Origin of the sequence: Sphingomonas fuzhouensis (assembly GCF_034659795.1) — a bacterium.
GTDB lineage: Bacteria > Pseudomonadota > Alphaproteobacteria > Sphingomonadales > Sphingomonadaceae > Sphingomonas > Sphingomonas fuzhouensis.
Genome location: NZ_JAXSQY010000007.1, coordinates 162918 through 218749, shown reverse-complemented (window position 1 = coordinate 218749; position 55832 = coordinate 162918). Strand labels below are relative to the sequence as shown.

Sequence of the window (55832 nt, the reverse complement as noted above, 5' to 3'; positions counted from 1 at the left end):
CTCAGCCATTTGTCTCTCCCGTTCCCCGGCTTCGGGGTCCAGCCTGCGGGCGCACCCGCCTTACACAGCACGAACGGACCCCCGCGGTTGCGAGGGCCCGTATAGATCACAAAGCGATCAGAGGTCGATCAGGATGCGCGTCGGGTCCTGGATCGCGTTCTTCAGCGCGACGAGGAAGGTCACCGCCTCGCGACCGTCGATGATGCGATGGTCATAGGACAGCGCCAGGTACATCATCGGACGGATGACGATCTGGCCGTCGACGACGACCGGCCGCTCCTCGATACGGTGTAGGCCCAGCACCGCCGACTGGGGCGGGTTGATGATCGGGGTCGACATCAGCGAGCCGAACACGCCGCCGTTCGAGATGGTGAAGGTGCCGCCCTTCATCTCGTCCATCTTCAGCGTGCCGTCCTTGGCGCGCTTGCCGAAGTCGCCGATCGTCTTTTCGATACCAGCCACCGTCAGGTCCTGCGCGTCGCGGATGACCGGCACGACCAGGCCGTTCGGGGCCGAGACGGCGACCGAGATGTCGGCATAGTCGTGATAGACGATCTCATCGCCCTCGATCGACGCGTTGACCGACGGAATGTCCTTCAGCGCCATCGTCGCGGCCTTCACGAAGAAGCCCATGAAGCCCAGGCGGACGCCATGCTTCTTCTCGAACAGGTCCTTATACTTGGCGCGCGCCTCGATCACCGCGGTCATGTCGACGTCGTTGAACGTCGTCAGCATCGCGGCGGTGTTCTGCGCTTCCTTCAGGCGCTTGGCGATCGTCTGACGCAGGCGCGTCATCTTGACCCGCTCTTCCTTGCGCGCCGAACCGGCAGGCGCAGCGGCCGGAGCAGCGGCGGCAGGCGCGGGGGCACTCGACTTGTTGGCGGCGGCGGCGGCGACATCTTCCTTGGTGATGCGGCCGTCCTTGCCGGTGCCCTTGATCGTCGCGGGGTCGAGACCATGCTCCAGCACCGCACGACGCACCGACGGCGAGAGCGCGGCGGGCGAGTCGCTCGACTCGTCAGTGGCGGGAGCCGGAGCGGCAGCCGCCGGAGCCGCGGTCACGGCAGGAGCCGCCGCTTCGGTCTTGGCCGGGGCCGCGCCACCGGCATCGACGGTCGCCAGCAGCGCGCCGACCTGCACCGTGTCGCCGACCTTCACGGCATGCTCACCCATGACACCCGCCACCGGCGAGGGCACTTCGACCGAGACCTTGTCGGTCTCCAGGCTCGCGATCGGCTCGTCGACCGCCACCGCGTCACCCGGCTGCTTCAGCCATTCGCCCAGCGTCGCTTCGGAGATCGATTCGCCCAGTACCGGGACCAGAACTTCAGTCGCCATTTCCATTTCCTCCACCCGGCGAACCGGGGTTCTTACGCGGGCGGGCAAAACGCCCGCGCCAGATTTCATCCCTCCCCGGCTCGGTCACGAACCGGGGAACTCGATACGTCAGTCCACCGCCGCCGTGGTCGGCTTGGCGGTCGTGTTGCTGCCCTCGGCGCGCGTCCGGCGGATTTCCTCGCGGACATTATGGCCCAGCGCATCGGCGACCAGCGCGCCCTGCTCGGCGGTGTGGCGCTTCATCAGGCCGGTGGCGGGCGACGCCGCCGCCGTGCGACCGGCATAACGGGCGCGCTTCACCGAAGCCCCGGCCTCGGCCAGCGCCTCCTCGATCAGCGGCTCGACGAAGAACCAATACCCGTTGTTCTTCGGCTCTTCCTGCGCCCAGACCACGTCCTGCAGGTTCGGCATCCGCGCGATCCGCTTGGCCAGCGCATCGCTCGGAAACGGATAGAGCTGCTCGACGCGCACGATCTGGGTCGTGGTGTCGCCCGCCGCGTCGCGTGCCTCGATCAGGTCGTACGCGACCTTGCCGGTGCACAGGACCAGACGCGTCGTCGCCTCGTCGGCGGCACCGTTGGTGTCCGACAGCAGGCGACGGAAGTGGCTGTCGCCCTGGAAATCCTCGGCCTTCGACACCGCCAGCTTGTGGCGCAGCAGCGACTTCGGCGTGAAGACGATGAGCGGTTTACGGAAATTGCGATGCATCTGACGGCGCAACAGGTGGAAATAATTGGCCGGGGTGGTGCAGTTCGCCACCTGGATATTATCGTTGGCGCAGGACTGGAGGAAGCGCTCGGGACGCGCGGACGAATGCTCCGGCCCCTGCCCTTCATAACCATGCGGCAACAGCATCACGAGGCCGTTGGCGCGCAGCCACTTGGACTCGCCCGACGTGATGAACTGGTCGATCATGATCTGCGCGCCGTTGACGAAGTCGCCGAACTGCGCCTCCCACAGCACCAGCGTCTTCGGATCGGCGAGCGCATAGCCATATTCGAAGCCCAGCACGCCGTACTCGGACAGCGGGCTGTCCAGCACCTCGAAGCTGCCATGCTCGACGGTCTTCAGCGGCACGTACTTGTGCTCGTCGGTCTGGTCGACCCAGACGGCGTGACGCTGCGAGAAGGTGCCGCGACCCGAATCCTGGCCGGACAGACGCACGCCATAGCCTTCCGACAGCAGCGAACCGAAGGCCAAAGCCTCGCCGGTCGCCCAGTCGAAATTCTCGCCCGTCGTGAACATCTGGCGCTTGGCATCCAGCACGCGGTTCAGCGTCTTGTGGACCTGCAAGCCTTCCGGGATCGTGGTCAGCGTGCGGCCGATCGCGTCGAACAGCTTCTTGTCGAGGCCGGTCTCCACGTTGCGGCGACCCTGATCAGTTTCCTTCGGCGCCGACAGACCCGACCAGCGACCGGCGAACCAGTCGGCCTTGTTGGGCTTGTAGCCCTGCCCGGCCTCGAACTCGCCTTCGCAGCGCGTGGTGTACTGCTTGACGTTCTCGTCGACCCAGGCCTGGTCGACCACGCCTTCGGCGACGAGGCGCTTCGCATAGATTTCGCTAACACCGGGGTGCGAGCGGATTTTGTTGTACATCAGCGGCTGGGTGAAGCCCGGCTCGTCACCTTCATTGTGACCAAAGCGGCGATAGCACCACATGTCGATCACGATGTCGCGGTGGAACTTCTGGCGGAACTCGATCGCCATCTTGGTGGCGAAGGTCACCGCCTCGGGATCGTCGCCATTGACGTGGAAGACCGGCGCCTGGACGCCCTTGGCCACATCCGACGGATAGGGCGAGGAGCGCGCGAATTGCGGGCTGGTGGTGAAGCCCACCTGATTGTTGATGATGAAGTGGACGCAGCCGCCCGTGTTGTAACCACGGATGCCTGAGAAGCCGAGGCACTCCCAGACGATACCCTGCCCCGCGAACGCCGCGTCACCGTGGATCAGCACCGGCACCGAGGCCGAGTGATCCTCCAGGTCGCCCGCGATCGTCTGGATCGCGCGGGTCTTGCCCAGCACGACCGGGTTCACCGCCTCGAGGTGCGAGGGGTTGGCGACCAGCGACATATGGACCTTGTGGCCGTCGAACTCGCGGTCGGTCGAGGTGCCGAGGTGGTACTTCACGTCGCCCGAACCGCCGATGTCATCGGGGTTGGCCGAACCACCGGCGAATTCGTGGAAGATCACGCGCAGCGGCTTGGCCATCACATTGGCCAGCACGTTCAGGCGACCGCGATGCGCCATGCCGAACACGATCTCGCGCACGCCCATCTGGCCACCGTACTTGATGACCGATTCGAGCGCGGGGATCATCGACTCGCCGCCGTCCAGGCCGAAGCGCTTGGTCCCGACATATTTCTTGCCGAGGAACTTTTCCCACTGCTCGGCCTCGATGACCTTGTTCAGGATCGCCTTCTTGCCATCGACGGTGAAGTCGATCGCCTTATCCTGGCCTTCCATCCGGTCCTGGAGGAAGCGGCGCTCCTCCACATCTGCGATGTGCATGTACTCAAGGCCAATATTGCCGCAATAATTCTTGCGCAGCGTGTCGACCAGCTCGCGAACGGTCGCCCATTCGAAGCCCATCGTGCCGCCCAGATACACCTTGCGGTCGAGATCGGCGTCGGTGAAGCCGTGATATTCGGTCTTCAGATCCTCGGGCAGTTCACGCAGGCCCGACAGGCCCAGCGGATCGAGGTTCGCCGCAAGATGGCCGCGCACCCGGTAGGTGCGGATCAGCATCTGCGCGCGGATCGCGTCGCCCGCCGCCTTGACGATGTCGGCGGTCGAGGGGGCTGCCGCCGCAGCGGCAGGGGCGGGCTTGCCACCCTTGGCGGGCTTGGGGGCGGGTTCCATCTGCGTCGGGTCGAGGCCCGCCGTTAGATCGTCGGTCGAGGTCAGCGGCCAGCGCTTGTTCTGCCAGCTCGGGGCACCCACGCCCTGCTCCAGACCCTCGAAGAAGGTCCGCCAGCCTGCATCGACCGACGACTGGTCGGCCTGATACTTGGCATAGAGCGTTTCGATGAAGGCGGGGCTGACGCCCGCCGCGATGTCGCTGAATTCCTGGCCTTCGTAGCCCATGAGACGCTTCCTCGACCGCCCGTCTTCTTCATGATCGCCACCCCGGCACATCCGCCTGGGGTCCGCAGCCGCGAGCGGCCCGCCTGCCGCCACGGACCCCGGCGGTTGTGCCGGGGTGACGCGATACGCCTTACTTGTTCAGCACCGACAGCAGCGTCGAGCCGAGCTCCGACGGCGAAGCCGCGACCTTGATCCCGGCCGCTTCCATCGCCGCGATCTTGTCCTCGGCGCCGCCCTGGCCGCCCGACACGATCGCACCGGCATGGCCCATGCGACGGCCCGGAGGCGCGGTGCGGCCCGCGATGAAGCCCGCCATCGGCTTCGAACGGCCACGCTTGGCTTCGTCACGCAGGAACTGCGCGGCTTCCTCTTCCGCCGAGCCACCGATCTCGCCGATCATGATGATCGACTGAGTCTCGTCATCGGCCAGGAACAGCTCCAGCACGTCGATGAAGTTGGTGCCGTTGACGGGGTCGCCGCCGATGCCGACTGCGGTCGTCTGACCGAGACCGGCGTTCGAGGTCTGGAACACCGCCTCATAGGTCAGCGTGCCCGAGCGCGACACGACGCCGACCGAGCCCTTCTTGAAGATCGAACCCGGCATGATGCCGATCTTGCACTCGCCCGGCGTCAGCACGCCCGGGCAGTTCGGACCGATCAGGCGCGACTTGGAACCCGAAAGGGCGCGCTTCACCTTGACCATGTCGAGCACCGGAATGCCCTCGGTAATCGCGACGATCAGCGGGATTTCCGCGTCGATCGCTTCCAGGATCGAGTCGGCCGCGAAGGGCGGCGGCACATAGATGACCGACGCGTCAGCGCCCGTCTTCGACTTGGCTTCGGCGACGGTGTTGAAGACCGGCAGGCCGATATGCTCGGTGCCGCCCTTGCCCGGCGTCACGCCGCCGACCATCTGCGTGCCATATGCCAGCGCCTGCTGGGTGTGGAACGTGCCGGTTTCACCCGTCATGCCCTGGGTGATGACCTTGGTGTTCTTGTTGACGAGGATGCTCATCCGTCGGTTCCGTCCTTGTCCGCCCCGGCGAAGGCCGGGGCCCAGTTGCGATACGTTTATGGAAGTGCGATTCGATCGTAGAGGTCGTCCCAATCGGGATTGAATCCTTCGATTTCTCGCAGCTTCCAAAGCCGCTTCCAATTCTTCATTCGCAGTTCGCGTTGCCGCGCTGCTTCCCAGCTATCATGCACCTCGTACCAGACGAGCCAATGACAGCGATGCTCCCGCGTGAACCCAGCCACCACGCCGTTGCGGTGTTCCCACACCCGCCGCGGCAAATTGGTCGTCGAGCCGATATAGATCGTCCCGTTGCGACCGCTGGCCATGATGTAGACGAAGGCTTGTGCTTCGATCACCATGTCCAACCCAACTGGGCCCCGGCCTTCGCCGGGGCGGTGTCATTCCTTCAAATTACGCTAGGCTCTCGTCGATGCCCTTGCAGGCGACGAGCAGTTCCTTGACCGCATCGACCGAGACCTGAAGGTTCGCCTTCGCCTCGTCCGACAGCTTAACCTCGACGACCTTCTCGACACCACCGGCGCCGATCACGACGGGCACGCCGACATAGAGGTTGTCGATGCCATATTCACCCGACAGGTGGGCGGCGGCAGGCAGGATGCGCTTCTGGTCGTAGAGATAGGCCTCGGCCATCGCGATGCCGCTGGTGGCGGGCGCATAGTAAGCCGAGCCGGTCTTGAGCAGCGCGACGATCTCGCCGCCGCCGCCGCGGGTGCGCTTGATGATCTCGTCGACCTTTTCCTTGGTCGAGAAGCCCATCTCGATCAGGTCGCTGACTGGGATGCCGCTGACGGTCGAATATTCCAGCACCGGGACCATCGTGTCGCCGTGGCCGCCGAGCACGAAGGTGTTCACGTCCTTCACCGACACGCCGAACTCTTCGGCGAGGAAGTGCGAGAAGCGCGCCGAGTCGAGCACGCCCGCCATGCCGACGACCTTGTTCGCAGGAAGTCCCGAGAACTCGCGCAGCGCCCAGACCATCGCGTCGAGCGGGTTGGTGATGCAGATCACGAACGCGTCGGGCGCGTTGTCGCGGATGCCCTCGCCGACCGCCTTCATCACCTTCAGGTTGATGCCGAGCAGGTCGTCGCGGCTCATGCCGGGCTTGCGCGCGACACCGGCGGTGACGATGATGACATCGGCGCCCGCGATGTCCGCGTAGTCGTTGGAACCCTTGATGTTCGCGTCGAAGCCTTCGACCGGGCCGCACTGCGACAGGTCGAGCGCCTTGCCCTGGGGCACACCCTCGACAACGTCGAACAGGACGATATCGCCCAGCCCCTTGAGCGCGGCGAGGTGCGCCAGCGTGCCGCCGATGTTACCGGCGCCGATCAGCGCGATCTTCTTGCGAGCCATTCCAATCCTACTCCGTAGTGGACGTACGTGATTGGTCACGCGGCCTACGCCCATATGGGCGTCGGGGCAACCGTTAATCCACAGAGTTTAAGATTTTAAACGATAATGGTTCGCAAGTGCATTAAGCTGTCATTAGCCCTTCATCCGAGCCATGGCCCTGCGCCAGATACTCGTCCGATCGCATCTCTTCCAACCGGCTGATCGTACGCTCGAACTCGAACCGCCCATCGCCGGTTTCATAGAGTTCGGCGGGCTGCGCGTCGGCTGCGGCGAGCAGCTTGACCTTGTGTTCGTAGAGTGCGTCGATCAGTTGGACGAAGCGCGCCGCCTCGTTGCGATTCTCCGGCCCCAGCTTGGGGATGCCGACCAGGATGACGGTGTGGAAGCGCCGCGCGACCGCCAGATAGTCCGCCGCCCCGCGCGCCTCGCCGCACAGCCGCTTGAACGAGAAGACCGCCACGCCCTTCAGCGCCTTGGGGACATGCAGCACGCGGCCGCCGACCTTCAGGTCCTCGCTAGGCACATGCGCGGCATCCTCGACCGGATAGTCGGTCAGGCGGAAGAACGCCGCCGACAGCGTCATCGTCGCCTTCGGACCGTTGGGCACCAGCCAGGTGTCGAGCCGCCCCAGCCGGTCGCGCCGGTAATCGGTCGGCCCGTTGAGCGCCAGTACATCCAGCCGCGCCTCGATCAACGCGATGAAGGGCAGGAAATGCTCGCGGTTGAGGCCGTTCTTGTACAGGTCCTTGGGCGGCCGGTTGGACGTGGTGACGATCGTCACCCCCGCCTCGATCAGCGTGGTGAACAGCCGCGACAGGATCATCGCGTCGGGGCTGTTGGTCACCATCATCTCGTCGAAGGCCAGCAGCCGCACTTCCTTGGCCAGCGCGGCGGCGACCGGGGCGATCGGGTCGCCCGCCTGCTTGGCACGCTCGGTGGCGATGCGGGCGTGGACCTCCAGCATGAACTCAGCGAAATGGACCCGACGCTTGGCCTCGACCGCGACGTGATCGAAGAACAGGTCCATCAGCATCGACTTGCCGCGACCGACGTCACCCCAGAGGTAGACGCCCTTCGGGGCGGGCGTGCCCTTGCCGGTCAGCCGGGCGAACAGGCCGATCTTGCGCGGGGTTTCCAATTCGGTCGCGAGTTGTTCGAGACGCGCGGCGGCGGCGGCCTGTTCGGGATCGGGGCGGAGTTCCTGGGCTTCGATCAGGCGGCGATAGGCGTTGAGGATGTCGGGCATGTCAGGGGCGATGTCTTCCCTGCCCCGCCCGGCGTCAACCCCCACCCTCACCCCTCCCTCTCCCATTGGGAGAGGGAGGGAGGCGCGTCAGCGCCGGAAGGGTGAGGGCAGGCCATGACCCTCCACCATCGCTTGCGCGACGCCCCCCAAGCACAGCTTGGGGGGGGATAAAAAAGGGGGCCGTTTCCGACCCCCTTCCCGTTTCCATCGAAACAAACCGGATCAGATGATCCGCTCGGCTTCCATCTTCTTGATCTCGGCGATCGCCTTGGCCGGGTTCAGGCCCTTGGGGCAGACATTCGCGCAGTTCATGATCGTGTGGCAGCGGTACAGGCGGAAGGGGTCTTCCAGCTCGTCCAGACGCTCACCGGTCATCTCGTCGCGGCTGTCGGCCAGCCAGCGATAGGCCTGGAGCAGGATCGCGGGCCCCAGGAACTTGTCGCTGTTCCACCAATAGCTGGGGCACGAGGTCGAGCAGCAGGCGCACAGGATGCACTCGTACAGGCCATCAAGCTTGGCGCGGTCGTCCGGCGACTGGAGCCGCTCCTTGCCCGAGGGCGCGGGCGACACGGTCTGCAGCCACGGCTTGATCGAGGCGTACTGCGCATAGAAGTGGGTGAAGTCGGGAACCAGATCCTTCACCACGTCCATATGCGGCAAGGGCGTGATCTGGACCGTGCCCTTCACATCCTCGATCGCGGTGGTGCAGGCCAGGCCGTTGCGGCCGTCGATGTTCATCGCGCACGATCCGCAAATGCCCTCACGGCACGAACGGCGGAAGGTCAGCGAGCTGTCCTGCTCGGCCTTCATCTTGATCAGCGCGTCGAGCACCATCGGGCCGCACTCGTCCAGATCGACCTCGAACGTGTCGTAGCGCGGGTTCTGGCCCGAATCGGGGTCGTAGCGATAGACCTTGAACTTTTTCAGGCGGCCGCCGGTGGTCGCCTTGTGCGTTTCGCCCTTCTTGATGACGCTGTTCTTCGGCAGGGCAAATTCGGCCATGGTCACAAACCCGCTGGATGGGCCGACAGGCTGTCGGCAAAGGATCGCCCTCGCCGATACATGACAGGGGCGCTTGTCGCAAATGTCTTGACCGATTTAGCTGCCGGTTCAGATCACATCAAGAACGAGACCCAGCGCGCGCGCCTCCTCGGCATCGATATACCAGTTGCTCCGCGCCTTTTCCCGGAGCGTCTCGAAGCTGACTTTCGAGCCGTTGACGATGGCGCGAAAGCCCTCTTCCTGGATCAGGACCGACTGCTCGATCTCGTGCAGCTTGGCTTTCAGCACCACCGGCAGGTTGGTGAGCGGGCCGGACAGGTCGATGCTGCCGCTCATCTGCCGCTCATGGAGCATCAGGCGGGTGCCGCGGGTCAGGAAACGATATTCGACCGGAAAGGCGGACATGAAGGTCGCGCCCGCCGAATAGACCGCGACCTTGCCCAGGAACAGGGTCTCGCGGCCGGTATAGTCGCGCAGCAGCCGGATCGAGTCGCCCATCGCCCGCGCCATTTCCGGGTCGCCGCCCAGCGTGGTGATCGACACGACCAGCGGGCCGTCCGAGGGCGCGGCGGCAAGCTGGTCCTTGAACCCGGCATACATCACCTCGTCCACCGTGCCGTATAGCTGGATGTGCGGGTGGGCGAGCAGCGGATAGTTCACCGCATTGTTGGGCTGGTCATGCATGGAACGCGAACCGGGGGCGTGGGGTAAGGTTCCGCGCCCCCATCATGCCAGCGCGACGCGTTCAGGAAGCGAGCTTTCCCTGCGCATAGCCTTGCGTCCCATGGGTCAGCACGTCGTCGCCGTCCACGATCTCCGCCACCGGGATATCGGGCAGCGCCTTGATCTGCGCATAGAGCGGCGCGAAGTCCGTCTCCAGCGTGGTCTTCAACAGCTCCTCGTAACTCGGGATCACGAAATAATTCTGCTGGAAATCGTCGATCCGATACTCGGTCCGCATCACGCGGGCGAGGTCGAAGCCGATCCGATTGGGGCTCGGGTCCTCCAGCGCAAAGCGGCTTTCCGAATAGCTCGACACGATGCCTGCGCCGTAAATCCGAAGGTCGCCATCCTCGCGCACCAGCCCGAACTCGACCGTGTACCAATAGAGCCGCCCCAGATATTTCAACGCATCCATGCCCAGCGCGCGCTGCCCGCCGCGCCCATAGGCGGCAAGATAGTCGGCGAAGACCGGATCGGCGAGCATCGGCACATGGCCGAACACGTCGTGGAACACGTCCGGCTCCTGCAGATAATCGAGCTGGTCAGGCCGCCGGATGAAATTGCCCGCGACGAAGCGGCGATTGGCCATATGGTCGAAGAAGACATCGTCGGGCACCAGCCCCGGCACCGCCACCACCTGCCACCCGGTCAGCGCCATCAGGCGTTCGGACAGTTCCTCGAAATCGGGAATGCCCGGCCGCGACAGCTTGAGCACGTCGAGGCCGCGCAAATACGCCTCCGACGCGCGGCCCGGCAGCAGCTTGGACTGGCGCGCGAACAGCGTGTCCCAGGTCGCATGGTCTTCCGCCGTGTAATGCTCCCACCCCTGCGGGATGGTCCAGTCGGCTCCGGCCCCTTCGGGCGGGGCGGCGAGAACATGGGTATCCTGTGCCATTCGCGGAGCCTATCATGATGATGGTGACAAATGAAACCATATCGTGGCAACGGCTGGGACGCGTTGCAAGGGGGTTGCTGGCGGCGATCGGCCTGATCCTGCTGGCCTATATCGGGGCGGGCCTCGCGCTCGGGATGATCCCGCGCAAGACCGCGCCGATGCCTGCCGCCGGAGCGGATGCCGTCACCATCTTCGTCGAGTCGAGCGCGATCCACACCGCGATCATCGTGCCGAAACAGGCGGCGGGGGTGGACTGGCGCGAATGGGCGCCGCCGCAGGATCTGCGCGATCCGCGCTATGCGGGCTTTCCCTTTCTCGCCATCGGCTGGGGCGAGGCAGGCTTTTTCCGCGAGACGCCGCGCTGGCGCGATGTGAAGCCGGGGACGATCCTGCACGCCGCGCTGGGCAGCGACCGGACGCTGATCCATGTCGACCATCTGCCGCTCCCGCGTGCCAATGGTGGCAATGTCCGGATGATCCGCCTGTCCCCGCAAGCCTATCGCCGTCTGGTCGCCTTCATCGAGTCGAGCTGGCGACGGGGTGGGCCGCATTATCCGGGCTATGACGTGTATGACGCCTTTTACGAGGCGACGGGCCGATATAGCGCGGTCCATACCTGCAACAGCTGGACCGGCGACGCGCTGGCGGCGGCGGGGGTGCGGATGGGGTGGTGGACGCCCTTTCCCTGGACGGTGATGACATGGCTGTGATCCCGCCGCCGTCCAAGGCGCTCTGGGCCGCCGAGCTGCCGCGGGCGCTGTGGATGGGCGCGACCTGGTGGCGTCACCGTGCGGAACTGGCCGCCGCGCCGCATGGCGACGGGCGTACGGTGATCGTGCTGCCCGGCCTGTTCAACAGCGATCGGGCGACCGTCATATTGCGCCGCTATCTGACCGCCAAGGGCTACCGCGTCCATGGCTGGGGGCTGGGCCGCAATCTGGGCGTGCGCAGCGTCGGCGCGGAGGCCGAACGGCTGATCACCCGTATCAAGGCGCTTGCCACCAACGGCCCGGTGACGCTGGTCGGCATCAGCCTGGGCGGGATCATGGCGCGGATGGTGGCGCAGGCCCGCCCCGATCTGGTCGCGGGCGTTGTCACCATTGCCTCGCCCTATGCCGGGCCGCCCCGCGCGACCAATGTCTGGCGCGTCTTCGAACGGCTGACCGGCGAGCAGGTCGACGATCCGATGGTGATTGCGCGCTCGGCGGCGATCGCGGGGCCACTCCCCTGCCCTTCCGCTGCGATCTGGAGCCGGAGCGACGGGCTGGTCGCGGGCCGTATCTGCCGCGACGATGCGACCCTGGCGGTCGAGGTCACGTCCAGCCATTTATGGGTGCAACATCGGCCGCAGGTTCTGGCGGCGGTGGCAGCCATCCTCGCCGGATGGCCGCCCCTTTCCCAAATCGGGCCCGTCAGCGATCAATAGCCGGCGCGATAGCCGTCATAGCCCTGCTGGCTGGGTTGGCCCTGTTGCCCCTGCTGGCATTGCTCCGGGTGCTTGCGGCACTGTTTCTCATATTCGCGGCGCTCACGGCCTTCGCGCGCTTCCTGCTTGCGCATCTTGCGACCGTAATTGCGGTCGGCCTCGTCCTGGCTCGTCGTCGTCCAGTCGACCACCTGCCCCGCCGCCTGGAACGGTGCCTTCACCACGCTGGCAACCGTCTTGACGCAGCCTCCGGTGGCGAATGGCAGGGTCAGGACGGCGAGTTTCAGGACGAGGTTACGCATGGTCACAGGGTCTTTCAGCGGGCGCGCAAAAAAGCGTTGCGCGTTTCTACCCCGATTTGCGGGAAATCGGTGAAGAATCCGTCGATGCCTTGGCCCAGCGCGGCGCGAATCTCGCCCGCGACATCGCCATGCGCCTTGGGATCGGTGCCGCGCCGGAAGGCAGGCCGCACAAACTGGTTTTCCGCGCGGTACGTCCAGGGGTGGACCCGCAGCCCCGCCGCATGGGCGTCGGCGACCAGCGTCGTGGGCGCGTCGCCGTTCCATAGCATCGCCTTGTCCGGGCCGATCCCCCAGGCATAGGTAGCGACCTGCTTCAGCCCCACGGGCGTCATCATCGCGGCATAGCTCGGCGCGGCGTGATCGGCGGGACCGCCCTCACCCGCGACCAGCTGGATCAGGCGGATGCCGGTCATCGTCTTCAGATGCTTGAGGTTGTTCACCTCGAACGACTGGATGAAGACCGGCGCGTCCGCCGTCTTCCACCCCGCCTTGGCGAGCGCGGCGACCAGCGGAGCGTCGGTGCCCTTGCCGATCGACGCGAAATAGGTCGGGTGCTTGTTTTCGGGATAGATGGAAATGGTCCGTCCCAATTCCTTCGACCGGGTCTTCGCCAGCGCGATGATCTCTTCCAGCGTAGGTATCTGGAACTGCCCGTCATAGGCGGTCGAGCGAAGTTGGGGCAGGCGTTCGCGGGCGCGCAGGGTCTTCAGCTCGGCCAGCGTGAAATCCTCGGTGAACCAGCCGGTTTCGCTCTGCCCGTCGATCGTCTTCGTCGTCTTGCGATCGGCGAACTCCGGGTGGGCCGCGACATCGGTCGTGCCCGAAATCTCATTCTCGTGCCGCGCGACGAGGTGGCCGTCCTTGGTCGGCACCAGATCGGGCTCGATCACATCCGCGCCTTCGCGGATCGCCAGGTCATAGGCGGCCAGCGTGTGTTCGGGACGCTCCCCGCTCGCGCCGCGATGCGCGATGACGATAGGGGACGAGAGCGGTTTGGCGCGATCGGCGGACATGGCCTCAGACTGCCCGAAGATCAGCGCGGCGGCAATGAGAGTGGTTCGCAACGGGAAACGTGCGGAAATCATGGCGTTTGTTCATCCAACTGTAATCCCAAGGGGATGGCGCGATGCATTTCACAATCAATGGTCAATCCCATGACATCGCGGTTGATGTCCGAACCTCGCTGCTCGATCTGTGTCGCGAACATCTGGGGCTGACCGGCTCCAAGAAGGGCTGCGACCATGGCCAGTGCGGGGCGTGCACCATGCTGGTCAACGGCCGCCGCGTGAACAGCTGCCTGACGCTGGCGGTGATGCATCAGGATGACGAGATCACCACGATCGAAGGACTGGGCCAGCCGGGCAATCTCCACCCCTTGCAGGACGCGTTCGTGCGGCATGACGGCTTTCAGTGCGGCTATTGCACGCCGGGCCAGATCTGCTCGGCGGTGGGCATGCTGGCCGAGGTGGCGAAGGGGTGGCCCAGCCATGTCACGGAAGACCTTGGCCATGCCGAACTGACGGTCGAGGAAATCTCCGAGCGGATGAGCGGCAATCTGTGCCGCTGCGCCGCCTATCCCAATATCGTCGATGCGATTCGTGAAGTGGCGGGCCTGGGCGACCGCAATCCCAATGAGGATGTGGGTAAGGAGGTCGCGGCATGAAGCTGTTCGACTATGCCCGCGCCGACTCGGTCGCGACCGCCACCCGTGACGGCGCGGTGCCGGGCGCACGCTTCATCGCCGGGGGCACCAACCTGCTCGATCTGATGAAATTGCAGGTCGAGACGCCCGACACGCTGGTCGACATCAGTCGCTTGGCCCTGACCGACATCGAGGAGCGCGAGGATGGCGGGCTGACCATCGGTGCGCTGGTGCCCAATAGCGACCTAGCCGCCGATGCGCGCGTGATCGAACGTTATCCGGTGCTGTCGCGCGCGCTGCTGGCGGGCGCCTCGGGGCAGTTGCGCAACAAGGCGTCGACCGGCGGCAATCTGCTCCAGCGGACGCGCTGCTATTATTTCTACGACCCCGCGTGCGCCTGCAACAAGCGTGAGCCGGGCAGCGGCTGTTCGGCGATCGGCGGCGAGAACCGTATCCTCGCCATCCTCGGCACCTCGGACCAATGTATCGCGACGCATCCCAGCGACATGGCGGTCGCGATGCGCGCGCTGGAGGCGGTGATCGTCACCCAGAAGCCCGACGGCGACCGCCGCCGGATCGCGATCGGCGAATTCTATCGCCTACCCGGAGCCACGCCCGAGATCGAGAATGTCCTGGAGCTGGGCGAACTCATCACCCATGTCGAACTGCCGCCTGCGCCCGAGGGTCGCCAGACCTATCGCAAGGTGCGCGACCGGGCATCCTACGCCTTTGCGCTGGTCTCGGTCGCCGGGATCGTCGCGGTCGAGGGCGGCCGGATCACCTCGGCGCGGCTCGCTTTTGGCGGCCTCGGCCCGATGCCGTGGCGCGACGAAGCGGTCGAAGCCGCGCTGGTCGGGCAGGAACCGACCGACGCCGCCTTCCACGCCGCCGCGGACGCGCTGCTGGCGGACGCCAGGGGCTATGGCTCGAACGACTTCAAGATTCCGCTGACGCGCCGCACTTTGATCGCGACGCTCCGTGAACTGACGCAGGAGGGCTGATCCCATGTTCGGATTCGGCAAGGACGACACGAACACGCTGACCATGAATCAGCCGCATCCCGACAGCCTGCTCGATACGGGCGTGCAAGGGGTGATCTCCAAACCGCTCGACCGGGTGGACGGGCCGAAAAAGGTGACGGGCACCGCCACCTATGCCGCCGAATATGCCATCGAGAATGTCGCACATGGCGTGCTGGTCAGCGCGACCAAGGGGCACGCCAGGATCAAGGCGATCGACGCCGATGCGGTCAAGGCGATCCCCGGCGTGATCGACGTCATCACCGATTACGACAGCTTCATCCGCAATTCGCAGCAGGGCGGCGAGACCGAAGCCCCGACGCAGGGCGTGCGCACCATCGACTATTTCGGCGAGATCATCGCGATCGTCGTCGCCGACAGTTTCGAGGTTGCCCGCGACGCCGCCAAGCAGCTGAAGGTCGAATATGAGCCGCTCGACGACGGCGCATTCGACTATGAGGCGAACAAGGACAAGGCCGAACCCGCCCCCGACGGCCTCATCAAGGGCCATTACGATCAGGGCGATTTCGACAAGGCGTTCGACGGCGCGTCGGTCAAGATCGACGTGACCTACACCACCCCCAGCCAGAATTCGGCGGCGATGGAGCCACACGCCTCGATCGCGGTGTGGGAAGACGGCGCGCTGACGCTGTACGGCGCATACCAGATGCCGACGTCCGACGCGCAACAGCTCGCCAGGGCGCTGGGCGTGTCGCAATCCAAGGTGCGGATCATCTCGCGCTATATCGGCGGCGGCTTCGGATCGAAGCTGGGCATCGCGCCCGAGAGCGTCGCTGCCGCCATCGCCGCCAAGCAACTCGGCCGCCCGGTGAAGGCGGTGATGCTGCGCCAGCAGGTGTTCGACGCTACCGTCCGCCGCTCCAACACCGAACAACGGATGCGGCTGGGTGCGGAAGCGGGCGGCCGGATCGTCGCGCTGGGCCATGAATCGATCACCTCCAACCTTCCGGACGAGGATTTCTTCGAGCCTGTCGGGATCGGCACCCACTTCCTCTATGGCGGTGAGAATCGGCGGATCAATCATGACGTGGTCCGGCTGAACTGGACGCTGTCGGGCTCGATGCGCGCGCCGGGCGAGGCGGTCGGCATGGTCGGCATGGAATGCGCCATGGACGAGTTGGCCGAGGCGATCGGTATGGACCCCATTGCCTTGCGCAAGGTCAACGATCCCGAGCAGGACCCGGAACTGAAGGTCCCCTATTCGTCGCGCAACCTCACCCGATCACTGGAGGAAGGTGCCAAGCATTTCGGCTGGGACCAGCGTCAGCCTGCGGGCCAGCGGCGCGAGGGCGACTGGCTGATCGGCATGGGCGTCGCCGCCGCCTGCCGTTCCAACCAATTGCAACAGTCCGCCGCCAAGGTCGAACTCCATCCCGATGGCAGCGCGACCGTCTCCTCGGCGATGACCGATATCGGCACCGGCAGCTATACCATCATGGCGCAGATCGCCGCCGAAATCCTGGGCTTGCCGGTCGAGAAGGTGACGATGGCACTGGGCGACACCAATGATCCCCCCGCCGCAGGCTCGGGCGGGTCCTGGGGCGCGGCGTCGGCGGGGTCGGCGGTCTATCTGGCCGCCGAGCGTGTGCGCGAGAAGCTGGCCAAGGCGATGGGTGTGAAGGCCGAGGAACTGACGCTCAAGGACGGCATGGCGATCGGCGACAACCGCTCGGTTCCGCTGGCCGAGCTGGTCGGCAAAGACGGCCTGGCCGCGATCGGCGAGATCAAGCCGGGCCAGCAGGAAAAGCAATTCCAACAGGCCAGCTATGGCGCGCATTTCGCCGAGGTCGGCGTGAACGTCGTCACCGGCGTGGTGCGCGTGCGGCGGATGCTGGGCGTGTTCGCGGCGGGGCGGGTGCTCAATGCCAAAACCGCGCGCTCGCAATGCCTGGGCGGCATGACCTTCGGCATCGGCACCGCACTGACCGAGGAGCTGATCCACGATCCCCGCACCGGCAAGCTGGTGAATCACGATCTCGCCGAATATCATGTGCCGGTGAATGCCGACGTGCCCCAGTTGGAAGTCCATTTCCTCGACGAGCGGGACATCCATGCCAATCCGATCCACGCCAAGGGGATCGGCGAGCTGGGCATTTCGGGCGCGGCCCCGGCCGTGGTCAACGCCATCTACAATGCCACGGGCGTCCGGGTGCGCGAGATGCCGGTAACGCTCGACAAGCTGCTCGATCACCTCCCGGCGCTTTGATGAGCGACCATGACAGCGTCCTCGCCGCCGCGGGCGAATGGCGGGGCGAGCCGATGGCGATCGCGACGGTGGTGTCGACCTGGGGGTCGGCACCGCGTCCGCGTGGCAGCCATATGCTGGTTCACGGCGATGGCCGGTTCGAGGGGTCGGTGTCGGGCGGCTGTGTCGAGAACGACATTCTCCACACCGCCGCCGAGGTGATCGCGGGCGCACCGTTCCAGCTGAAACGCTACGGCGTGGCGGACGCTTCGGCCTGGGAAGTCGGCCTGCCCTGTGGCGGCGAGATCGCGGTGATGGTGCAGCCTGTCTCGGCGGACGGCTTCGACCCCGAACTGTTCGACCGGATCGCCGAAGCGCGCGAGCAGGGCCGCGCCCTGACCGTGACCACCGACCTGACCACCGGCCATTCGGACCTGCGGCCGGTCGAGACGGGCGAAGTCTTCGCCAACCGCTATGATCCGCCGCGCCGCTTGCTGATCGTCGGCGCGGTACAGATCGCGCAAAGCCTGGCGCAACTGGCGCAGACACTGGGAATCGCCACCACCGTCATCGACCCCCGTGCGCGTTTCCTGACCGAGGAACGCTTCCCCGGTGTGACGCTCGACGATCGCTGGCCCGACGAGGCGGTGGCGGCCTATGCCCCCGGCCCCGCCACCGCCGTCGTGACGTTGAGCCACGATACCAAGATCGACGACCCCGCACTGGTCGCCGCGCTCGCCACCGACACCGCCTATGTCGGCGCGCTGGGCAGTCGGCGCAGCCATGCCGCACGACGGGAGCGTCTGGCGGCCTTGGGCGTTTCGCTTGCGGCGATCGACCGGATCGATGGCCCGGTCGGGCTGGATATCGGTGCGATCGGCCCCTCCGAGATCGCGCTGTCGATCGCGGCGGCGATGATAGGAGCCTTTCATGATCGACGCTGACAATGTGGTCCTGGTCCTGCTGGCGGCGGGACAGTCGAGCCGCTTCGGGATGGAGAACAAGCTGGAGGCCGAGTTTCTCGGCAAGCCGGTGGGCTTCCACGTCACCACCGCGTTGGAGAGCATCCCCTTTGCCGACCGGATCGTCGTGACCGACGGATGCCAGCTCGACTTCGCCTCGCGCGGCTACCGCGTGATCCACAATGATGATGTCGGTCAGGGCATGTCCCACTCGCTGCATCTGGGCGTGCGCGAGGCGATGAAGGCGTCGCCCCAGGCGATCCTGATCGCGCTGGCCGATATGCCGCGCGTCACGGCGGCGCATATCTATCGCCTGTTCGATGCCTTTGACGGACCGGACTCGATCGTGGTGTCGAGCAACGGCGAATACCCCACGCCACCCGGCGTGTTCGGCTCGGGCCAGTTCGCGGCGCTGCTCAAGCTGGAAGGCGATGAGGGCGGCCGCAAGCTGGTCGCAGGCGGGCGACACGTCGTGACCGCGCCCGCCGAACTGATCGATATCGACACGCCCGAGGATCTCGAACGGCTACGCCAACTCGTCCACGCGCCCGAGCGGATTACTCGTGCCGTAGCGCGTCGATCGGATTGAGCGCTGCGGCCCGCCGCGCGGGAAAATAACCGAACACCACCCCGATCACCGCCGAAATGGCAAAGGCGATGACGTTGATCTGAAGGTCGAAGGTCCAGGGCACCTGCATGACCGGGACCAGCAGCGCGATGATCGCCTGCGCCAGGATCAGGCCGATGATGCCGCCCAGGCAGGACAATACCACCGCCTCGACCAGAAACTGCATCAGCACCTCGCGCGCCACCGCGCCGATCGCCAGGCGAATGCCGATCTCGCGCGTCCGCTCGGTGACGGACACCAGCATGATGTTCATGATGCCGATGCCCCCGACCACCAGGCTGATCGCCGCCACCGCCGCGACGATCCGGGTCAGCATCGTCGTCGTGCTGGTCAGCGTGTCGCTGATCTGCTTGGTGTCGAAGATGTTGAAGTCGTCGTCCTTGCCCCCGGTGATGTTGCGCCGTTCGCGCAAGAGATCGGTCAACGCGGATTGCACCGCCGAGGTCGAATAGGCCTGGTCGACGCCGACCAGCATCAGGCGGATGTCGCGGCTGCCGGTAAAACGACGCTGCACCGCCTTGATCGGCATCAGCACCACATCGTCCTGATCGCCGAAGCCCCCCTGCCCGCGCGTCGTCAGCACGCCGATCACGTCGCAGCTGATCGCACCGATGCGGAAGCGCTTGCCGACCGCATCGGTGTTGCGGAACAGATTCTGCCGCACCGTATTGCCGATGATGCACACCGCCTTGCCCGCCGCCTGTTCGGCCGGGGTCCAGTACCGCCCCGAGGCCAGCGGCCAGGGCTGGACGGTAAAATAGGCGAGCGTCGTGCCGGTGACGGTCGTCGACCAGTTCGCGCCCTCATAGATGGCGGTCGCGGTCGTCTGGGCCTGCGGCGCTACGGCGGTGACGCCCGCGATCTGGTCGGCGATCGCGTCGACATCCTCAGGCTTGAAGTCGGGCGGCCGCGGGCCGCCGCCGCCGCGCCCGAAGCCCTGACCGGGGCGGACCTGAAGAATGTTGGTGCCCAGCGACGAGATGGACTGCTGCACGGCGGCCGTCGTCGCCTTGCCCAACGTCACCATGGTCACGACCGCGCCGACGCCGATGATGATGCCGAGCGTCGTCAGGAACGAGCGCAGCACATGCCGCCGGATCGAGCGGATGGCGAGGATGAGCGTCGTGCCGAACATCAGTGTGTATCCATCGCAGGGATTTCGCCCGGTCGATGTTGCGCCTCGATCCGATCGACCAGCCCATCCTTGAAGTGGATGACGGTGCGCGCGAATGCCGCCATGTCGGGCTCATGCGTGACCATCAGCACGGTGATGCCGCTGTCCCGGTTGAGGCCGGTCAGCAACTGCATGATCTCCACCGAGCGTTCGGAATCGAGATTGCCGGTCGGCTCGTCGGCCAGCAGCACATCGGGGCTGGTGACGATGGCGCGCGCGATCGCCACGCGCTGCTGCTGCCCGCCCGACAATTCGGCGGGGGTATGGTCCCACCATTTGTCGAGCCCGACTTTTTCCAACGCAGCCATGCCCAGGTCGCGGCGGGTCTTCTTGTCCTCACCGCGATAGAGCAAGGGCAGCTCGACATTCTCCAGCGCGGTGGTGCGCGACAGCAGGTTGAACCCCTGAAACACGAAGCCCAGGTAACGCCGCCGCAGCATCGCGCGCTGGTCGCGGTCCAGCGTCTCGACATGATGGCCGCGGAACAGGAAGCTGCCGCCGCTCGGCACGTCGAGACAGCCCAATATATTCATCGTCGTCGACTTGCCCGACCCTGACGGCCCCATCACCGCGAGGAAATCGCCCGCCGCAATGTCCAGGTCGACGCCCTTCAGCGCCTGGAACTGCGTCGCGCCGCTGCCATAGGTCTTGGTGACGCCGCGAAGCTGGATGAGCGGGGCGTCAGCGGCCACTACCGCCCCCGCCGCCTTGCTGGCCTCCACCCTGCCGCCGCTGGCCGCCGCCGCGTGGAGCCGAGTTTTCGCCGCCCGCCAGCTGACCGGTGATGACCTGCATATCGGGCTTCAGGCCACCCGACAGCACCTCGGTCATCGACCCATTGGTGTCGCCGGTGACGATCTGGATCGGCTGCGGCTTGCCATCGGCCCCGCGCACATAGACGGTCTGCGTGGCACCGCGCTGAACGGTTGCGGTGCGCGCGGCCCGGTCGCGGCGCGGACGGAAGGTCAGCGATCCGGCGATGCCGCCACCACCCTGCCCCGCGCCATCCGACGGCTTGAAGCGCAACGCGGCGTTGGGGATCAGCAGGACATTCTTCTTGTCCGACGTCACGATATCCGCCGTCGCGGTCATGCCGGGACGCAGTTGCAAGTCAGGATTGGCCACCGTCAGATCGGCGGCATAGCTGACCACCTGTCCGGTGGTCGAGGTCGTGCTGGCGGACGACGAGGAGGACGAGGTCGCCGCGCTGACCGTCAGGTTCGACCCCAGATCGACGCGGGTGATCGTCGCGGGGAAGGTGCGGCCCGGAAAGGCGTCGACGGTGAAATCCGCCTTTTGCCCGACCTTCACCTCGCCGACATCGGCCTCGTCGATCGCGACCTCCAGCTTCATCTTGGTCAGGTCTTCGGCGATGACGAACAGGGTCGGGGTGTTGAACGACGCCGCGACCGTCTGACCCGGATCGACCTGCCGCGCCAGCACCACACCCGATACCGGCGAGCGGATGATCGCGCGCTGTCGCTGGGTCTGCGACTGGGCGAGCTGCGCACGCGCGGCGGCGACATTGGCCTCCGCGACCCGCAGCGCCGCGACCGCGCGCTGGGCATTGGCCCGGCCGGTCTGAAGTTCGGTGCCCGATGGCACCCGCCCGTTGGACAGCTTATAGACTTCCTCCAGCCGCGCGAGCTGCGCCTGCGCTTCGGACACGGTCGCCCGCGCCTGCGCCACCTGTGCCTGATTGGCGGCGAGCGTCGCCTGTGCGGCGCGGATCTGGTCGTCAATCTGTTCGGGATCGATCAGCGCCAGCGCCTCGCCCGCCTTCACCCGGTCGTTCACGTCGACCACGACCTTGGTGACCAGGCCCGACAGCTGCGAGCCGACCGTCACTTGATTGGTCGGCGCTAGCTTGCCGGTCGCCGAGACGGTCACGGTCAGGTCGCCACGCGTGACCGGCGCGGTGGCATAGCCCGCCTCGTTCGATCCGCCGAAACAGCTTTTGAGCAACAGCGCCAACAGGACGACGCCGACGATCACCACGCCCCATTGCACCCATTTGCGCCAGCGCGGCTGTGGCTTCACGCCCAGGAAATCGTCGAGAGTCTGGTCGGCCATCAGCGGTTGTCCGGGATTGTGGCGAGGCGCGGCGGCGCTTCGGGGGTGGTCGTGTCGTCCCATCCACCGCCCAGCGCGGCGAACAGCGCCACTTGCGCGGTCGCCGCGTCGGACCGGGCCTGAACCAGCCCGTTCTGCGCGTTCAGGAACGCCGCCTCCTGTTGCGACAGGGTGGTGAAATCGGTGAGGCCCGAGCGATACTGGCTCCGCGCCAGGATCGCCGAGTTGCGCGCGGCGTCGAGCTGGATGGCGAATTGCCGCTCCCGCTCGCGCGCGGTGTTGAGTGCGACGATGGCGTTTTCGACATCCTCCAGCGCGAGGAGGACGGTGCCCTGATAGGCGGCGTAGGACTGGTCGGCCAGCGCCTGGGCATTGCGCACCTGGCTGCGCAGCCGTCCGCCGTTGAAGATCGCCTGGGTCAGCCCGGCGAACAGGCTGCCGGTGATTGCATCGCCCAGCGACCCGATGCTCGTCGCGGCCGTGTTGATGTTCCCGGAAATGGCGAGCGCCGGATAGAGCGCGGCCTGCGCCACGCCGATCCGCGCGGTCGCGGCCGCCAGATTACGCTCGGCCGCACGGACATCGGGGCGGCGGCGCAGGATATCCGCCGGAATGCCCGCGCCGATCACCGCAGGGCCGGTCGGGATCGGCCTGACCGCCGCCAGCCGCGCCTTGACCGCGCCGGGCGCCTGGCCGGTCAGCACGCCCAGCCGCGAGACGGCGGCATTATATTGCTGCTCGATCGAGGGGATGGTCGCGGCGGTCTGCGCCCGCTGGCTGCGCGCCTGTTCGGCGTCGAGCGAGGAGACGAGCCCCGCCTGCACCCGGAAGCCCGCAATCTCCAGATTGTCGTCCTGCAGGGCCAGGCTGGCCCGCGCATTGGCAAGCTGCGCCTGATAGGCGCGCGCCAGCATGTAATTGCGCGCCAACTCGCTCTCGACGGTCAGCAGCGTCGCGGCATAGCTGAAGCCTGCGCCCTCATAGGTCGCGCGGCTCGCCTCGACCGTGCGGCGCACCTCGCCGAACAGGCCGACCTGATAGCTGGCCGACAGCCCGACCGTGAAGCTGTTGCTGCCGCCCCCGCCGGTGTCGACCACGGTGCCGTCAGGCAACGTGAAGCTACGCCCGCCACCCCGCAAATTCTCGTTGCGTTGATAGCCGGTCGAGCCGGAGAGATTGGGGAGCAGCGAGGCGCGGCTCTGGATCAGGCTTTCGCGGGCCTGCCGCAACCGGGCGATCGCCTGGACCACATCGGTATTGGCGACCACCGCCTGCTCGACCAGTTCGGCGAGTAGCGGATCGTCAAAGGATCGCCACCAATGGCTCAGGTCCTGCGCCTGGGCATTGGCGGCGGGCACCGACCATGTATCGGGCACCCCCAGCGCTTGCGGGGCGGCAGGACGATAATCGGGACCGACCGTGCAGGCGGACAAGGCCGCCGAGGCCAGAAGAAGGACGCGGGCGCGAGGCTTCATGGTCGCGAACCTGCCCGCCAGGTGCCGCCCCGTCCAGTGCGTTTGTGTCGCAAAGTGTGACGGTAGCGGCATATTCCCGTCATCCGGCAGCGCACGTTTTAGGCGGGCGAAAGTTCCAGCCCTTTGGAAATTCCTCCCCTGTAAGCGGAGGTGGCAGGGCGAAGCCCTGACGGAGGGGTGTCACACGCTCGACAGGGCAACACCCCTCCACCAGCTTCGCTGGTCCCCCTCCCCTTACAGGGGAGGAATAAAGGGTCTTACCGCCCCACCCAGTCGGAAACCTGCTGCGCGACCTGGTTGGCCGCCTGGTTCAGTGCGGGGCCGACGGTCGTGGCGTCGATCTTGCCGATCGGCACGCGCGCCTCGAAACGGCGCTTCTCGATGGTGGTCTGGCCATCGCGTTGCAGCGTGGCGTCGAAGATCACCAGCGCGTCACGCCGCATCGCATCCATGCCGAACTGGCGCAATTCACCGCCCAGCCGCGCCCCCGGATCACCGATCGAATCGCGCCCCGACAGCACCACCCGGCCCGCCCGCGCGGTCAGCGTATCGGCCATCAACCGCGCGAACAGCCGCGCGGGTGGCTCGGCCCATTGCGCATTCTTCACATAGGCGATGCTGGTCGGATTCTCCTGCACCGGCACCCGCGCCGTCGCCAGTTCCTGCGGCGACGACGGCACCTGGATGGTGATCGACCGGCCGGGCCCGGAATCCTGGGTCTGGCCGACCGCCGGAGCCGATTGCGACTGAAGCGTCAGCAGCGAGGGCGGCGGCTTGGCGCCGAAGCTGATGCAGCCAGCGAGCGGAAGCGATGCGAGCATCACGATCAGCGGAGTCTTCATGACGGTCCTCATCGGCATCCTCACTTGCCCTTATAGTCCGGCAGCTGCGGCTGCCCGATCAGCGCCCCGGCGCCCTGCTGGTCGACCTTTTCGGCGACCGCCGACAGCGACTGGGTCATCACGCGCAGGTCCTTCACCAGACGGTCCACCTCGGGCACGGTCTGCTTCGAGAAGGTCTGAAGGCCCGGCCGCGCGTCGCCGATCGCCGAATTGAGCGTATCCGCGCTCTTCTGGGCCGAGGCAATCGCCTTGTTCAGATTGGCCACGGTCGGCTTCACATCATCGGCCAGGATGCCGTTGGTGGTCGCCGCGAGTTGGCCGATCGACTGCGCCGCGTCGCCCGCCTGCTGGATCGCCACGCGGGTCTGGGCCAGCGTCGCGGCGATCTCCGGCCCGCGATCGGCGAGCGCATCGGTCAGGCGGTTGGTATTGTCGAGAATGCCTGCGATCGACGCCTGGTTGCGATCGGACAACAGCCCCGTAAGCCGCTCGGTCAGGGTCGACAGCCGCTCCAGCAACTGCGGCGCGGAGTTCAGGATCGCGCCGATACCGCCCTGCTTGGTCGGGATGACGGGCACGCCATACGGACAGATGGTCTTGTTCTCGGGCTGCGGGCAGGCGATCGGCGGGGCCCCTTTCCGCGCGCCGTCGAGCGAAATGGTGCTGGTGCCGGTGAAGCTGGCCGAGATCGAGGCGGTCGTCCCCTGCAGGATCGGCGTCTGGTCATTGACCGCGATGCGCACCCGCACGAACTGCGGATCGGGGCGCCACAGCGCGATCTCCTTCACCTGGCCCGAGGGCACGCCCGAATAGGTGACCGCCGAGCCCTTGGCCAGGCCGTCCACCGACTGACGGAAGAAGATGTCATATTCCCTCTCCGACGTGCCGCCCAACCGGGCGATCCAGACGGTGAAGATGGCCAGCACTGCGAGCAGGATCAGCACGACAGAGCCGACTAGGACGTGGTTCGAACGGGTTTCCATCAGCGTGTCCCTGCTTCGCCTCTCGCATGGGCATCGGCCTCACTACCTTGGGCTTGCCGGCCCGTGGCGTTGGCTTCGACTTCGGTGGGGTGGCGCGCGGCGTCGGCGTCCGCCGAACGGGGGCGGATGTCCGCGACCTCGTCCTTCGCGGCGATCGCGGCGCGACCGCGCGGCCCCTTGAAATATTCCTCGATCCACGGATGATCGAGCGCGATCAGTTCGTCGATCGTGCCAACCGCGATCACCTTCTTGTCGGCCAGCACCGCCACGCGGTCGCAAATCGCATAAAGCGTGTCGAGGTCGTGAGTGATGAGGAAGACGGTCAGCCCCAAGGTCTTCTGAAGCGATGCGATCAACTGATCGAACGCCGCCGCGCCGATCGGGTCGAGGCCTGCGGTCGGTTCGTCGAGGAACAGGAGTTCGGGGTCGAGCGCCAGCGCACGGGCGAGGCCTGCGCGCTTCTTCATGCCGCCCGACAGCTCGGCCGGATATTTCGGTCCCGCGTCGGCGGGGAGGCCGGTCATCACCACCTTGTAGGAGGCGATCTCGTCCATCAGCGCCTGGGGCAGTTCGCGATAGAATTCGCGCAGCGGCACCTCGACATTCTCGGCGACCGTCAGCGTCGAGAAGAGCGCCCCGCCCTGGAACAGCACGCCCCAGCGCTTGCGCACATTCACCGCCTCGGTCGCGTCACGGCCGATGGTCGGCTCGCCGAACACGGTGATGTCGCCCGCATCCGGGGTCTGGAGGCCGATGATCGTACGCATCAGCACCGACTTGCCGGTGCCCGACCCGCCGACCACGCCCAGAATCTCGCCCCGGCGCACGTCGAGGTCGAGCCCGTCGTGAATCACCTGCTCGCCGAAGCTGTTGCGCAGGCCCCGGACCTGGATCAGATGTTCGTCCTGCTCGGCCATCAATCCCATCCGATCCAGGTGAAGAAGACCGCGAAAAAGGCGTCGAGTACGATCACCAGGAAAATCGCCTGCACCACCGCCGCCGTGGTGCGCAGGCCGACCTGCTCGGCATCCGACTTGACCTGCATGCCCTGGAAACAGCCCGCGATCGCGATGATCGCGCCGAAGACGGGCGCCTTGATCAGGCCGACATAGAGGTCGGTGATCGGCACAACTTCGCGAATGCGCGCGATGAAGGTGACGGGCGGGATACCCAGCGACACCGCCGCGAGGAAACAGCCGCCGATCATCGCGATCAGCGACGAATAGAAGCCGAGCAGCGGCATCAGCGTCACCGCCGCCAGCGTGCGCGGCACGACCAGCGCCTCCATCGGCGACACGCCGATCACGCGCATCGCGTCGATCTCTTCGGTCAGCTTCATCGTGCCGAGCTGCGCGGCAAAGGCCGAGCCCGAACGCCCCGCGACCATGATCGCGGTCATCAGCACGCCGAGCTCACGCAGGGTCAGACGGCCGACCAGATTGATCGTGAACACCTCCGCGCCGAACTGACGCAGCTGCACCGCGCCCTGCTGTGCGATGACGATGCCAATCAGGAAGCTCATCAGACCAATGATCGCCAGCGCCGAGACGCCGACCGTCTCGAACTCATGCACCACCGCGTTGAAGCGGAAGCGGCGCGGGTGACGGATCACCGCCAGCCCCGCCAGCACCGTCGCCCCCATGAAGCCGAGCAGCCCGTACAGCGTCTGGAAGGCGGCGACGACGGCATCGCCCACCTCGCCCGCCACGCGCGCGAAGGGGCTGACCGGCTTGGGCCGCATCGCGACCGGCTGATCCGCCTCGATCACCTTGTCGATCAGATGGCGCTGGTCGTCGTTCAGCCCCTCGATCACCGCATCGTTGCGCGCGGCGAAGCGGTGGACCAGCCAGGCACCGACCGTGTCGATCCGATCGACCTGCGACAGGTCGAGCAATCGCACCGCCGCATCCTCGCGATCCAGCCGTTCGGGCAGGTCCCCCAGCGTCGCCAGCGACAGGCTGCCGGTGAAGCGCAAGGCTCCTCCGTCCGCCGCGTCGCGTTGATAATCGGCCTTGGCGTTCATCACCTGCCTCTTTGCGGGAAAGCGGGGGCATCGACAAGGCGCTTCGTTCCCGCGACGAATCGACTGGCGGCATTAATTAGACGACTGCGTGACGTTTTCATAGCAGGCGATCCAGCAGATGCAGGATCAGGCCGACGCTGCCGCCGACCAGCGTGCCGTTGATGCGGATATATTGCAGGTCGCGCCCCACCGCATTCTCCAGCCGCGAGGTGACGGTGTCGGCATCCCAGCCGCGCACCGTTTCCGACACCAGCTGAACGATGCCGTCGCCATAATCGGCCGCCACCCCGACCACCGCACGGCGGACGAAGCGATTGATCGTCGCCGTCAGCCGGGGATTGTCCTGCAACGTCTGGCCGAGCTGCCGCACCGCATCGCCCAGCCGTCCGGCGGTCACCGCCTGCGGATCGCGTGCCATGCGCAGCAGCGCCTCGCGCGCCTGTTCCCAAAGCCCGTCCAGCCAGCGCTGCATCGCTGGGTTGGCGATCAGCTCGGCCTTCAGCGCCTCCACCCGTTCGCGGGTGTGCGGATCATATTGCAGGTCCCAGGCCAGGCGATCGAGCCCTTCCTCGATCTTCTGGCGCAGCGGATGCTCGCGATCCTCGGCGACATCGTGGAGCAGCTTATGCAACCCGTCGATCAGCTTGTCGGCCAGCGTCTCGTCCAGCCCGGTCCAGCGCAGGATGGCCCCTGCCCGCTCATGCACCATCGTGCGGACGATCGTCTCATTCGCCTCCAGCGCCGAAGCCGCCCAGCGCAGGACGGAATCGAGCAAAGGCAGATGCCGCCCCTCGGCAATGCTGGCCTTCAGCAACTGGCCCAGGATCGGTGCCACCTCGGTCGCGCGCAGCCGGGCCCCGATACCCGCCTTGACCATGCCGCCCAGGCGCTGCGGGTCGAAGGCGGTTAGCATCTCGGCGAACAGGCGCGACGCACCGCGCCGGATGCGCCCGCCCTCCTGCGGCGGTTGCGCCAGCCAGCGGCCCGCCGCGCCCGCCATGTCGAGCCGGACCATGCGGCGCGCCACGACGCGCGGGATCAGGAAATTGGTGCGCAGGAAATTGGCAAGCGTGTCGCCGATCCGATCCTTGTTGCGCGGCACGATCGCGGTATGCGGGATCGGCAGGCCGAGCGGATGGCGGAACAAGGCGGTCACCGCGAACCAATCGGCCAGCCCGCCGACCATCGCAGCCTCGGCAAAGGCACGGACGAACCCCCAGGCGGGATGCACAGGCTGCAGCGCACGCGAGACGAGGAACAGCGCGGCCATCGTGACCAACAGCCCCGTCGCCACGACCCGCATCTTCCGCAGGGCGGCAGGAACGGTCTGGCTACCCCCCGATCGCATTGCGAGTTCCATCAATCAGGACAATTCGCGAAGGGCGGCTTTGTTCAAGCGGAATCTTTCCCCAGCGTAACGAAAGGGGGCGGATGATCCTCCCCTGCAAGGGGAGGTGGCAGTCCGCAGGACTGACGGAGGGGTGTCAACCTCTCGAGAACGGGACACCCCTCCGACGCGCTACGCGCGCCACCTCCCCTTACAGGGGAGGAAAATCGCCCCTCACTCCGCCGGATCATATCCCAGCTTGCCGGTGGCGGGCGGCAGCGCCGGGCCGCCCGTAGGCCCTTCGATCACCGGCCCGCCGCCCAGCTCGTCGCCGGGCTTATAGGTCAGCAACCGCTTGCCGAGGCGCGGGCCGATCCAGCGTTCGACGCCGACCGCCAGGCTGAACGCGGCGGGCACGATCAGCAGCGTGAGGATGGTCGACATGGCAAGCCCGCCGATCACCGTCACGCCCATCGGGCTGCGCCACGATCCGTCACCGCCCAGCGACAGTGCGGTCGGGATCATGCCTGCGACCATCGCGACCGTGGTCATCACGATCGGCTGGGCGCGCTTGTGTCCGGCGTCCAGCACCGCCTCATGGATCGGGACGCCCTTGGCGATCTCCTCCAGCGCGAAGTCGATCAACAGGATCGAGTTCTTGGCGACGATGCCCAGCAGCATCAGCAACCCGATATAGACCGGCAGCGACAGCGGATTGCCGGTGAAATACAGCGCCAGCAGCCCGCCCAAGGGCGCGAGCAGCAGCGAGGCCATGTTGACGAAGGGCGGCAGGAACCGGCGATAGAGCAGGACCAGCACCGCAAAGACCATGAAGATCGCCGAGATGATGGCGGTGAAGAAGTTCTTCATCATCTCCGCCTGCATCTTGGCCTGGCCCAGCACCATTTCGCTGACCCCCATGGGCAGGTTCTTCATGACCGGCAGGTCGTGGACCTTTTTCATCGCGTCGCCGCTGATGACGCCCTTGGCGAGGTCGGCGCCGACCGTCACCTGCCGCCGCTGGTTGACGCGGTCGATCTGGGTCGGCCCTGCGCCCAGACCGATATCGGCGACGACGCTCAAGGGCACCGAGCCGCCGGTCTGGGTCTGCACCGGCAGGTTCTGGATGGTCGACAGGCGCGCGCGAGCATTCTGGTCCAGTGCGACGCGGATCGGCACCTGACGATCCGACAGCGAGAAGCGCGCCGAATTCTGGTCGATATCGCCCAGCGTCGCGATGCGGATCGCGCTCGACAGTGCCTGCGTCGTCACGCCCAGATTGGCCGCGAGGTCGAGACGCGGGCGGATGACGATTTCCGGCCGGTCGAGATTGCCGACGATGCGCGGCGCGACGAGGCCGGGCAGCGTGCCCATCTGCTGGACGATCTTGTTCGCGGTATCACGCAGCACGGCGGGGTCATCACCGCCCAAGGTGATGGTCAGGTCACGCCCGCTCGACCCCCAGCCGAATTGCGACTGGAAGGTCACGCGCGCATCGGGGATCGCCGCCAGTTCGGGCGCCAGCGAGCGTTCGAAGTCGGTGCTCTTCATCGAGCGATCCTCCTTCAACGTCGCGACCACGCGGCCATTGCCGACGCCGGTGCGCGAATAGACCGATTCGACGTCCGGCTGCTTCTTCAGGAATTGCGCCACCTTCTTCACGACCAGATCGGTCTGGGCCAGCGTCGTGCCCGGCACCATCTCGATCTTGGCGACCGCCTGGTCATTGTCCTGCGGCGGCTGGAAGGTCTTGGGGATGATCGCGAACATCATCACGGTCAGCGCGAAGGCGCCGACGCCGATGCCGATCACCCACAGACGATGGTCGCGGAACCGTCCGGCGAAGCGGCGGAAAAACCCCCGTCGCACGCCGTCCGCCGGCCGGTCATAGCGCAGCGACCAGCGCAGCGTCGCCATATAGGCGTCCATCAGCTTGCCCTCGCCATGGCTGGCATGCCCCGCCGACTTCAGGAAATAGGCCGCGATCATCGGCGTGATGAGGCGTGCGACCGCCAGGCTCATCAGCACCGAGACGACGACGGTCAGGCCGAAATTTTTGAAATACTGGCCCGGAACACCCGGCATCAGCGCGACGGGCAGGAACACCGCGACGATCGCCATGGTGGTGGCGAGCACCGCCAGGCCGATCTCGTCCGCCGCGTCGATCGACGCCTGATAGGCGGATTTGCCCATGCGCATGTGCCGGACGATATTCTCGATCTCCACGATCGCGTCGTCGACCAGCACGCCCGCCACCAGGCTGAGCGCCAGCAGCGTCATCTGGTTCAGCGTGAAGCCCAGCAGGTCCATGAACCAGAAGGCGGGGATCGCCGACAGCGGAATGGCCAGCGCCGAGATCACCGTCGCACGCCAGTCGCGCAGGAAGATGAAGACGACGATGACCGCCAGCACCGCGCCCTCGATCATCGCATGGATGGCGCTTTCATATTGCTGCTCGGTATATTTCACGCTGTTCGAGCGGAGGACGAACTTCACCTCCGGATTGCGCTTTTCCAGCGCCTTCAGCTTTTCGACCGCGCCGTTGAAGACGCTGACGTCCGAGGCGCCCTTGGCGCGCTGAAAGTCGAAGCTGATGACCTGGCGCCCATCGACCGCCGCCTGCGAACGCTGTTCGGCATAGAGGTCGCGCACGGTCGCGATGTCGGCCAGCCGCACCGTCCGGCCGCCGCGCACGTTGATCTGGGTCTGGCCCAGATCATAGGCGTTGCGGGCATTGCCCAGCACGCGGACCGCCTGTTCGGTGCCCGCAATCTCGGCGCGACCACCGGCGGCGTTCAAATTGGTCATGCGAAGCTGCGCATTGACCTCGCTGGCGGTCAGGCCCTGCGCCTGCAATTTCAGCGGATCGAGGATCACGCGGATTTCGCGGGTCACGCCGCCGTTGCGGATGACCTTGGACAGGCCCGGAACCGACAACAGCTCCTTGGTGACGTTATTGTCGATATACCAGCTGAGCTGTTCGGGCGTCATGTTGGACGCGATCGCCGAATAGCTGGCCAGGTCGTTGTCGGTCGAATCGACGCGGATGACCTGCGGCTCGAGAATGCCGTCGGGCAGCATCGAGCGAATTTGGGTGATCGCATCGCGCGCATCGCTGACCGCGCGGTCGATCGGCGTGCCGATGTCGAGCTGGACCAGCGTCTGCGACGTGCCCTCGGTCACGGTCGAGGTGATCTGGTCGACGCCCTGAAGGTTCCGCAACGCCGCCTCGACCCGCTGGGTGACCTGCGTCTCCAGTTCGGTCGGCGCCGCACCCGGCTGGTTCACGACGACCACGACGATCGGGAAATCGATATCGGGGTCGTTGTTCACATCCATCCGCATGAAGCTGACGATCCCCGCCAGCGTCAGCGCGACGAACAGGACGATCGGCGGAACGGGGTTCCGGATCGCCCAGGCGGAGATGTTGCGGAAACTCATGTTACTTGGCCTCCTGGCCGCCAAGGATCGGGTGGACCTGCTGTCCGACCGCCAGGAAGCCGCCTGCCGAGCGTACCACCCGCTCGGTCCCGTTCAGGCCCGAGGCGATGGTCACGCCATCGTCCGACACCTGCCCGATCTTGATGTTGCGGCGCGCGACCTTGTCGTCGGGGCCGACGATATACACGAAACTGCCCTTGTCGTCGCTCTGGATCGCCGAGTCCGGCAACACCGGCGCATGCCCCGCGCCGCCGCGGATCGTCGCCGCCGCAAAGCCGCCGGGACGCAGTTCGGGGCTGTAGGACAGGGCGATCCGCGCCACACCCTGACGGGTCTGCGGGTCGATGACCGGCGACACCTGCCACACCTCGCCCTTGAAGCTCTTGTCGCCGCCGACCGGGGTCACGGTGGCGGGCGAGCCGACGGTCAGGCCGACCAGATCCGATTCGGCCAACTGCGCGCGCAGCTCCATCTGGCCGCCCATCGCCATGCGGAACAGCACGCCCGAGCCCGAGCTGACGATCTGGCCCGGCTCGGCGGCGCGGGTCAGGATCAGGCCTTCGGCCGGCGCGCGAATGTCGAGGCGGCCGTTGCGCGCCTGCGCCTCGCGGAAGGTCGCCTGTGCCGCGCGGACGCGGGCGGCGGCGGCATCGCGGGTCGCGGTGCGGCGCTGGAGATCGGCCTTGGAGATGAAGCCGCGATCGACCAGCTGCTGGGCGCGGTCCAGTTCGGCCTGCGCGATCTGCTGGTCCGACTGGGCGACCGCGACCTGCGCGTTCAGGGCCGAGGCGGTCTGGGTCTGGACCGAGCGGTCGACCGTCGCCAGCACCTGGCCCGCACGGACCCACTGGCCCGGCTCGACCAGGACGCGGGTGATCATGCCCCCCTCGCCCGCGACGCCGACCGGCATCTCACGGCGCGCAGCCAGCGTACCGGTGGCGGAGATCACGCGGCTGACCGTCTGCTGACCGGGGATGACGACGGTGATGTTGGGCACCTGGGTTCCCGCACCCGCGCCTTGCGCCGCCTCATGCTTCTTGGGCGCGAACAGGACCCAGCCTGCCAGCGCCAGCACGATCACCGCCGCGACGATCCAGATCCAGCGCCTGCGCGGTGCGGACACCGGCCCCTCCAGCCCCAGATGCTGGCTGCCACCGATCGCCCCCGTCTCGTAATTCATGTTCGTCATCGATCCCCGAACCGCATCCATCGTGCGCATATTGCCCTACGGGATGCGCGCATTCCTGCTGTGTTATAGAAATATAGCACACCACTCAAGTCTCTTTGTTAAGCGGGAATTGCGGCGGCTCCAAGGTCGGCGCGATGCGTTCATCACCTGTTTTGCCACAAGGCGTCAAAGCCTTGAGCCATCATCACAAAGGGAGATGTCGATGAACAAGATACTACTCATGGCCGCCTTGGCCCCCGTCGCGGTCGCGCCGATGACCGCGATCGCCCAGACCGCGTCCCCCACCACGGTCGAACCGCTGATCCCCGCCGCCGGGGCGGTACTGGACGTCTCGGCCGAGGGGCGCACGACCCGCGTGCCCGACGTGGCGACGATTCGCGCCGGGGTGGTCAGCCAGGGCGCGACCGCCGCCGCCGCGCTGTCCGACAATGCCCAGCGTATGGCGCGGGTGCTGGCGGCGGTGAAGCGCGCTGGTGTCGCCGACCGCGACATCCAGACCGCGACCGTGCAGCTCCAGCCGCAATATCGCTATGGCGAGAATGTGCCCCCGGCGATCACCGGCTATCAGGCGACCAACACGATCAGCGTCCGCTTCCGCGACATCGCCAAGTCGGGCAGCGTGCTCGACGCCCTGGTCGCGCAGGGGGCCAACCAGATCGACGGACCCAATCTGTCGATCGACAAGCCCGACGCCGCGCTCGACGAGGCACGCACCGATGCGATTCAGCGCGCCCGCGCACGGGCCGAGCTTTACGCCAAGGCGGCGGGCCTACGCGTCGCCCGCATCGTGTCAATCACCGAGAATGGCGCGGATGCGGGCGGCCCTCAACCGCCGATGATGCTCCGCGTCCAGGCGATGCGCGCCGACGCGATGGAAAAGACCAGCATCGCGCCGGGCGAGCGCGACGTGACCGTCAATGTCTCGGTCCGCTTCCTGCTGAACTGATCCTGCCCCGCCCCCGTGGCCGATGCGCTGCGGGGGTACCTTCTGTTACGACACCATACCCGAACATGGAAAAGGCCGCCCGGTCTTCCCGGACGGCCCTTTCGGCTCCGCTCTGAGCGTATCGAGTGCTTAGCGCACCCGACCGCGACGAACGAGGTTCACGATCGCCAGCAGGACGACGGCGCCCAGCAGCGAAACGAGGAACGAGGTCAGCGTCAGACCGGCATTGTTGATCGAACCGCCTGCAAAGATCAGGCCGCCGATGAATGCGCCGACGACGCCGACGACGATGTTCAGGAAGATGCCCTGCTGGGCATCAGTGCGCATGATGATGCTGGCCAGCCAGCCAATGACACCACCGACGATAAGCCACAGGATAATACCCATTGTCTTTCCCTCCGTTGGGCCCGCGAGCGGGACACGGGGGAAAGACGTGCGATACCGGTTATTGTTCCGTGGCCGTACCGGCAATTCGATGAAGCGTTGGATGTGTCAACAAGGGCTTTGGGGAAAATTCGGCGATGGGAGGGGCGGTCAGTATTTCTGCTGGCGTTCGTAGAGCGAGCGGTAATGCTGGATGCGGGTGACGCGCAGGCCCGGCATCCCCGAACGGTCAATCGCACGCTGCCACCCGGCGAATTCCTCGACGGTCAGGCCATAGCGGTCGCACACCTCGTCGACCGACAGCAGTCCGCCATTGACGGCCGCCACCACCTCCGCCTTGCGACGGACGACCCAGCGGGTGGTGCTGGGCGGGGGCAGGGTTTCGAGCGTCAGCGGTTCGCCGAGCGGCCCGATTACCTTGGCAGGGCGGATCTTCTGGTTCTCGATCATCATGCAACCTCGTCGGGGCTCCCTACCCCATGTCGTCTATGGGACCGCTCTACCATGGGCCCTTGAACATCACCTAAAATCGAAAGGTTAACGGGTCATTCATTCCTTTTCCACCCCGACAGGGCCTTGGCCATCGTACCGTTGAACGCACCGTCGAGCGGCGCGAACAGGATCGGATCGGGCGATACGCGGGCGAACCCGGCCTGCACCGCGGCAGTCGGGCTCGCCGCCTGTCGGGCGGTCGCACCGACCATCAGCACGGCCAGGTCCGGCGGCAGCACCGTCAGTTCGGTATCCCGATCGAAACGGTTGAAACTCAGATCCAAAAGCGCGGTCCAATCCCGGTGGGTGAGCGCCCCTTTTATCGGCGGGATATGAAAGCCGGGTAAAGGCCCGAAAGCATTCCGCCCTTTTTACGCGGCTCGGCATGCGCCATGATCCTGCCGAAACAGGAAAATTTCCGCCTTTTTGCATGACGCGCGCGAAAGGCGTATGGGAAAGCGCATGGAGCAGATGGTGGACTTTCAGCTTGGGGGCGATCCCCGAGCCAAGCGGATCGTGGTCGCGATGTCGGGCGGCGTCGACAGCTCGGTCGTGGCCGCGCTTGCCCATGCCACGGGGGCCGAGACGATCGGCGTCACCCTGCAACTCTATGACCATGGCGAGGCGGTGGGTCGCGCGGGCGCGTGCTGCGCCGGGCGCGATATCCGCGACGCGCGCGCGGTGTGCGATCGCCTCGGCATCGCCCATTATGTCTTCGACCATGAGGACAGTTTCCGGACCCAGGTGGTCGACCGCTTCGCCGACGAATATCTGGCCGGGCGCACGCCGATCCCCTGCGTCCAGTGCAATATGGGGCCGAAATTCACCGACCTGCTGAAGCTGGCGCGCGATCTGGGCGCGGACTGTCTGGCGACCGGCCATTATGTCCGCCGAGTGGAAGGCGCGCGCGGTGCGGAGTTGCATCGCGGGGCCGATCCGGCGCGCGACCAGAGCTATTTCCTGTTCGCCACGACCCAGGGCCAGCTCGACTTCCTGCGCTTCCCGCTGGGCGCTCTCCCGAAGTCGCGGGTGCGTGAGATCGCCGCCGAACTGTCCTTGAGCGTCGCGGCCAAGCCCGACAGCCAGGACATCTGCTTCGTCCCCGATGGCGACTATGCAGGCCTCGTCAAAAAATTGCGTCCGGAATCGGATACGCGCGGCGATATCGTCGATCTGTCGGGCGCCAAGCTGGGCGAGCATCGCGGCCTGATTCACTATACGGTGGGCCAGCGGCGCGGGCTGGAGATCGGCGGCAGCCCCGAGCCGCTCTATGTCGTCCGGCTGGAGCCCGACACCAAGCGCGTCGTCGTCGGCCCGCGCACCGCGCTGGCGGTCGAGGCGGCCCGGCTGACCGGCATGAACGTGCTGGGTCCGCTGGATGGCCCGCTCTTCGCCAAGGTCCGCTCCATGGCCAAGCCGGTCCCTGCGCGCATGATCGGTGACCGGCTGGTCTTCGACGCGCCCGAATATGGCGTGTCGCCGGGCCAGGCGGCGGTCCTGTATGACGGCGACCGGTTGCTGGGCGGCGGCTGGATCGCGGAGACCGAGGCGGCACGCATCGCCGCCTGAGGCGTTGATCCGGGCATGACCGCCCCGACCCTCGAAGACCTTCGCCGCCAGATGGAAGCCGCCGCCGAACGCCTCGATTTCGAGGAAGCGCGGGCTCTACGCGACCGGATCAACCTGTTGCGCGGCGGCGCGGAGGATGTCGCGGTCGACACCAGCGGCCTGACCCGCCAACAACCCGGCAGCATGGGCCTGGGCACCAGCCAGTCCCGCCCCCAACGTCCCGAAGGCTGGGTGCCGCCCAAAAAGCCCGACCCTATGACCAAGGGGCGCGGGCGACGTCAGGGTTAGCGGCTCGGAGACGTCAGGGGCGTTCACCTGCTCGTAGCAATCTCTGCGGAAGCCAGTCGTCGATCACGCGCAGAGTCGCCGGATCGGAGATCGGCCATCCAGCATAGTCCTTCTTCCCCGAAAACGTCGTGACGAGTGGTTTGAAGCCATGTTCGACATCTGGCATCTCGACGATCATGGCGTCGTGATTATTCGCAAGGGCGCGCCGCGCTTCAGGCATACTGAGCGCCGTGGAGACCGTCGTGTCGTTCGCGGCATAGATGGCGAGCACCGGCGCCTTGACCTGCGCGAGATTGGCATTGGCGGCAACCGTATAGAGCGATGAAGTAGCAGGCTCGCCCAAGGTCTTGACGGCGCCGTCCGCCAGATCGGCGCGCCAGCCCGCCGCAACAAAGGATTGAACGACCGCGCCACGTCGCGCAGCGATGGTGTTCGCCGAACCACCTCCCGTCAGGGCGTCTAGGTAAAGCCGCGTCGCTTCCACCACATGCTCCGCCGCCTTGGCATCCATCCCGCTTGCCGTCAGCTTGACTCGCATCCCATCCAGAAACATCTGCCCGCGCTGCCCCGCCGGTGCCGCCAGCAGAACGAGCGCCACGACCGGAGGATCTTCGACCGCGAGCGCAGGTGCAATCACCGCTCCCTGGCTCAGGCCCAGAATGGCGATCCTGTCGGTATCGATCACGTCGGATCGCGACCGCAGATAGAGCAGCGCCGCGCGGGCATCCTGCCGAGCGACATCGATCGCGTCCTGAAACGTGCCGGTCGACCGGCCCACACCGCGCTTGTCAAAGCTGAAAGTCGCGATCCCTTTTGCATTCAATTGCGCTTCCAGCAGGGGATAGATGCCATGAGGAGAAGCCCCCCCGCCACCCAGCAAAAGAACGATCGGAGGACGTTGCGAGGACTTGGCCGGGAGATGCAACTCACCTGCCAGAACCACGCCGGGCGTTGACCGGATATGCGCCTGCTCCACCCGAACATTCGCAGTGTCGGGCGTCGGAAGGGCGGCAAACGCCGCACCAGGGAGGGACAGAACGAGGCTTGTCAGTAAAACACCTGCCAGATGCCTCGATCGTCCCATGGAGCCCTCCCCGTATCACCGGCAGTCTGCCCCGCGATGACGCCACAGGCAATGGCGATGCAACCTTTCACCCCCGCACCGCAAACGCTCCGCGATATTCCGGCTTCACCGCCCCAATGACAGCCCGCGTGACCGGCAACGTCACCTCATAGGCCCCCTCGGCATAGGAGCCCGCAACATAAGGATCGGCAATCAGTCCGATCCGGTCGATCGCGCGGCCATTGGTCGAACCCAGCAGCAATGTCAGGTCCTTGACCGGTGGGCACACGTTCATCGACGACACATCGCCCTGATTGCGCTTCAACTGCTCGGCCTTGAGCCTGGCGCAATAATCGGTGCGGATCGCCGACTGGAGCGCGGGCAGCGACGTAAACACCGCCTTGGGGTCCAGCCGCCGCCCCTTCGCCTTGTCCCAGACCAAGCCATAGGAGGCGGGCGAACCATGCGCGCCGCCGGTGAAATTATAGCTGTCGGCCGACAGGCTCAGGAAGCGTGGCGTGTCGGTCACGACCTTCCACGTCTTTTCAAAGGAATAGCGATTATAGGGATAGCCCGACTTCCGCGCCTCGCGACGCCCCTCCGCCCCGTCGCGCGCAGTCTTCGCCTGGATGCGCGTGCGCTCGGCGTCGAGCCACGCCTTCAGCCCCGCGATCCGCGCGGCGGCGGCGGGATAGGCGTAACGGAATTCATAGTCCGCGGTCTTGGCCTCGCGCGTCACGAGCTGCGCCATCGCCGGACCGGCAGCACCAAGCAAAGCCAGCGCGATCATTACCTTACGCATCATCCGTCTCCCCTCAACCCGGCAAATCTGGACCAGACGGGCTGTACGGCCGATGACTGGCGGAGTTCCGCTTGCCGCGCCGCCGATGCGAACATATATCGAACAGATGGCGCAACTCGATACCCGTGAGAAGCTGGCGATCCTGGCGGACGCCGCGAAATATGACGCCTCCTGCGCGTCGTCGGGCACGGCGAAACGCGACAGTCGCGACGGCAAGGGGATCGGTTCGACCGAGGGGATGGGCATCTGCCATGCCTATGCGCCCGATGGCCGCTGCATCTCGCTGTTGAAGATCCTGCTGACGAACAGTTGCATCTTCGACTGCCATTATTGCATCAACCGCAAATCCTCGAACGTCCGCCGCGCGCGCTTCACCGCGCCGGAGGTGGTGAACCTCACCCTCGCCTTTTACCGGCGCAATTATATCGAGGGGCTGTTCCTCTCCTCGGGCATCATCAAGTCCTCCAACTACACGATGGAGCAGATCGTCGAGGTCGCGCGGTCCTTACGCGAGGATCACGGCTTTCGTGGCTATATCCATCTGAAGACCATTCCTGACGCCGATCCCGAACTGGTGCGGCTGGCGGGCGTCCATGCCGACCGCGTGTCAATCAATGTCGAATTGCCCACGGTCGGCGGGCTGCGGCGCCTCGCACCGGAGAAGGACGCGGCACGGATCGAGGGCGCGATGGCCGATGTGAAGACCGCGATCGAGGATCGGACGGACGCGGCCAAGAAGTACAAGTCCGCCCCCGGCTTTGCACCTGCGGGTCAGTCGACCCAGATGATCGTCGGCGCCGATGCCGCGACCGACCGCGACATCGTCGGGCGCGCGGCGACGCTCTATGACCGGTTTTCCTTACGCCGCGTCTATTATTCGGCGTTCAGCCCGATCCCCGACGCCTCCGCGGTGCTGCCGCTGCAACGCCCGCCGCTGATGCGCGAGCATCGGCTGTACCAGTCCGACTGGCTGATGCGCTTCTATGACTATCAGCCACGCGAGGTTGCGGCGGCGGCGGACGAGGCGACGGGGATGCTGCCGCTCGACATCGATCCCAAGCTCGCCTGGGCGCTGAAATTCCGCCAGAACTTCCCGGTCGATGTGAACCGCGCGCCGCGCGAGATGCTGCTGCGCGTGCCGGGGCTGGGCGTTAAAGCCGTGGACCGGATCATCGCCAGCCGCAAATGGCGCAAGCTGCGCCTGGAGGATGTCGGGCGGCTGACCGTGTCGATCGCCAAGCTTCGCCCCTTCCTGATCGCCGAGGACTGGCGCCCGGTCGCGCTGGCCGAGCGCGCGGATTTGAAGCCGCTGGTCAAGCCCCGCGCCAAGCAGCTCGAACTCTTCGGCTGAGTGAGAGTGACTCGCGGGTGAAACGGGTGTGACGCTCCGCCGTTGGACGCGCGAAGGAGACAGGGCCATGGCCACCGCCGATATCTATGCCGATCTGAAGCGCGACCACGACAAGCAGCGCAAGATGCTGAAGCAACTCGCGGAACTGAAAGGCGACAGCGCCAAGCGCAAGACGCTGTTCGAAACCTTCCGCATCGAAATCCAAAGCCATGCGGCCGCCGAGGAAGAGTCGCTCTACGCCACCATGCTGGGTGAACCCGAGCTGCGCGACGATGCGCGCCATTCGGTGTCCGAGCATAAGGAGATCGACGATCTGCTCGGCGAGATGATGGACCTCGACTTCGCATCGGACGAATGGGAATCGAAATTCTTCCACATGCGCCATCGTTATGAGCATCATATCGATGAGGAAGAGGAAGAGATGTTCCCGGCGGCCGAGAAGGAACTCGATGACGCGACGGAGGAGAAGCTCGCCGAGATTTACGAGACGCGCAAACCCATCGAGGCCAAGGAGGCCAAGGCCAACCCGCCGGGCGGCGACGAGCGCGATTGATTTGGACTATTCGCCAATTCCTCCCCTTTGAGGGGAGGTGGCAGGCCGAAGGCCTGACGGAGGGGTGTCGCCTTCTCGATAGCGGGACACCCCTCCACCAGCTTCGCTGGTCCCCCTCCCCTTGCAGGGGAGGAATATTGGGGGCCCCATGCGCATCATAACCCTTCCCGCCCCTGACGACTTCGACGCTTGGCGCGACGCCGCGCGCGGGCTGATTGCCGACAGTGTGCCGCCCGATCAGGTCGTCTGGCAGGTCGGCACGCAGGCCGCCGACCTGTTCGGCGCGGTCGCCGACGAAGCCCCCGCGACGAACGCCCCCCGCTTCACCGTCTCGCGCGCCTTCATCGACCTTGCGCGCAGCGTCATCCTGTCGAACGACCCGGAGCGGTTCGCGCTGCTTCACACCGCGCTCGACCGGTTGCGCAGGCAACCCCGGCTGATCGAGGATCAGGCCGATCCGCTGGTCCGCCGCCTCGACCGGCTGGCCAAGGCGGTGCGGCGCGATATCCACAAGATGCGCGCCTTTCTGCGTTTCCGCGAAACCGAGGATGATGACGGCCCGCGCTATGTCGCCTGGTTCGAGCCCGAGCATCATATCGTGCGCGCCAATGCGGCTTTTTTCGTCAACCGCTTCACCACGATGCGCTGGTCGATCCTGACGCCGGAGGTCTCGCTCCATTGGGACGGCAAGACGCTGGTGGAAGGTCCCGGTGCCAGCAAGGCGGACGCGCCGGAGAGCGATCCGACCGAGGCGGTGTGGAAGACCTATTATGCCAGCATCTTCAATCCCGCCCGCGTGAAGATCGGCGCGATGCTGAAGGAGATGCCGCGCAAATACTGGAAAAACATGCCGGAAACCGCGTTGGTTTCGGCATTGATCGCAGGCGCGCAGGCACGGGAGACGGGCATGATCGATACCGCCAAGGTAGATGTGCGAAGCGGGCGCGGCGGCAATGCGCAAGCGGCCTGGGCGGCACTACGCGACGAGGCGATGGGCTGCACCCGCTGCCCGCTTCATGCGCCCGCGACGCAGACGGTGTTCGGCGAGGGCCCGGTCGACGCCGCACTGATGTTCGTCGGCGAACAGCCCGGCGACCAGGAGGATCTGGCGGGCCATCCTTTTGTCGGACCCGCAGGACAGGTCTTCGACCGCGCGGTGGCGGAGGCCGGGATCGACCGCGCGACGACCTACGTCACCAATGCAGTCAAGCATTTCAAATTCGAGCCGCGCGGCAAACGCCGCATCCACAGTTCCCCCAATGCGGGCGAGATTCAGGCCTGCCGCTGGTGGGTCGAGCAGGAACGCCTGCTGATCCAGCCCCGTGTGACGGTGGCGCTCGGCGCAACGGCGGCGCGTTCCCTGTTGGGCAAGGTCATGACGATCGGTCGCGAACGCGGCAAGGCGCTGCCCCTGCCCGATGGCGGCACCGCCTTCATCACCGTCCATCCCAGCTATCTGTTGCGCCTGCCCGATCCGGCGGCGAAGGAGGTCGAATATGCCCGGTTCGTCGAGGATTTGAAGCTGGCGGCGGGGGCGCTCGGATAGGCGTCCGCCCCGTCGCTTGACTTTGGTCCCGCGCCATCGAACCCTGGCGCGGTGTCACGGATCGGGGAAGCAGGCATGAAAGGGGTTCGCATCGCGGCGACGGCGTGGGTTGCCATCTGCGGCATCACCCTGGCCGCCGCAGTGCCTGCACTACAGACGATAGCCCGCCCCATGTCGCCGACATTGGTGATCGACAGCGACATCGCCCGCTTCTGGATCGCCTTCGATGCGATCAACGCGACCGACGACCCTGCGGAACGGCTGCGCCTGATCCGCACCCTCTATATCGAACCGGGCACGCCCGGCCTCCACGCCCTGATGGCCGCGCGGCGCTATACCGATCAGCAATATGTCGATGCCATCGCCCGCTGGCCCAAATTCTGGGCCTCGGTCCGCCCGCTGACGGCCCGGTCACAGGCGGCGGTGGCGACGCTGAACGCGGACGTTGCCCGTTTCCGGCGACTTTATCCCGGCCTCCGTCCCGCCTCGATCACCTATGCCATCGGCGTGTTGCGCACCGGCGGCACGACCATGGCCGACAAAGTCCTGATCGGTGCCGAACTCGGCCTGGGGGATGAGACGGTCGACGTGTCCGAGCTTCCCGAGCCGATGCGGTCACGGCTGGCGACCTTCTTCCGGTCCCGCCCCTTCGCCAACAATGCACAGAATAATATCCACGAATATGTCCATACCCAGCAGCAGGAGACGGACGGAACCCTGTTGCAACAGTCGCTGCGCGAGGGCGTGGCGGAACTGGTCGCGGAGTTGATCACCGGCCGCAAGCCCGCTCTACCCGTCTATAACTATGGCCCGACGCACGAAGCGGCAATCAAGGCCCGCTTCGTGACCGAGATGGGCGGCGACGCTTACGGCCACTGGCTATGGAACGGCACCGCCAACCCATTCGGGGTCAGCGATCTGGGCTATTTCGTCGGCTATCGGATCGCCCGGCGCTATTATGACGCGGCCGGGGACAAGCGGGCGGCGATCAGGACGCTGATCGAACTCCCCTATAACGACCCCATCGCCATACGCGACTTCGTCGGGCAAACGGGATATTTCGGTGGCGCTTGATGCAACGCCAACCGGCCTTTCGTTACGGCCGCGCACCTTCTATCATGTGGCGCGGAAGGTAGGAAGGAGGCGGGAAGCGGTGATGATGATGGTCCTGATACTGATGGCCGCCAGCCCTCAGACGTCGGCAGCCGCATCCCCGGATGCCGCGACGATCACTCCGCCCAAACCCTCGACTCGTCAGGACGGCCTGATCGGCGTGTCCGATTACCCGGCCGAGGCCTTGGCCAAACATCAGGAAGGCAGGACCATCCTGACCGTCCATGTCACCGCCAAGGGCAAGGTGGACGGTTGTTCGGTTCTTGCCAGCAGTGGGTCGAAATCATTGGACGATGCGACCTGCCTATTCGTCCGCCATGTTCGCTTCGATCCGGCTCACGATGCCGCTGGCCACGCGGTCGAGGCCGACACGCAGTTTCCGATGAACTGGCGCCTGCCAAGACGATAGTCCGGGTTGGCCCCCTTCACATCTCCCGTGGATCGGGCCCGATCCGCCCGTCCGCATCGTCGAGCGCGTCGATCGCGGCCATATCCTCCTCGTCCAGCACCAGTTCGGTCGCGGCGAAATTGTCCGCCATATGCGCCGCATCCGCCGCCTTGGGGATCACCGACAGGCCATGCGCCAGATGCCAGGCCAGCACCACCTGTGCGGTCGAGCGGCCATGTTTCTGCGCGATAGCCACGATTTCGGGCAGTTTCAGCAGTTCGCCGCCTTGCCCCAATGGGCTCCAGCTCTGCGTCACGATGCCCTTGGCGGCGTGAAAGGCGCGCGCCTCGCGCTGTTGGAAGCGGGGATGGAGCTCGATCTGGTTGACCGCCGGCATGACGCCGGTCGCCTCGATGATGCGGTTGAGATGCTCCGGCAGGAAGTTCGACACGCCGATCGACTTCGCCTTGCCCGCCTCGCGCAGGCGGATCAGGCTTTCCCAGGCTCCGACATAGGCGTCCCTGGCGGGCACCGGCCAGTGGATCAGATAGAGGTCGACCGCCTCGACGCCCAACAACGCCAGGCTCTCGTCCAGCGCCGCCTCGGCATCGTCGTGGCGATCATTCCACAGCTTGGTGGTCAGGAACGCATCGGCACCGCGAAACCCGTCACCCACGCCGCGTTCATTGGCATAGATGGCGGCGGTGTCGACAAGACCGTATCCGGTATCGAGCCCACGCCGCACCACCAGCGCCGCCTGCGAGTCCGGAATCTGATAGGTGCCAAGGCCCAGCTGGGGCATGGCGCGGCCGTCGTTCAGGGTCAGCATCGTCATACCGTCCCAAACCGACCGGTGCCGCGCAGGGTTCCGATTGACCCCTGCCCCCCGATCGCGCAAGTCGCTGGCCCCATGGTCGAGCATATTCTTTCCGCGCTGGCGAGCTTCGCCATCTGGGTCATTTCCACCGGTGGCTATCTGGGCATCATGCTGCTGATGGCGATCGAGAGCGCGTGCATCCCGCTGCCGTCCGAGATCATCATGCCGTTTGCGGGCTATCTGGTCTCGACCGGGCATTTCAACCTCTACCTCGCCGCGACGGCGGGGGCGCTGGGGTGCAATCTGGGCTCGATCGTCGCCTATGAGATCGGCAAGCGCGGCGGACGCCCGGTGGCGGAGCGCTGGGGCAAATATCTGCTGATCGGGCCGGGGGAGCTGGACGCCGCCGACCGGTTCTTCGAACGCTATGGCCCGATCGCGGTGCTGATCGGGCGGCTGCTGCCCGTCATCCGCACCTTCATCGCCTTTCCGGCGGGGGTCGCACGGATGAAGCTCGTCCCCTTCCACCTCTATACCTTTATCGGCAGCTGGCCCTTCTGCCTGGTGCTGGCGATCGTCGGGCGCGAGCTAGGCGAGAAGTGGGATTCCGATCCCCGCGTGAAGGCGTTCTTCCACCGCGCCGACCTGGCGATCGGGGTCGTGCTGATCGTGCTGATCGGCCTCTACGTCTGGCACCGCGTGCGCGGGCTGAAACGCGAGGCGCGCTGAATCAACCACAGGGCGAGCGGGATCGCCACCGTCGCCCACAGATACAGGCCGTTCCACGTCGTCCATCCCCACCAGTCGGAGGGGATGGTGCGCAGATCGCCCCTCGCGAAACGCTGCTGGATCACCGCCTGCCACCAGGCCCAGCGGAAGGTCGGCGGTGCGAAGATTTCGGCCGAGGCGATGGTCAGGTTGATCGCGACCGACCCCGTCAGTACCGCGCCCAACAGGACGCGCTGCCAAAGCGGCCGCGCCATCGCCCAGAGCGGGGCCAACCCCAGCGCGGTCACCCCGGCCAGTGGCATGGCATGGCGCGGCCCGGTCGCATTGCCGCCATCCCAATAGACATAGGCGGCATTGACCAGCAGCGCGACGACCGCGACCCCGCCGGCGGTCAGTGCCAGCCCGCGCGTCGCCCGCTCCTCTGCCAACCGCCACAAGCCGATCGGCCCAAGGATCAGGATCGGTGCGACCCAGACGATCCCCCGCATCGGCCCGATCAGGATTTCGCGCAAGCTCGCGATCCGGGGAAAGGTCAGGCCGAACAGCCCCTGATCCATCCCCTCGAACCCGACGACCCCCGAATAGCCGATGCGGAACGGCGTCCCGAAGGCAAAGAGATTATAGGCGAATAGCGGCATGAGGCCGACCAGCCCGGCCGCAAGAAAAGGCAGCAGCGCCCTGGGTTCGGCGCGATGCCGCCACACCACCCAGAGCCCGATGACCGATCCGGCCAGCACCGCCTGATACTCCACGACCACCGCCCCGCCGAGCGCCAGCCCTGCCACCGCCAGCCACCGGGCTCCGCCACGCGCGACTGCCGCCAGCGCGATGACGAACAAGGCGGCGACACTCGCATGGCCCAGCAGCGTGGTGGAATAGCCCCAGATCGGCGTGCCCAGCGCATAGCCCAGCGCTGCGAACAGCGCCGCCCCCGCGCGGCCGGTCAGCCCGAGCGCCAGATCGAACAACACCACCGCCGCGATCGCGGTCAGCAGCGCCGATCCGGCGGCGGCCGCGACCCGCGTGCGCAGCTTCAGATAATCGACGAAGCCCGGATCGACCGAAGACAGGACATGACGCTCGGCCCGGTCTCCGCTGACGAGATCGGTCAGCGCGACGGCGGGCAGCGCCATCAAGGTCATGCCCGGCGCCTTGTCGAGATAGGCGTGCGTCCCGAACTGCGCCTTGTCGATGGTCAGCGGCGCGAAAGGGTCGATGGTCGCGGTGCCATTCTCGACCATGCGGATCGCGGCGAACAGGCGGGTGGCGTTGTTGGGATTGAACTCCCATGATCCGAACCAGGCACAGGAGAACCAGACCAGGAGGAACAGCCCAATCCGAATGCCGCCCAAGCCCTGCCGCCATGTCATCGGATCACCCCTTGGTTCGTCGCGGTGGCGCTAGCGATCCGGGACGTTAGCGACAAGCGCGACCACCAAATTCCTCCCCTTACAGGGGAGGAATTTTATTAGGCCGTGATCGGCAGCGAGGTGGTCGACTTGATCTCCGACAGGGCCACGGTCGAGTTGATTTCCTGCACCCCCGGCAGGTTGGACAGCCGCTCGAAGAACAACCGCTCATAGGATTCGATATCGGCCGCGACGATGCGCAGCATGAAGTCGACCGAGCCCATCAGGACATGGCATTCCATCACCTCGGGCACCTCGCGGATCGCGGCGGTGAATTCGTCCAGATTGGCGCGGCCATGGGCGTTGAGCTTCACCTGGGCGAAGATCTGCGCCTTCAGCCCCACCTTGGCCCGGTCGACCAGCGCCACCCGGCGCTTGATGATCCCGTCCCGCTCCAGCCGGTCGATCCGCCGCCAGCAGGGCGAGGCCGACAGTCCGACCGCCTCGGCGATAGCGGCGGTGGACAGGCTGGCATCCTCTTGCAGCAAGGCGAGGATACGGCGTTCCCAGATATCGAGTTCATACGACATATTTACCCCGAATGCGTCCTTTAACGGTCAATCTAACCGGATATTCGTAAATCGCCTATCAAATCCGATCAGATTCGCCGCGCATCCTGGGCTATTCCATCGGCAGAAATCGCTTCCAGGGATATGACCGATGCTTCGCCAAGCCCATGACCGCCAAAGCCTGCCGCCCGAAGAGGTGGTGACCTTTCAGGACAAGGATAGCGGGGCGAGCGGCGTCATCGTGCTGCATTCGACCACGCTCGGCCCGGCCGCCGGGGGATGTCGGTTATGGCATTATGCCGATGACCGCGCCGCGACGGTCGATGCGCTGCGGCTGGCCGAGGGCATGGCGCTGAAGAATGCGCTCGCCGATCTGCCCTTTGGCGGCGGCAAGGCGGTGATCCGCCTGCCCCAGGGGTCGTTCGATCGCGCCGCGCTGTTCCGCGCCTTTGGCCGTCAGGTCGCCGAATTGAAGGGCCGCTATGTCACCGCCGAGGATGTGGGGACCAGCGTCGCCGACATGGCGGAGGTTGCCACCCGCACCCGCCATGTCGCGGGGCTGCCCCTATCGGGCCAGAAGCCGGGTGGCGATCCCTCGCCCTGGACGGCACTCGGCGTGCTTCAGGCGATGCGGGTAGCGGTCCGCCATCGGCTGGGTGCGGAGCTTTCCGACGTGACGGTCGCGGTGCAGGGGCTCGGGCATGTCGGCTATGCGCTGTGCGAACTCCTTCATGAACAGGGCGCCAGGCTGATCGTCGCCGAGCCGCGCAGCGAGGTCGCGGCGCGCGCCGCCGACCGGTTCGGCGCGATGGTGATGAGCAGCCGGGCACTGCTGTCGGCCCGCGCCGATGTGCTGGCCCCCTGTGCGCTGGGCGGCGTGCTGGACGACGACATGGTCGCGCAGCTTCGGGCGCCCGTGGTGTGCGGCGCGGCCAACAACCAGTTGGCGAGCGACGCCGTGGCGGTGCGGCTGGCCGAACGTGACGTGCTCTATGCCCCCGATTTCCTGGTCAATGCGGGTGGGATCATCAACGTCGCGGGCGAATATCTCGGCTGGCGCACAGCGGAGGTTCGCCGCCGGGTGCTCAACGTCGGCCAGAAGATGGCGGATGTGCTGGCGCTCGCCGAGCAGAACGGCATCACCCCGGACGAAGCCGCCCGCGCCGTGGCGCTGGAACGGATCGCCCAGGTCCCGCGTGTCCAGGCGGTGGCGGCGTAAGCGTCATCCTCCCCGACATGGGGAGGATCAGGGGTTATGGATTACGCGGTTCCTCGTCGCGGCGGCGCTGGGCATTGGCGGCACGGTTTTCGCGCACGCGCTGCGCGAAGCAGCCGGTCGCGCCCCCTGCCCCCACCGCCGAGCAACTGCCGATGCTGTTGACGCCCGTGCCTTCGTTCAGCGTCCCCGTCGCGCGTGCCGCCCAGCTTTCATTCTCGGGCGTCACCTGAAGCTCGCGCAGTTCCTTGGGCACGCGAAACTGTTCCTCCGCGCCGCGGCGAACGCAGACGACGATCTCGTTGCCCTGATTGTCGGTCGGGCAGCGTTCGTTGCCGAACAGGGTCAGCACGCCATTGACCGGCGCGTTGCGCGACACCTCGCCCGGTGCTTCGACCGGCTTGGGCTTGATCGCGCCGGGGGCGGCGACCTGTTGCGCCATCACCGGGCCCGCAAAAACGAAGGCGGCCAGCGCGGCGGCGGCCCAGGGGCGGTTCATCATCCTCTCTCTCCCGCTCATCCGGGTCAGATCCGCTTGGCCGCGCCGATCGCGACCTTGCAGCCTGCCCGGATCAATCCATAAAGCACCGGATAGGCGATCGCCTCCTCCGCCCCCGCGCCCAGCGCATGGTCGCGATGCTCCAGTTCCTCGGCCTGGAAATCGGCGATCGCCTCCGACAATTCGGGATCGCTGTCGCCCAATTGGTCGAGCTGTTCCTGATAGTGTTTGTCGATCTCGGTCTCGACCGCCGCCGTGCACGCCATCGCCGCCTTGGGGCTGATCGCGGCGGTGATCGCCCCCAGCGCGAAGCCCGCCTTGTCCCAGAAGGGCTGGAACAGGGTCGGGCGCACCCGCCGTTCCGCGATCATCCGGTCGAAAAAGGCGCGGTGGCGTTCTTCCTGTTCGGCCATGTGATGGATCGCGCGCGCGAAAGGATGCCGGTCGCCCAGCACCGCCAACTGCCCGGCATAGATGCGCGTCGCGCCATATTCCCCGGCCTGATCCACCCGGACCATCGCCTTCATCGATTCCCGCCGGTCGCCCGGCATCCAGCGAAGCTGGCTCATCGCGCCTTCCTCATCAACAACAGGATCGCCGCCGCACCACCGAGCGAGAAGATCGCGTTGAACCCGGCGAGCGAAATCCCGCCCAGGGTCCATTGCGCCACGTCGCAACGGATGACCGGCGCCTTCAGAATCGCGTTCAGCCGGTCGGCGGCGGTCCCGCCCGTGAAATCCACCGTCGAGGTGCAGGCGGTGAAGCCCTGCCACCAGCCATATTCGACCCCGGCATGGGCGACACCGATCGCTCCCGACACCGCGATCAACAACGCCGCCAGCACGACAAGCGATCCCCGGATGCTGCGCTGGGGCACGAAGAAGGCGAGAAAGGCGGGCAGCAGCGCGGCATAATGCGGCCAGCGCTGCCAATGGCACATCTCGCACGGATAGAGCCCGCCGATCAGCTGGCTGCCCCAAGCCCCCGCCAGCAGCGCGGCGGGCAGCGCGAAGGCGATGATGTTGGCCAGCCGCTCGCTGCGGGTGCGCGGGGTCGCCATCGTCACTTCACCGGCGGCTTGGTGGCGGCGGCAACCTGCGCAGGCCCGCCCAGCCGCGCGATGGTCTTCAGCGCGTAATAAAGCTGGAAGTCCTCGATCCCCTGCTTCTTCAGCTGCTCGGGCGTCATCGCGAAGCGCGGATCGGTCTTGGTATCCTCTTCCAGGATCGCGTTATCGGCCTTCACCTCGTTGATCAGGTGGCGGCGCAGATCGGCCTCGCGGAAGACGGGGCGCGTCTTGTAGTCGGGATCGGAGATTTCGGGCACCTTGATGTCGGGCTCGATCCCGCCCTCCTGCACCGACCGGCCCGAGGGGGTGTAATAGCGCGCGGTGGTCAGGCGGAGCGCCGTCTCCGGCCCCAGCGGCAACAGCGTCTGGACTGAGCCCTTGCCGAAGCTGCGCTCGCCCATGATGAGCGCGCGGTGGTGATCCTGGAGCGCGCCCGCGACGATCTCCGACGCAGACGCCGTGCCCGAGTTGGTCAGCACGATCACCGGCAGGCCGTGCGCGTCGTCGCCCGGCTTGGCATAATAACGCTCGATATCCGACTTTTCGCGGCCGCGCTGCGACACGATCTCGCCGTGATCGAGGAACGCGTCCGAAACCGCGATCGCCTGGGTCAGCAACCCGCCGCCATTGTCGCGCAGATCGACGACATAGCCCAGCGGCCGGTGGCCCAGCGCCTTGTCGATCGCCATGATCGCCGCGCGCGTGTCGGCGCCGGTATTTTCGGAGAAGGTGTTGATGTTGATATAGCCGACATCGCCGCGCACCTCCCACTTCACCGGGCGCTGGACGATGACCTCGCGGGTCAGGGTCAGCTCAATCGGTTTGTCGCGACCGGGGCGGACGATGGTCAAGCGGATCTTGGTGCCGGGTTTGCCGCGCATCTGGCCGATCGCCTCGTCCAGCGACTGGCCATAGATCAGCTTGCCGTCGATATGGGTGATGTAATCGCCCGACTTCACGCCCGCGCGGCCCGCCGGGGTATCCTCCTGCGGCGCGATGACCTTGATCGCGCCGTCCTCCATCGAGACGGTCAGGCCCAGGCCGCCATAATTGCCCTCGGTCTGGATTTTGAGGTTATCGAAGTCGAGCGCATCGACATAGCTGCTATGCGGGTCGAGCGCCGCCAGCATCCCCTGGATCGCGCCCTTGATCAGCGTCTGGTCATCGACCTTGTCGACATAATCGGCCTTGATCCGGTTATAGACGTCGAGGAACCGATCGAACTGGCGAACGGTCGAACTGTCCACCGCCGCCATCGCGGAGGTCGTGATCGGCACCATGGCCAGCGCGCCGACAAGGGCAGTAGCAGTCAGAAGCGGACGCTTCGCAAACGAACGGGGCATCGAGGGTCCTGGACCAGATAAGCGATCCGCCTGTGTAGCGGGAAGCCGGACGCAATCAAAGCGCAACCGTGCTGAACGGAGGCTGAGCGGGGGGCAGGGTGGCGGAAATCAGGAACGGCCACGGCTTACGATGCACCATGTCCGAAAATGATCGAGAAAAGAGAATCTGCGCCTTCAGATCCGACCGCTGATAGGGTCGCTTTAACCATAACGACCCTATTCATGCTGGCAAACATGAACAGGGGTATGGGATGCAGATTTCAGGGGTTGGTGCCGGCGTGTCGCCGTACATGTTTCAGCAGAGACGCGGCGTTGCACAGACTCAACCATTCGCGAATCTGATTGCCGCACCTGCCGCGAGCGAGATCGTCAAGACGGATACCGTCACTCCTTCGGGAAGCAGCGGGATCAGCTACGCCGCGATCGAGACGAATTTCGATGCCTGGTCGCGTCAACGTCGTGCCGATGGTGCTAGCGACGATTATATGAACCGGGTCGATGCAGCCAGGACAACCTATCTCGACATTGTCCGCAAGGCCGAAAGCAGCGGCGGCTTCGCCGATCCGATCGCCTTTGTGCGCTCGCTTGACGCGAACCAGCTTCAGGTATTGCAGACGACCAACTCGCTTGCCGATCCGATCGATATGGCGTCGCTGACCAGGGAGGGTGCGCTCAACCTTCTTCTGCCCCGAACGATGGCGCAGGATGTCGATGGCGACGGGATTACGATGGTCGGTAAGGCAAACACGTTGGTCTTCCCGCCCAGCAGCGCACCTCAGGCAGTGAAGGACGCTTGGACCAAGACGACCGAAGGCATGGCCCCTGTAATGAGGATGCACCTCCAGATGTCGATGCATCTGGCAGACAATGCGAAGCGCGCCGAGGGAGGCGTATCTTCAACCGACTATAACGCGCTCGTTAATCGTGCCATCGGCGGTGCGGAGTTAAGCCGTCGCTTCCTGCGTGCGGATCAACTGGCGTTCGCCGACAAGGTTTTGGACGGGCTTAGGCTGCTGCGGTCCAACCTTTCAACGAACGTCACCTAACTCGATCTTGTCGAGTTATGAACGGCACTCGACACAACCGGTGCCTTCTCGATTGGAAACCATTGATGGGAACCGGGCCGTTCTGATCGGTCTGACGGCCGCTAGACCGTTCACCTTGCCCAAAACATGTCCCGATTGACACGTCCCGAAATTGCCGCTTGCCGGCGGAGAAACGGGGAAAATCGCGCCATGTAAGCGATCGCATTCCATCGCTCATGAAGCTCGCCGTATTGGGAACGGTCGAAGCGCAGCTACCCTGCCCTCACCCCAAGATCGCGGCAATATCCATCGGTCGCCCGTCGCGCCGCAATTCCACCGTCACGCGCGGCTCGACGCCATTCTGCCCCCGCCCCGCCCCGCCGAGCACCGCCCCCGCCGCGACGTGCTGGCCGGGTTTCACCGCGATGCCGCCCAGCCCGGTGACCAGGCTGGTCCAGCCTGCGCCGTGATTGACGATGACGATCCCGCCATAGCCGCGAAACGCGCCCGCATAGCGCACTTCGCCCCCGGCGGGCGCGACGACGGGCGCATAAGGGACGGTCGACAGGGTGATGCCGCGCGCCCGCACGCCGGAGTCCGAAATCTCGCCAAAGCCACTCGCGACCCGCCCGCGCACGGGCAGGCGATAGGTGCCCGGCGCGATCACCGGCCCCATGACGCCGGGGCCGAGCGGACGCGAGACGGGGCCGGGCAGCGCGATCAGGTCCCCCGCCGTGGCCCGCGCTTCGCCACGTTCGGCCATGCGGTCAACGATGTCGCGCGCCGCCTCGCCCAGCGCCAGCGCGCGGTTGGATTCGTCGATCGCCACCTGGCCCAGCGCGTCGGCACGGCCGCGATGGCCGGCTTCCAGCTTCGCCAGTGCCTGGCGTTCGGCTTCCAATTTGGCGGTGGTCTCGGTGAGCGTGCGGGTGGCCAGCGTCATCTGCGCCTGCGCCCGCCGCGTCGCGGCCAGTTCGGCCCGTGCCGCCGCCGATCGCTCGGCGATAACGGGGGCGACCGTGCCGAAGACCGCCCGGACATGGGCGAGGTCGGCGATCGAGCCCGGCTGCGCCACCGCGGCGATCGGGGGGCGCGCCGCCATGCTCTGCATCGCCGCCAGCAAATGGGCGAGCGGCGCCTGCGCCTTGGCCAGCCGGGCCTGTTGCCGCGCCAGCAGCCCGGCGACCAGATCGACCCGTGCGCGCGCCGCCGTCACCTCCGCCTCGGCCGCCGCGACGCGAGCCGCCATGGCGCGCTCTTTGGCCTGGGCCGCGGCGGCGGCATCGCGCTCGGCACCCGCCTGTTTCTCCAGCAGTTGCGCGCGGGCCTGGGCGGCGGCGGCTCCGGCCCGCGCATCGGTCAGGCGCCGCTGGTCGGCGGCGATGTCGGTCGCGCCGAGCAGGGCCAGGCCCGCCAGCGCCACCGCCCAACGCCGCACCGCCCAATGCCCTGCGGCCACGCGCCTATCCCTCGCGGTGATAGGGGTGGTTGGCCAGGATGCTGGTCGCCCGGAACAGCTGTTCGGCCAGCATCGCGCGCGCCATCATGTGCGGCCAGGTCGCCCGGCCATAGGAGATGAGCAGGTCGGCCCGCGCCCGCTCGGCATCCTCGAACCCGTCCGCGGCGCCGATCATGAAGCGGCACTCGCGCACGCCATCGTCGCGCCAGCGCTCCAGCCGACGCGCGAAATCCATCGAAGGCAGATTCTCGCCCTTCTCGTCCATCAGAACGAGGCGCGTCTGCCCCTCCAGCGGCGGGAGTTTGCCGCCGGTGTCGGGCAGTTCGGTGATCTTGGTCGGCCAGCCGATCCGCTTGATATAGCGGTCGACCAGCTCGGCCTCCGGCGAACGGCCGATCCGCCCGCGCGCGACGATATGCAGCAGCACGGGCGGGCTCTAAAGCGTCAGAGTTGGCGGTCGGCGGGACTTGCAGGCGGAGTCGGCGCATCGCCGAATGCCCACATGCGCTCCAGATTGTAGAAGCTGCGGACCTCGGGACGGAACAGGTGAACGATGACGTCATTGGCGTCGATCAGCACCCAGTCGGCGGTCGGCAGCCCTTCGATCCGGACCGAACGGCCGAACTCGGCCTTGATCTTCTCGGCGAGCTTCATCGCCATCGACGCGACCTGCCGGGTCGAACGACCACTGGCGATCACCATGAAATCTGCGATCGACGACTTGCCCGCCAGCGGGATCGAAATCGTCTCCACCGCCTGGTCGTCATCCAGCGACGCGAGGATCAGGCGATGCAGCGCCTCCACCTCGGCAGGATCGGACGGACGCGGCGATTGGGGGGAAGTGGCCAAGTGAGCTCCTGTTCAGGGGACGTTCCGGCCCATATGCCGAAACCAGTCCGGATCGCGGGCCCGAAGGCCCGTGGCGGAAGTCGGGTCGGGGCGGAAGCGCAACAGCACGAAGGCCGGCAAACTCCACATCGTCCAGGTCTTCGCCTGGTCCGGACGCCTCTGGAAACGCCTGAACCAGCCCAGCGCGGGTGTCGCGTGAGCGACGGCATTGTACCCCGGACGGTCGATAACCGCAATCGGGATCGCGCGGGCAATCGATCGCCATCCGCGCCAGCGGTGAAATTGCTGCAAATTATCCTCGCCCATCAACCAGATGAAGCGGTGGCCGGGGTAGCGCCGGGTGATCGCCCGGACGGTGTCGAGCGTATAGCGGGTGTGCAGCTCCTGCTCGATCGCGCTCGCCCGGATCGGCGCGCGGCGGGCCATGCGCTCGGCCGAAGCCAGCCGCGCGGCAAAGGGCGCCATGTCGCTGGCGCCGTCCTTCAACGGATTGCCGGGCGACACCAGCCACCAGACTTCGTCCAGATCCAGCGCCCGCATCGCGTCGAGCGTGATGCGGCGATGCCCGCGATGCGCCGGGTTGAACGACCCGCCGAGCAGACCGATCTTCATCCCTGATTTTCGGCGCGAATTTGCCCGGTCCCGCGCCCGATCCATTTATAGGTGGTCAGCCCTTCCAGCGCGACCGGCCCGCGTGCATGCAGCCGCCCGGTGGCGATGCCGATTTCCGCGCCCAGGCCGAACTCGCCGCCGTCCGCGAACTGGGTCGAGGCGTTCCACAGGACGATGGCGCTGTCGACCTGGGCCAGGAAGCGCTCCGCGACCGCTTCGTCGCGTGCCACGATCGCATCGGTATGGTGGGAGCCATGCGCCGCGATATGCGCCATCGCCCCCTCGACCCCGTCGACCAGCGCGACGCTGGCGATCGCATCGAGATATTCGGTGTCCCAATCCTCCGCCGTCGCAGCCTCCAGCCCCGGCACGATCTGCCGCACCGCATCGTCACCGCGCACCGTGCAGC

General features: G+C 66.3%; 58 protein-coding genes (2 of these 58 cut by a window edge). 18 read left to right on the top strand and 40 right to left on the bottom strand.

The genetic code is table 11. The features are described from left to right. The 10 genes from lpdA to phhA all read right to left on the bottom strand — a co-directional run. Positions 1–9: the beginning of a dihydrolipoyl dehydrogenase gene (gene lpdA, locus U1H82_RS15545; protein ID WP_322965835.1), read on the bottom strand. Its footprint begins 1386 nt before the window's first position; the window shows 9 of its 1395 coding nt (coding positions 1–9); the start codon lies at positions 7–9; its stop codon lies off the left edge, out of view. A 108-nt stretch (positions 10–117) separates the two neighbouring features. Beyond that, on the bottom strand, positions 118–1338 hold the full coding sequence (gene odhB, locus U1H82_RS15540; RefSeq protein ID WP_322965833.1) for a 2-oxoglutarate dehydrogenase complex dihydrolipoyllysine-residue succinyltransferase: 1221 nt from the start codon (positions 1336–1338) through the stop codon (positions 118–120). Between the two features lie 108 nt (positions 1339–1446). Further along, positions 1447–4425: a 2-oxoglutarate dehydrogenase E1 component gene (locus tag U1H82_RS15535; protein ID WP_322965832.1), complete on the bottom strand. Its 2979-nt coding sequence runs from the start codon at positions 4423–4425 to the stop codon at positions 1447–1449. Positions 4426–4555: 130 nt separating this feature from the next. Next, positions 4556–5440, bottom strand: coding sequence for a succinate--CoA ligase subunit alpha (gene sucD / locus U1H82_RS15530; protein WP_042484035.1), 885 nt, complete (start codon positions 5438–5440; stop codon positions 4556–4558). Between the two features lie 56 nt (positions 5441–5496). Then, positions 5497–5799, bottom strand: a complete 303-nt coding sequence (locus U1H82_RS15525; RefSeq protein ID WP_322965831.1) for a GIY-YIG nuclease family protein — start codon at positions 5797–5799, stop codon at positions 5497–5499. A gap of 52 nt (positions 5800–5851) precedes the next feature. After that, the gene (gene mdh, locus U1H82_RS15520) at positions 5852–6814 is read right to left on the bottom strand and encodes a malate dehydrogenase (protein WP_058715168.1); all 963 of its coding nucleotides are present in this window, start codon (positions 6812–6814) and stop codon (positions 5852–5854) included. A 121-nt stretch (positions 6815–6935) separates the two neighbouring features. Next, positions 6936–8060 carry a cell division protein ZapE gene (gene zapE / locus U1H82_RS15515; protein WP_322965830.1) on the bottom strand — a complete coding sequence of 375 codons (1125 nt, stop codon included), beginning with the start codon at positions 8058–8060 and terminating at the stop codon, positions 6936–6938. A 222-nt stretch (positions 8061–8282) separates the two neighbouring features. Then, the gene (locus U1H82_RS15510; RefSeq protein WP_322965829.1) at positions 8283–9062 is read right to left on the bottom strand and encodes a succinate dehydrogenase iron-sulfur subunit; all 780 of its coding nucleotides are present in this window, start codon (positions 9060–9062) and stop codon (positions 8283–8285) included. A gap of 108 nt (positions 9063–9170) precedes the next feature. Then, the gene (locus U1H82_RS15505; RefSeq protein ID WP_322965828.1) at positions 9171–9746 is read right to left on the bottom strand and encodes a ClpP family protease; all 576 of its coding nucleotides are present in this window, start codon (positions 9744–9746) and stop codon (positions 9171–9173) included. A 61-nt stretch (positions 9747–9807) separates the two neighbouring features. Then, a complete protein-coding gene (phhA, locus tag U1H82_RS15500; RefSeq protein ID WP_322965827.1) occupies positions 9808–10680 on the bottom strand; it encodes a phenylalanine 4-monooxygenase in 873 nt (290 codons plus the stop codon). 14 nt (positions 10681–10694) lie between these two features. Here phhA and U1H82_RS15495 point away from each other — a divergent pair, with 14 nt between their 5' ends. Together U1H82_RS15495 and U1H82_RS15490 are read left to right on the top strand one after the other, a co-directional pair. Beyond that, positions 10695–11390: a TIGR02117 family protein gene (locus U1H82_RS15495; protein WP_322965826.1), complete on the top strand. Its 696-nt coding sequence runs from the start codon at positions 10695–10697 to the stop codon at positions 11388–11390. Then, complete coding sequence (locus U1H82_RS15490; RefSeq protein ID WP_322965825.1) at positions 11381–12106, top strand: lipase family alpha/beta hydrolase; 726 nt, start codon at positions 11381–11383, stop codon at positions 12104–12106. Before U1H82_RS15495 ends, U1H82_RS15490 begins: the two co-directional genes overlap by 10 nt. On the opposite strand, the gene U1H82_RS15485 is transcribed toward U1H82_RS15490, so the two are convergent. Both U1H82_RS15485 and U1H82_RS15480 read right to left on the bottom strand, forming a co-directional pair. Further along, on the bottom strand, positions 12100–12408 hold the full coding sequence (locus tag U1H82_RS15485) for a hypothetical protein (protein WP_322965824.1): 309 nt from the start codon (positions 12406–12408) through the stop codon (positions 12100–12102). The genes U1H82_RS15490 and U1H82_RS15485 overlap by 7 nt on opposite strands. A gap of 14 nt (positions 12409–12422) precedes the next feature. Beyond that, the gene (locus tag U1H82_RS15480; protein WP_322965894.1) at positions 12423–13421 is read right to left on the bottom strand and encodes a glycerophosphodiester phosphodiesterase; all 999 of its coding nucleotides are present in this window, start codon (positions 13419–13421) and stop codon (positions 12423–12425) included. Positions 13422–13534: 113 nt separating this feature from the next. On the opposite strand from U1H82_RS15480, the gene U1H82_RS15475 reads away from it, so the two are divergent. The 5 genes from U1H82_RS15475 to U1H82_RS15455 are packed head-to-tail and all read left to right on the top strand — an operon-like array spanning position 13535 to position 18826. After that, entirely contained in the window at positions 13535–14071 is a 537-nt protein-coding gene (locus tag U1H82_RS15475) for a 2Fe-2S iron-sulfur cluster-binding protein (RefSeq protein WP_322965823.1), read from the top strand. Continuing rightward, complete coding sequence (locus U1H82_RS15470; protein WP_322965822.1) at positions 14068–15051, top strand: FAD binding domain-containing protein; 984 nt, start codon at positions 14068–14070, stop codon at positions 15049–15051. The genes U1H82_RS15475 and U1H82_RS15470 overlap by 4 nt, the downstream gene beginning before the upstream one ends. A gap of 4 nt (positions 15052–15055) precedes the next feature. Continuing rightward, on the top strand, positions 15056–17296 hold the full coding sequence (locus tag U1H82_RS15465; protein WP_322965821.1) for a xanthine dehydrogenase family protein molybdopterin-binding subunit: 2241 nt from the start codon (positions 15056–15058) through the stop codon (positions 17294–17296). After that, positions 17296–18219 (top strand): XdhC family protein, encoded by a 924-nt coding sequence (locus U1H82_RS15460; protein WP_322965820.1) that lies wholly within the window; start codon positions 17296–17298, stop codon positions 18217–18219. The genes U1H82_RS15465 and U1H82_RS15460 overlap by 1 nt, the downstream gene beginning before the upstream one ends. After that, positions 18206–18826 carry a nucleotidyltransferase family protein gene (locus U1H82_RS15455; protein WP_322965819.1) on the top strand — a complete coding sequence of 207 codons (621 nt, stop codon included), beginning with the start codon at positions 18206–18208 and terminating at the stop codon, positions 18824–18826. Before U1H82_RS15460 ends, U1H82_RS15455 begins: the two co-directional genes overlap by 14 nt. Here U1H82_RS15455 and U1H82_RS15450 read toward each other — a convergent pair. The 11 genes from U1H82_RS15450 to U1H82_RS15400 form a co-directional block, all read right to left on the bottom strand. Beyond that, positions 18795–20000, bottom strand: coding sequence for an ABC transporter permease (locus tag U1H82_RS15450; RefSeq protein ID WP_322965818.1), 1206 nt, complete (start codon positions 19998–20000; stop codon positions 18795–18797). The genes U1H82_RS15455 and U1H82_RS15450 overlap by 32 nt on opposite strands. After that, complete coding sequence (locus U1H82_RS15445; RefSeq protein ID WP_322965817.1) at positions 20000–20731, bottom strand: ABC transporter ATP-binding protein; 732 nt, start codon at positions 20729–20731, stop codon at positions 20000–20002. The genes U1H82_RS15450 and U1H82_RS15445 overlap by 1 nt, the downstream gene beginning before the upstream one ends. Next, on the bottom strand, positions 20721–22112 hold the full coding sequence (locus tag U1H82_RS15440) for an efflux RND transporter periplasmic adaptor subunit (protein ID WP_322965816.1): 1392 nt from the start codon (positions 22110–22112) through the stop codon (positions 20721–20723). The genes U1H82_RS15445 and U1H82_RS15440 overlap by 11 nt, the downstream gene beginning before the upstream one ends. Beyond that, entirely contained in the window at positions 22112–23587 is a 1476-nt protein-coding gene (locus tag U1H82_RS15435) for an efflux transporter outer membrane subunit (RefSeq protein WP_322965815.1), read from the bottom strand. The genes U1H82_RS15440 and U1H82_RS15435 overlap by 1 nt, the downstream gene beginning before the upstream one ends. Positions 23588–23844: 257 nt before the next feature. Next, a complete protein-coding gene (locus tag U1H82_RS15430) occupies positions 23845–24429 on the bottom strand; it encodes an ABC-type transport auxiliary lipoprotein family protein (protein ID WP_322965814.1) in 585 nt (194 codons plus the stop codon). A 20-nt stretch (positions 24430–24449) separates the two neighbouring features. Next, positions 24450–25412 carry an MlaD family protein gene (locus tag U1H82_RS15425; protein WP_322965813.1) on the bottom strand — a complete coding sequence of 321 codons (963 nt, stop codon included), beginning with the start codon at positions 25410–25412 and terminating at the stop codon, positions 24450–24452. Next, the gene (locus tag U1H82_RS15420) at positions 25412–26338 is read right to left on the bottom strand and encodes an ABC transporter ATP-binding protein (protein WP_375339543.1); all 927 of its coding nucleotides are present in this window, start codon (positions 26336–26338) and stop codon (positions 25412–25414) included. Before U1H82_RS15420 ends, U1H82_RS15425 begins: the two co-directional genes overlap by 1 nt. After that, on the bottom strand, positions 26329–27435 hold the full coding sequence (locus tag U1H82_RS15415; protein WP_322965811.1) for an ABC transporter permease: 1107 nt from the start codon (positions 27433–27435) through the stop codon (positions 26329–26331). Before U1H82_RS15415 ends, U1H82_RS15420 begins: the two co-directional genes overlap by 10 nt. A gap of 97 nt (positions 27436–27532) precedes the next feature. Then, entirely contained in the window at positions 27533–28738 is a 1206-nt protein-coding gene (locus tag U1H82_RS15410) for a DUF445 domain-containing protein (protein WP_375339545.1), read from the bottom strand. Between the two features lie 258 nt (positions 28739–28996). Then, positions 28997–32203, bottom strand: coding sequence for an efflux RND transporter permease subunit (locus U1H82_RS15405; protein ID WP_322965809.1), 3207 nt, complete (start codon positions 32201–32203; stop codon positions 28997–28999). Position 32204: 1 nt separating this feature from the next. Further along, a complete protein-coding gene (locus U1H82_RS15400) occupies positions 32205–33383 on the bottom strand; it encodes an efflux RND transporter periplasmic adaptor subunit (protein WP_322965893.1) in 1179 nt (392 codons plus the stop codon). Positions 33384–33588: 205 nt separating this feature from the next. Between U1H82_RS15400 and U1H82_RS15395 the strand changes: the two genes are divergently transcribed. Continuing rightward, positions 33589–34338, top strand: a complete 750-nt coding sequence (locus U1H82_RS15395) for an SIMPL domain-containing protein (protein WP_322965808.1) — start codon at positions 33589–33591, stop codon at positions 34336–34338. 129 nt (positions 34339–34467) lie between these two features. On the opposite strand, the gene U1H82_RS15390 is transcribed toward U1H82_RS15395, so the two are convergent. The 3 genes from U1H82_RS15390 to U1H82_RS15380 form a co-directional block, all read right to left on the bottom strand. Then, entirely contained in the window at positions 34468–34725 is a 258-nt protein-coding gene (locus tag U1H82_RS15390) for a GlsB/YeaQ/YmgE family stress response membrane protein (RefSeq protein WP_042483991.1), read from the bottom strand. 147 nt (positions 34726–34872) lie between these two features. After that, positions 34873–35172: a CtrA inhibitor SciP gene (gene sciP / locus U1H82_RS15385; protein ID WP_037569132.1), complete on the bottom strand. Its 300-nt coding sequence runs from the start codon at positions 35170–35172 to the stop codon at positions 34873–34875. A 95-nt stretch (positions 35173–35267) separates the two neighbouring features. After that, positions 35268–35498 (bottom strand): hypothetical protein, encoded by a 231-nt coding sequence (locus tag U1H82_RS15380; RefSeq protein WP_322965807.1) that lies wholly within the window; start codon positions 35496–35498, stop codon positions 35268–35270. A 187-nt stretch (positions 35499–35685) separates the two neighbouring features. Here U1H82_RS15380 and mnmA point away from each other — a divergent pair, with 187 nt between their 5' ends. Further along, complete coding sequence (mnmA, locus tag U1H82_RS15375; protein WP_322965892.1) at positions 35686–36783, top strand: tRNA 2-thiouridine(34) synthase MnmA; 1098 nt, start codon at positions 35686–35688, stop codon at positions 36781–36783. Positions 36784–36798: 15 nt separating this feature from the next. Next, on the top strand, positions 36799–37071 hold the full coding sequence (locus tag U1H82_RS15370; RefSeq protein WP_322965806.1) for a UvrB/UvrC motif-containing protein: 273 nt from the start codon (positions 36799–36801) through the stop codon (positions 37069–37071). A 13-nt stretch (positions 37072–37084) separates the two neighbouring features. Here U1H82_RS15370 and U1H82_RS15365 read toward each other — a convergent pair whose 3' ends face one another. Both U1H82_RS15365 and U1H82_RS15360 read right to left on the bottom strand, forming a co-directional pair. Then, positions 37085–38047 (bottom strand): alpha/beta hydrolase, encoded by a 963-nt coding sequence (locus tag U1H82_RS15365; protein WP_322965805.1) that lies wholly within the window; start codon positions 38045–38047, stop codon positions 37085–37087. A gap of 175 nt (positions 38048–38222) precedes the next feature. Beyond that, complete coding sequence (locus U1H82_RS15360; protein WP_322965804.1) at positions 38223–38936, bottom strand: DUF4163 domain-containing protein; 714 nt, start codon at positions 38934–38936, stop codon at positions 38223–38225. A gap of 106 nt (positions 38937–39042) precedes the next feature. Here U1H82_RS15360 and U1H82_RS15355 point away from each other — a divergent pair, with 106 nt between their 5' ends. From U1H82_RS15355 to U1H82_RS15335, 5 genes are all read left to right on the top strand, one after another. Continuing rightward, positions 39043–40287, top strand: coding sequence for a putative DNA modification/repair radical SAM protein (locus tag U1H82_RS15355; protein ID WP_322965891.1), 1245 nt, complete (start codon positions 39043–39045; stop codon positions 40285–40287). 67 nt (positions 40288–40354) lie between these two features. Continuing rightward, positions 40355–40840, top strand: coding sequence for a hemerythrin domain-containing protein (locus U1H82_RS15350; RefSeq protein ID WP_322965803.1), 486 nt, complete (start codon positions 40355–40357; stop codon positions 40838–40840). Positions 40841–40988: 148 nt separating this feature from the next. After that, a complete protein-coding gene (locus U1H82_RS15345) occupies positions 40989–42386 on the top strand; it encodes a UdgX family uracil-DNA binding protein (protein WP_322965802.1) in 1398 nt (465 codons plus the stop codon). Positions 42387–42461: 75 nt separating this feature from the next. After that, the gene (locus tag U1H82_RS15340) at positions 42462–43460 is read left to right on the top strand and encodes a DUF2268 domain-containing putative Zn-dependent protease (RefSeq protein ID WP_322965801.1); all 999 of its coding nucleotides are present in this window, start codon (positions 42462–42464) and stop codon (positions 43458–43460) included. 82 nt (positions 43461–43542) lie between these two features. Continuing rightward, entirely contained in the window at positions 43543–43908 is a 366-nt protein-coding gene (locus tag U1H82_RS15335) for an energy transducer TonB (protein ID WP_322965800.1), read from the top strand. 16 nt (positions 43909–43924) lie between these two features. Here the strand turns inward: U1H82_RS15335 and U1H82_RS15330 are convergent, their stop codons facing one another. Continuing rightward, positions 43925–44722, bottom strand: coding sequence for an aldo/keto reductase (locus U1H82_RS15330; RefSeq protein ID WP_322965799.1), 798 nt, complete (start codon positions 44720–44722; stop codon positions 43925–43927). 75 nt (positions 44723–44797) lie between these two features. On the opposite strand from U1H82_RS15330, the gene U1H82_RS15325 reads away from it, so the two are divergent. Next, positions 44798–45433 carry a DedA family protein gene (locus U1H82_RS15325; protein WP_322965798.1) on the top strand — a complete coding sequence of 212 codons (636 nt, stop codon included), beginning with the start codon at positions 44798–44800 and terminating at the stop codon, positions 45431–45433. Here U1H82_RS15325 and U1H82_RS15320 read toward each other — a convergent pair. Next, entirely contained in the window at positions 45388–46803 is a 1416-nt protein-coding gene (locus U1H82_RS15320; protein WP_322965797.1) for a hypothetical protein, read from the bottom strand. The two genes, U1H82_RS15325 and U1H82_RS15320, sit on opposite strands and share 46 nt — an antisense overlap. Before the next feature lie 98 nt (positions 46804–46901). Further along, positions 46902–47372: an Lrp/AsnC family transcriptional regulator gene (locus tag U1H82_RS15315; protein ID WP_322965796.1), complete on the bottom strand. Its 471-nt coding sequence runs from the start codon at positions 47370–47372 to the stop codon at positions 46902–46904. A gap of 130 nt (positions 47373–47502) precedes the next feature. Between U1H82_RS15315 and U1H82_RS15310 the strand changes: the two genes are divergently transcribed. Continuing rightward, on the top strand, positions 47503–48570 hold the full coding sequence (locus U1H82_RS15310; RefSeq protein ID WP_322965795.1) for a Glu/Leu/Phe/Val family dehydrogenase: 1068 nt from the start codon (positions 47503–47505) through the stop codon (positions 48568–48570). 34 nt (positions 48571–48604) lie between these two features. On the opposite strand, the gene U1H82_RS15305 is transcribed toward U1H82_RS15310, so the two are convergent. Genes U1H82_RS15305 through U1H82_RS15290 form a run of 4 tightly spaced genes read right to left on the bottom strand, consistent with a single transcriptional unit; the run spans position 48605 to position 51478 of the window. Next, complete coding sequence (locus U1H82_RS15305) at positions 48605–49066, bottom strand: hypothetical protein (protein ID WP_375339542.1); 462 nt, start codon at positions 49064–49066, stop codon at positions 48605–48607. 26 nt (positions 49067–49092) lie between these two features. Then, positions 49093–49635 (bottom strand): demethoxyubiquinone hydroxylase family protein, encoded by a 543-nt coding sequence (locus U1H82_RS15300; protein WP_322965793.1) that lies wholly within the window; start codon positions 49633–49635, stop codon positions 49093–49095. After that, positions 49632–50126 (bottom strand): disulfide bond formation protein B, encoded by a 495-nt coding sequence (locus U1H82_RS15295; RefSeq protein WP_322965792.1) that lies wholly within the window; start codon positions 50124–50126, stop codon positions 49632–49634. Before U1H82_RS15295 ends, U1H82_RS15300 begins: the two co-directional genes overlap by 4 nt. 2 nt (positions 50127–50128) lie before the next feature. Beyond that, on the bottom strand, positions 50129–51478 hold the full coding sequence (locus tag U1H82_RS15290; RefSeq protein WP_322965791.1) for a S41 family peptidase: 1350 nt from the start codon (positions 51476–51478) through the stop codon (positions 50129–50131). A 251-nt stretch (positions 51479–51729) separates the two neighbouring features. Between U1H82_RS15290 and U1H82_RS15285 the strand changes: the two genes are divergently transcribed. Further along, positions 51730–52524 (top strand): hypothetical protein, encoded by a 795-nt coding sequence (locus U1H82_RS15285; protein WP_322965790.1) that lies wholly within the window; start codon positions 51730–51732, stop codon positions 52522–52524. A gap of 262 nt (positions 52525–52786) precedes the next feature. Here the strand turns inward: U1H82_RS15285 and U1H82_RS15280 are convergent, their stop codons facing one another. The 5 genes in view from U1H82_RS15280 to U1H82_RS15260 are tightly spaced (at most 17 nt apart) and all read right to left on the bottom strand, a layout consistent with a single transcriptional unit that may run on beyond the window. Further along, complete coding sequence (locus U1H82_RS15280) at positions 52787–53962, bottom strand: murein hydrolase activator EnvC family protein (RefSeq protein WP_322965789.1); 1176 nt, start codon at positions 53960–53962, stop codon at positions 52787–52789. Positions 53963–53966: 4 nt separating this feature from the next. Continuing rightward, positions 53967–54389: a 23S rRNA (pseudouridine(1915)-N(3))-methyltransferase RlmH gene (locus tag U1H82_RS15275; protein WP_322965788.1), complete on the bottom strand. Its 423-nt coding sequence runs from the start codon at positions 54387–54389 to the stop codon at positions 53967–53969. 17 nt (positions 54390–54406) lie between these two features. Then, on the bottom strand, positions 54407–54811 hold the full coding sequence (gene rsfS / locus U1H82_RS15270) for a ribosome silencing factor (RefSeq protein ID WP_267434198.1): 405 nt from the start codon (positions 54809–54811) through the stop codon (positions 54407–54409). Between the two features lie 12 nt (positions 54812–54823). After that, on the bottom strand, positions 54824–55423 hold the full coding sequence (locus tag U1H82_RS15265; protein WP_322965787.1) for a nicotinate-nucleotide adenylyltransferase: 600 nt from the start codon (positions 55421–55423) through the stop codon (positions 54824–54826). Further along, a protein-coding gene (locus U1H82_RS15260) for a glutamate-5-semialdehyde dehydrogenase (protein WP_322965786.1) crosses the window boundary here: on the bottom strand, positions 55420–55832 show its 3' portion. It continues 862 nt past the right edge of the window; only the last 413 of its 1275 coding nucleotides appear in the window; its start codon lies off the right edge, out of view; it ends in the stop codon at positions 55420–55422. The genes U1H82_RS15265 and U1H82_RS15260 overlap by 4 nt, the downstream gene beginning before the upstream one ends.

Coding starts and splice junctions, on each gene's coding strand:
- U1H82_RS15355 (WP_322965891.1), top strand. CDS start 39,043: ATGGCGCAACTCGATACCCGTGAGAAGCTGGCGATCCTGGCGGACGCC.
- U1H82_RS15465 (WP_322965821.1), top strand. CDS start 15,056: ATGTTCGGATTCGGCAAGGACGACACGAACACGCTGACCATGAATCAG.
- U1H82_RS15345 (WP_322965802.1), top strand. CDS start 40,989: ATGCGCATCATAACCCTTCCCGCCCCTGACGACTTCGACGCTTGGCGC.
- U1H82_RS15475 (WP_322965823.1), top strand. CDS start 13,535: ATGCATTTCACAATCAATGGTCAATCCCATGACATCGCGGTTGATGTC.
- U1H82_RS15400 (WP_322965893.1), bottom strand. CDS start 33,383: ATGAATTACGAGACGGGGGCGATCGGTGGCAGCCAGCATCTGGGGCTG.
- zapE (WP_322965830.1), bottom strand. CDS start 8,060: ATGCCCGACATCCTCAACGCCTATCGCCGCCTGATCGAAGCCCAGGAA.
- mdh (WP_058715168.1), bottom strand. CDS start 6,814: ATGGCTCGCAAGAAGATCGCGCTGATCGGCGCCGGTAACATCGGCGGC.
- U1H82_RS15295 (WP_322965792.1), bottom strand. CDS start 50,126: ATGGCGACCCCGCGCACCCGCAGCGAGCGGCTGGCCAACATCATCGCC.
- U1H82_RS15455 (WP_322965819.1), top strand. CDS start 18,206: ATGATCGACGCTGACAATGTGGTCCTGGTCCTGCTGGCGGCGGGACAG.
- U1H82_RS15480 (WP_322965894.1), bottom strand. CDS start 13,421: ATGTCCGCCGATCGCGCCAAACCGCTCTCGTCCCCTATCGTCATCGCG.
- U1H82_RS15410 (WP_375339545.1), bottom strand. CDS start 28,738: ATGCGGGTCGTGGCGACGGGGCTGTTGGTCACGATGGCCGCGCTGTTC.
- U1H82_RS15310 (WP_322965795.1), top strand. CDS start 47,503: ATGCTTCGCCAAGCCCATGACCGCCAAAGCCTGCCGCCCGAAGAGGTG.
- U1H82_RS15470 (WP_322965822.1), top strand. CDS start 14,068: ATGAAGCTGTTCGACTATGCCCGCGCCGACTCGGTCGCGACCGCCACC.
- U1H82_RS15505 (WP_322965828.1), bottom strand. CDS start 9,746: ATGCATGACCAGCCCAACAATGCGGTGAACTATCCGCTGCTCGCCCAC.
- U1H82_RS15340 (WP_322965801.1), top strand. CDS start 42,462: ATGAAAGGGGTTCGCATCGCGGCGACGGCGTGGGTTGCCATCTGCGGC.
- U1H82_RS15420 (WP_375339543.1), bottom strand. CDS start 26,338: ATGGGATTGATGGCCGAGCAGGACGAACATCTGATCCAGGTCCGGGGC.
- U1H82_RS15290 (WP_322965791.1), bottom strand. CDS start 51,478: ATGCCCCGTTCGTTTGCGAAGCGTCCGCTTCTGACTGCTACTGCCCTT.
- U1H82_RS15320 (WP_322965797.1), bottom strand. CDS start 46,803: ATGACATGGCGGCAGGGCTTGGGCGGCATTCGGATTGGGCTGTTCCTC.
- U1H82_RS15425 (WP_322965813.1), bottom strand. CDS start 25,412: ATGGAAACCCGTTCGAACCACGTCCTAGTCGGCTCTGTCGTGCTGATC.
- U1H82_RS15285 (WP_322965790.1), top strand. CDS start 51,730: ATGCAGATTTCAGGGGTTGGTGCCGGCGTGTCGCCGTACATGTTTCAG.
- U1H82_RS15525 (WP_322965831.1), bottom strand. CDS start 5,799: ATGGTGATCGAAGCACAAGCCTTCGTCTACATCATGGCCAGCGGTCGC.
- U1H82_RS15535 (WP_322965832.1), bottom strand. CDS start 4,425: ATGGGCTACGAAGGCCAGGAATTCAGCGACATCGCGGCGGGCGTCAGC.
- U1H82_RS15440 (WP_322965816.1), bottom strand. CDS start 22,112: ATGGCCGACCAGACTCTCGACGATTTCCTGGGCGTGAAGCCACAGCCG.
- U1H82_RS15325 (WP_322965798.1), top strand. CDS start 44,798: ATGGTCGAGCATATTCTTTCCGCGCTGGCGAGCTTCGCCATCTGGGTC.
- U1H82_RS15390 (WP_042483991.1), bottom strand. CDS start 34,725: ATGGGTATTATCCTGTGGCTTATCGTCGGTGGTGTCATTGGCTGGCTG.
- U1H82_RS15415 (WP_322965811.1), bottom strand. CDS start 27,435: ATGAACGCCAAGGCCGATTATCAACGCGACGCGGCGGACGGAGGAGCC.
- mnmA (WP_322965892.1), top strand. CDS start 35,686: ATGGTGGACTTTCAGCTTGGGGGCGATCCCCGAGCCAAGCGGATCGTG.
- U1H82_RS15405 (WP_322965809.1), bottom strand. CDS start 32,203: ATGAGTTTCCGCAACATCTCCGCCTGGGCGATCCGGAACCCCGTTCCG.
- U1H82_RS15265 (WP_322965787.1), bottom strand. CDS start 55,423: ATGAAGATCGGTCTGCTCGGCGGGTCGTTCAACCCGGCGCATCGCGGG.
- U1H82_RS15495 (WP_322965826.1), top strand. CDS start 10,695: ATGATGATGGTGACAAATGAAACCATATCGTGGCAACGGCTGGGACGC.
- U1H82_RS15450 (WP_322965818.1), bottom strand. CDS start 20,000: ATGTTCGGCACGACGCTCATCCTCGCCATCCGCTCGATCCGGCGGCAT.
- phhA (WP_322965827.1), bottom strand. CDS start 10,680: ATGGCACAGGATACCCATGTTCTCGCCGCCCCGCCCGAAGGGGCCGGA.
- sciP (WP_037569132.1), bottom strand. CDS start 35,172: ATGATCGAGAACCAGAAGATCCGCCCTGCCAAGGTAATCGGGCCGCTC.
- U1H82_RS15395 (WP_322965808.1), top strand. CDS start 33,589: ATGTCGATGAACAAGATACTACTCATGGCCGCCTTGGCCCCCGTCGCG.
- U1H82_RS15510 (WP_322965829.1), bottom strand. CDS start 9,062: ATGGCCGAATTTGCCCTGCCGAAGAACAGCGTCATCAAGAAGGGCGAA.
- U1H82_RS15300 (WP_322965793.1), bottom strand. CDS start 49,635: ATGAGCCAGCTTCGCTGGATGCCGGGCGACCGGCGGGAATCGATGAAG.
- U1H82_RS15370 (WP_322965806.1), top strand. CDS start 36,799: ATGACCGCCCCGACCCTCGAAGACCTTCGCCGCCAGATGGAAGCCGCC.
- U1H82_RS15490 (WP_322965825.1), top strand. CDS start 11,381: ATGGCTGTGATCCCGCCGCCGTCCAAGGCGCTCTGGGCCGCCGAGCTG.
- U1H82_RS15330 (WP_322965799.1), bottom strand. CDS start 44,722: ATGACGATGCTGACCCTGAACGACGGCCGCGCCATGCCCCAGCTGGGC.
- U1H82_RS15350 (WP_322965803.1), top strand. CDS start 40,355: ATGGCCACCGCCGATATCTATGCCGATCTGAAGCGCGACCACGACAAG.
- U1H82_RS15305 (WP_375339542.1), bottom strand. CDS start 49,066: ATGAACCGCCCCTGGGCCGCCGCCGCGCTGGCCGCCTTCGTTTTTGCG.
- U1H82_RS15315 (WP_322965796.1), bottom strand. CDS start 47,372: ATGTCGTATGAACTCGATATCTGGGAACGCCGTATCCTCGCCTTGCTG.
- odhB (WP_322965833.1), bottom strand. CDS start 1,338: ATGGCGACTGAAGTTCTGGTCCCGGTACTGGGCGAATCGATCTCCGAA.
- U1H82_RS15435 (WP_322965815.1), bottom strand. CDS start 23,587: ATGAAGCCTCGCGCCCGCGTCCTTCTTCTGGCCTCGGCGGCCTTGTCC.
- sucD (WP_042484035.1), bottom strand. CDS start 5,440: ATGAGCATCCTCGTCAACAAGAACACCAAGGTCATCACCCAGGGCATG.
- U1H82_RS15460 (WP_322965820.1), top strand. CDS start 17,296: ATGAGCGACCATGACAGCGTCCTCGCCGCCGCGGGCGAATGGCGGGGC.
- U1H82_RS15485 (WP_322965824.1), bottom strand. CDS start 12,408: ATGCGTAACCTCGTCCTGAAACTCGCCGTCCTGACCCTGCCATTCGCC.
- U1H82_RS15430 (WP_322965814.1), bottom strand. CDS start 24,429: ATGAAGACTCCGCTGATCGTGATGCTCGCATCGCTTCCGCTCGCTGGC.
- U1H82_RS15335 (WP_322965800.1), top strand. CDS start 43,543: ATGATGATGGTCCTGATACTGATGGCCGCCAGCCCTCAGACGTCGGCA.
- U1H82_RS15360 (WP_322965804.1), bottom strand. CDS start 38,936: ATGCGTAAGGTAATGATCGCGCTGGCTTTGCTTGGTGCTGCCGGTCCG.